This is a genomic window from Streptomyces sp. NPDC127117, from assembly GCF_042677325.1.
Classification (GTDB): Bacteria; Actinomycetota; Actinomycetes; order Streptomycetales; family Streptomycetaceae; genus Streptomyces.
In genome coordinates this window covers 55098-110340 of the sequence record NZ_JBHXTM010000026.1, presented here as the reverse complement: position 1 = coordinate 110340, position 55243 = coordinate 55098, and the positions used below count along the sequence as shown (strand labels likewise).

Annotated in this window: 58 protein-coding genes and 1 riboswitch (1 of these 59 running past the window's edge); of the genes, 26 read left to right on the top strand and 32 right to left on the bottom strand. The window is 72.0% G+C overall.

From position 1 onward, the window contains the following. A protein-coding gene (locus tag ACFVH0_RS23270) for an FHA domain-containing protein (RefSeq protein ID WP_385822894.1) crosses the window boundary here: on the bottom strand, positions 1 to 701 show its 5' end (the start). 1864 nt of this gene lie to the left of the window's left edge; the window shows 701 of its 2565 coding nt (coding positions 1-701); the start codon lies at positions 699 to 701; its stop codon lies off the left edge, out of view. Positions 702 to 1100: 399 nt separating this feature from the next. Between ACFVH0_RS23270 and serB the strand changes: the two genes are divergently transcribed. Then, positions 1101 to 2378: a phosphoserine phosphatase SerB gene (gene serB, locus ACFVH0_RS23265; RefSeq protein WP_385822892.1), complete on the top strand. Its 1278-nt coding sequence runs from the start codon at positions 1101 to 1103 to the stop codon at positions 2376 to 2378. A 163-nt stretch (positions 2379 to 2541) separates the two neighbouring features. Here the strand turns inward: serB and ACFVH0_RS23260 are convergent, their stop codons facing one another. The 4 genes from ACFVH0_RS23260 to ACFVH0_RS23245 all read right to left on the bottom strand — a co-directional run bounded on the left by ACFVH0_RS23260 (position 2542) and on the right by ACFVH0_RS23245 (position 5012). Further along, entirely contained in the window at positions 2542 to 3060 is a 519-nt protein-coding gene (locus ACFVH0_RS23260; RefSeq protein ID WP_365464445.1) for a histidine phosphatase family protein, read from the bottom strand. Between the two features lie 74 nt (positions 3061 to 3134). Continuing rightward, entirely contained in the window at positions 3135 to 3341 is a 207-nt protein-coding gene (locus ACFVH0_RS23255; protein ID WP_385822890.1) for a hypothetical protein, read from the bottom strand. Between the two features lie 221 nt (positions 3342 to 3562). Continuing rightward, positions 3563 to 3673, bottom strand: a complete 111-nt coding sequence (locus ACFVH0_RS23250) for an SGM_5486 family transporter-associated protein (RefSeq protein WP_256259565.1) — start codon at positions 3671 to 3673, stop codon at positions 3563 to 3565. A 13-nt stretch (positions 3674 to 3686) separates the two neighbouring features. After that, positions 3687 to 5012 (bottom strand): CynX/NimT family MFS transporter, encoded by a 1326-nt coding sequence (locus tag ACFVH0_RS23245; protein ID WP_385822888.1) that lies wholly within the window; start codon positions 5010 to 5012, stop codon positions 3687 to 3689. 158 nt (positions 5013 to 5170) lie between these two features. Between ACFVH0_RS23245 and ACFVH0_RS23240 the strand changes: the two genes are divergently transcribed. Continuing rightward, entirely contained in the window at positions 5171 to 5845 is a 675-nt protein-coding gene (locus tag ACFVH0_RS23240; RefSeq protein WP_124718418.1) for a FadR/GntR family transcriptional regulator, read from the top strand. A gap of 70 nt (positions 5846 to 5915) precedes the next feature. Here the strand turns inward: ACFVH0_RS23240 and ACFVH0_RS23235 are convergent, their stop codons facing one another. The 3 genes from ACFVH0_RS23235 to fabG all read right to left on the bottom strand — a co-directional run bounded on the left by ACFVH0_RS23235 (position 5916) and on the right by fabG (position 7959). Further along, positions 5916 to 6299 carry a hypothetical protein gene (locus ACFVH0_RS23235; RefSeq protein ID WP_385822887.1) on the bottom strand — a complete coding sequence of 128 codons (384 nt, stop codon included), beginning with the start codon at positions 6297 to 6299 and terminating at the stop codon, positions 5916 to 5918. 167 nt (positions 6300 to 6466) lie between these two features. Continuing rightward, on the bottom strand, positions 6467 to 7234 hold the full coding sequence (gene fabI / locus ACFVH0_RS23230; RefSeq protein ID WP_385822886.1) for an enoyl-ACP reductase FabI: 768 nt from the start codon (positions 7232 to 7234) through the stop codon (positions 6467 to 6469). A gap of 5 nt (positions 7235 to 7239) precedes the next feature. Beyond that, positions 7240 to 7959: a 3-oxoacyl-[acyl-carrier-protein] reductase gene (fabG, locus tag ACFVH0_RS23225; protein WP_385822884.1), complete on the bottom strand. Its 720-nt coding sequence runs from the start codon at positions 7957 to 7959 to the stop codon at positions 7240 to 7242. Positions 7960 to 8189: 230 nt separating this feature from the next. Between fabG and ACFVH0_RS23220 the strand changes: the two genes are divergently transcribed. The 4 genes from ACFVH0_RS23220 to tyrS all read left to right on the top strand — a co-directional run bounded on the left by ACFVH0_RS23220 (position 8190) and on the right by tyrS (position 13580). After that, on the top strand, positions 8190 to 9716 hold the full coding sequence (locus ACFVH0_RS23220) for a TldD/PmbA family protein (protein ID WP_385822882.1): 1527 nt from the start codon (positions 8190 to 8192) through the stop codon (positions 9714 to 9716). A gap of 210 nt (positions 9717 to 9926) precedes the next feature. Continuing rightward, positions 9927 to 10787 carry a hypothetical protein gene (locus ACFVH0_RS23215; protein WP_385822880.1) on the top strand — a complete coding sequence of 287 codons (861 nt, stop codon included), beginning with the start codon at positions 9927 to 9929 and terminating at the stop codon, positions 10785 to 10787. A 77-nt stretch (positions 10788 to 10864) separates the two neighbouring features. Next, complete coding sequence (locus ACFVH0_RS23210) at positions 10865 to 12259, top strand: metallopeptidase TldD-related protein (protein ID WP_385822879.1); 1395 nt, start codon at positions 10865 to 10867, stop codon at positions 12257 to 12259. 55 nt (positions 12260 to 12314) lie between these two features. Then, positions 12315 to 13580: a tyrosine--tRNA ligase gene (tyrS, locus tag ACFVH0_RS23205; protein WP_385822877.1), complete on the top strand. Its 1266-nt coding sequence runs from the start codon at positions 12315 to 12317 to the stop codon at positions 13578 to 13580. 78 nt (positions 13581 to 13658) lie between these two features. Here tyrS and ACFVH0_RS23200 read toward each other — a convergent pair whose 3' ends face one another. Continuing rightward, the gene (locus ACFVH0_RS23200) at positions 13659 to 13934 is read right to left on the bottom strand and encodes a GlsB/YeaQ/YmgE family stress response membrane protein (RefSeq protein WP_317861297.1); all 276 of its coding nucleotides are present in this window, start codon (positions 13932 to 13934) and stop codon (positions 13659 to 13661) included. A gap of 249 nt (positions 13935 to 14183) precedes the next feature. Between ACFVH0_RS23200 and ACFVH0_RS23195 the strand changes: the two genes are divergently transcribed. Together ACFVH0_RS23195 and ACFVH0_RS23190 are read left to right on the top strand one after the other, a co-directional pair. Next, positions 14184 to 14549, top strand: a complete 366-nt coding sequence (locus ACFVH0_RS23195; protein ID WP_385822875.1) for a DUF3099 domain-containing protein — start codon at positions 14184 to 14186, stop codon at positions 14547 to 14549. 258 nt (positions 14550 to 14807) lie between these two features. Continuing rightward, a complete protein-coding gene (locus ACFVH0_RS23190; RefSeq protein WP_385822873.1) occupies positions 14808 to 15062 on the top strand; it encodes a hypothetical protein in 255 nt (84 codons plus the stop codon). 35 nt (positions 15063 to 15097) lie between these two features. Here the strand turns inward: ACFVH0_RS23190 and moaA are convergent, their stop codons facing one another. From moaA to ACFVH0_RS23175, 3 genes are all read right to left on the bottom strand, one after another. After that, complete coding sequence (moaA, locus tag ACFVH0_RS23185) at positions 15098 to 16087, bottom strand: GTP 3',8-cyclase MoaA (RefSeq protein WP_385822871.1); 990 nt, start codon at positions 16085 to 16087, stop codon at positions 15098 to 15100. Between the two features lie 193 nt (positions 16088 to 16280). After that, positions 16281 to 17921, bottom strand: coding sequence for a cation acetate symporter (locus tag ACFVH0_RS23180; RefSeq protein ID WP_385822869.1), 1641 nt, complete (start codon positions 17919 to 17921; stop codon positions 16281 to 16283). After that, positions 17918 to 18283, bottom strand: a complete 366-nt coding sequence (locus ACFVH0_RS23175) for a DUF485 domain-containing protein (RefSeq protein WP_385822867.1) — start codon at positions 18281 to 18283, stop codon at positions 17918 to 17920. The genes ACFVH0_RS23180 and ACFVH0_RS23175 overlap by 4 nt, the downstream gene beginning before the upstream one ends. Before the next feature lie 293 nt (positions 18284 to 18576). On the opposite strand from ACFVH0_RS23175, the gene ACFVH0_RS23170 reads away from it, so the two are divergent. Further along, positions 18577 to 20112, top strand: coding sequence for a S8 family serine peptidase (locus ACFVH0_RS23170; protein WP_385822865.1), 1536 nt, complete (start codon positions 18577 to 18579; stop codon positions 20110 to 20112). 302 nt (positions 20113 to 20414) lie between these two features. Next, the gene (locus ACFVH0_RS23165; protein WP_385822863.1) at positions 20415 to 20540 is read left to right on the top strand and encodes a hypothetical protein; all 126 of its coding nucleotides are present in this window, start codon (positions 20415 to 20417) and stop codon (positions 20538 to 20540) included. Between the two features lie 151 nt (positions 20541 to 20691). Here the strand turns inward: ACFVH0_RS23165 and ACFVH0_RS23160 are convergent, their stop codons facing one another. The 8 genes from ACFVH0_RS23160 to ACFVH0_RS23125 all read right to left on the bottom strand — a co-directional run bounded on the left by ACFVH0_RS23160 (position 20692) and on the right by ACFVH0_RS23125 (position 28436). After that, on the bottom strand, positions 20692 to 21735 hold the full coding sequence (locus tag ACFVH0_RS23160; protein WP_385822861.1) for a zinc-dependent alcohol dehydrogenase family protein: 1044 nt from the start codon (positions 21733 to 21735) through the stop codon (positions 20692 to 20694). A gap of 21 nt (positions 21736 to 21756) precedes the next feature. Continuing rightward, positions 21757 to 22467 (bottom strand): lysoplasmalogenase, encoded by a 711-nt coding sequence (locus ACFVH0_RS23155; protein WP_385822859.1) that lies wholly within the window; start codon positions 22465 to 22467, stop codon positions 21757 to 21759. Next, entirely contained in the window at positions 22464 to 23342 is an 879-nt protein-coding gene (locus ACFVH0_RS23150) for a sterol desaturase family protein (RefSeq protein WP_385822857.1), read from the bottom strand. The genes ACFVH0_RS23155 and ACFVH0_RS23150 overlap by 4 nt, the downstream gene beginning before the upstream one ends. Positions 23343 to 23498: 156 nt before the next feature. Further along, complete coding sequence (locus ACFVH0_RS23145; protein WP_385822855.1) at positions 23499 to 24212, bottom strand: VIT family protein; 714 nt, start codon at positions 24210 to 24212, stop codon at positions 23499 to 23501. Positions 24213 to 24237: 25 nt separating this feature from the next. Then, positions 24238 to 25467 (bottom strand): amidohydrolase family protein, encoded by a 1230-nt coding sequence (locus ACFVH0_RS23140; RefSeq protein ID WP_385822853.1) that lies wholly within the window; start codon positions 25465 to 25467, stop codon positions 24238 to 24240. Beyond that, positions 25467 to 26744 carry an amidohydrolase family protein gene (locus ACFVH0_RS23135; protein WP_385822851.1) on the bottom strand — a complete coding sequence of 426 codons (1278 nt, stop codon included), beginning with the start codon at positions 26742 to 26744 and terminating at the stop codon, positions 25467 to 25469. Before ACFVH0_RS23135 ends, ACFVH0_RS23140 begins: the two co-directional genes overlap by 1 nt. Before the next feature lie 10 nt (positions 26745 to 26754). Further along, positions 26755 to 27639 carry an SDR family NAD(P)-dependent oxidoreductase gene (locus ACFVH0_RS23130; protein ID WP_385822850.1) on the bottom strand — a complete coding sequence of 295 codons (885 nt, stop codon included), beginning with the start codon at positions 27637 to 27639 and terminating at the stop codon, positions 26755 to 26757. Continuing rightward, the gene (locus ACFVH0_RS23125) at positions 27636 to 28436 is read right to left on the bottom strand and encodes an acetoacetate decarboxylase family protein (RefSeq protein WP_385822848.1); all 801 of its coding nucleotides are present in this window, start codon (positions 28434 to 28436) and stop codon (positions 27636 to 27638) included. The genes ACFVH0_RS23130 and ACFVH0_RS23125 overlap by 4 nt, the downstream gene beginning before the upstream one ends. Before the next feature lie 127 nt (positions 28437 to 28563). Here ACFVH0_RS23125 and ACFVH0_RS23120 point away from each other — a divergent pair, with 127 nt between their 5' ends. From ACFVH0_RS23120 to ACFVH0_RS23095, 6 genes are all read left to right on the top strand, one after another. Next, positions 28564 to 29238 carry a TetR/AcrR family transcriptional regulator gene (locus ACFVH0_RS23120; protein WP_385822846.1) on the top strand — a complete coding sequence of 225 codons (675 nt, stop codon included), beginning with the start codon at positions 28564 to 28566 and terminating at the stop codon, positions 29236 to 29238. A 29-nt stretch (positions 29239 to 29267) separates the two neighbouring features. Next, positions 29268 to 30272, top strand: coding sequence for a DEDDh family exonuclease (locus ACFVH0_RS23115; RefSeq protein ID WP_385822844.1), 1005 nt, complete (start codon positions 29268 to 29270; stop codon positions 30270 to 30272). Positions 30273 to 30406: 134 nt separating this feature from the next. Then, positions 30407 to 30640, top strand: a complete 234-nt coding sequence (locus ACFVH0_RS23110; protein WP_072482991.1) for a hypothetical protein — start codon at positions 30407 to 30409, stop codon at positions 30638 to 30640. Positions 30641 to 30711: 71 nt separating this feature from the next. After that, the gene (locus ACFVH0_RS23105; RefSeq protein WP_385822842.1) at positions 30712 to 31527 is read left to right on the top strand and encodes an SURF1 family protein; all 816 of its coding nucleotides are present in this window, start codon (positions 30712 to 30714) and stop codon (positions 31525 to 31527) included. A gap of 99 nt (positions 31528 to 31626) precedes the next feature. Then, complete coding sequence (locus tag ACFVH0_RS23100; RefSeq protein ID WP_385822840.1) at positions 31627 to 33426, top strand: glycoside hydrolase family 15 protein; 1800 nt, start codon at positions 31627 to 31629, stop codon at positions 33424 to 33426. Positions 33427 to 33430: 4 nt separating this feature from the next. Continuing rightward, entirely contained in the window at positions 33431 to 34186 is a 756-nt protein-coding gene (locus ACFVH0_RS23095) for an SDR family oxidoreductase (RefSeq protein WP_385822838.1), read from the top strand. A gap of 66 nt (positions 34187 to 34252) precedes the next feature. Here ACFVH0_RS23095 and amaP read toward each other — a convergent pair whose 3' ends face one another. From amaP to ACFVH0_RS23070, 5 genes are read right to left on the bottom strand one after another with little or no spacing between them, the layout of a single operon-like run. Further along, on the bottom strand, positions 34253 to 34831 hold the full coding sequence (gene amaP / locus ACFVH0_RS23090) for an alkaline shock response membrane anchor protein AmaP (RefSeq protein WP_385822917.1): 579 nt from the start codon (positions 34829 to 34831) through the stop codon (positions 34253 to 34255). Between the two features lie 5 nt (positions 34832 to 34836). Next, complete coding sequence (locus ACFVH0_RS23085) at positions 34837 to 35523, bottom strand: DUF6286 domain-containing protein (protein WP_385822836.1); 687 nt, start codon at positions 35521 to 35523, stop codon at positions 34837 to 34839. Beyond that, positions 35520 to 35882: a hypothetical protein gene (locus ACFVH0_RS23080; protein ID WP_385822834.1), complete on the bottom strand. Its 363-nt coding sequence runs from the start codon at positions 35880 to 35882 to the stop codon at positions 35520 to 35522. Before ACFVH0_RS23080 ends, ACFVH0_RS23085 begins: the two co-directional genes overlap by 4 nt. Beyond that, on the bottom strand, positions 35879 to 36070 hold the full coding sequence (locus tag ACFVH0_RS23075) for a hypothetical protein (protein WP_266916753.1): 192 nt from the start codon (positions 36068 to 36070) through the stop codon (positions 35879 to 35881). The genes ACFVH0_RS23080 and ACFVH0_RS23075 overlap by 4 nt, the downstream gene beginning before the upstream one ends. A gap of 32 nt (positions 36071 to 36102) precedes the next feature. After that, positions 36103 to 36576 carry an Asp23/Gls24 family envelope stress response protein gene (locus tag ACFVH0_RS23070; RefSeq protein ID WP_385822832.1) on the bottom strand — a complete coding sequence of 158 codons (474 nt, stop codon included), beginning with the start codon at positions 36574 to 36576 and terminating at the stop codon, positions 36103 to 36105. A gap of 92 nt (positions 36577 to 36668) precedes the next feature. Here ACFVH0_RS23070 and ACFVH0_RS23065 point away from each other — a divergent pair, with 92 nt between their 5' ends. After that, entirely contained in the window at positions 36669 to 37364 is a 696-nt protein-coding gene (locus ACFVH0_RS23065) for a hypothetical protein (RefSeq protein ID WP_385822830.1), read from the top strand. A 62-nt stretch (positions 37365 to 37426) separates the two neighbouring features. Here the strand turns inward: ACFVH0_RS23065 and ACFVH0_RS23060 are convergent, their stop codons facing one another. The 3 genes from ACFVH0_RS23060 to ACFVH0_RS23050 all read right to left on the bottom strand — a co-directional run bounded on the left by ACFVH0_RS23060 (position 37427) and on the right by ACFVH0_RS23050 (position 40530). Then, the gene (locus tag ACFVH0_RS23060) at positions 37427 to 38218 is read right to left on the bottom strand and encodes an enoyl-CoA hydratase/isomerase family protein (RefSeq protein WP_124718386.1); all 792 of its coding nucleotides are present in this window, start codon (positions 38216 to 38218) and stop codon (positions 37427 to 37429) included. A gap of 149 nt (positions 38219 to 38367) precedes the next feature. Next, positions 38368 to 38589: a helix-turn-helix domain-containing protein gene (locus ACFVH0_RS23055; RefSeq protein WP_018518904.1), complete on the bottom strand. Its 222-nt coding sequence runs from the start codon at positions 38587 to 38589 to the stop codon at positions 38368 to 38370. 342 nt (positions 38590 to 38931) lie between these two features. Beyond that, positions 38932 to 40530 carry an ABC-F family ATP-binding cassette domain-containing protein gene (locus ACFVH0_RS23050; RefSeq protein WP_385822829.1) on the bottom strand — a complete coding sequence of 533 codons (1599 nt, stop codon included), beginning with the start codon at positions 40528 to 40530 and terminating at the stop codon, positions 38932 to 38934. A 267-nt stretch (positions 40531 to 40797) separates the two neighbouring features. On the opposite strand from ACFVH0_RS23050, the gene ACFVH0_RS23045 reads away from it, so the two are divergent. Next, the gene (locus ACFVH0_RS23045; RefSeq protein ID WP_385822827.1) at positions 40798 to 41688 is read left to right on the top strand and encodes a neutral zinc metallopeptidase; all 891 of its coding nucleotides are present in this window, start codon (positions 40798 to 40800) and stop codon (positions 41686 to 41688) included. 97 nt (positions 41689 to 41785) lie between these two features. Next, positions 41786 to 42214 carry a VOC family protein gene (locus ACFVH0_RS23040; RefSeq protein ID WP_385822825.1) on the top strand — a complete coding sequence of 143 codons (429 nt, stop codon included), beginning with the start codon at positions 41786 to 41788 and terminating at the stop codon, positions 42212 to 42214. 60 nt (positions 42215 to 42274) lie between these two features. Here ACFVH0_RS23040 and ACFVH0_RS23035 read toward each other — a convergent pair whose 3' ends face one another. The 3 genes from ACFVH0_RS23035 to ACFVH0_RS23025 form a co-directional block, all read right to left on the bottom strand. After that, positions 42275 to 43585: a hypothetical protein gene (locus ACFVH0_RS23035; protein WP_385822914.1), complete on the bottom strand. Its 1311-nt coding sequence runs from the start codon at positions 43583 to 43585 to the stop codon at positions 42275 to 42277. 184 nt (positions 43586 to 43769) lie between these two features. Continuing rightward, positions 43770 to 44897, bottom strand: coding sequence for an alpha/beta hydrolase (locus ACFVH0_RS23030; RefSeq protein ID WP_385822824.1), 1128 nt, complete (start codon positions 44895 to 44897; stop codon positions 43770 to 43772). Between the two features lie 66 nt (positions 44898 to 44963). Then, positions 44964 to 45623: a class II aldolase/adducin family protein gene (locus ACFVH0_RS23025; protein ID WP_385822822.1), complete on the bottom strand. Its 660-nt coding sequence runs from the start codon at positions 45621 to 45623 to the stop codon at positions 44964 to 44966. Positions 45624 to 45832: 209 nt separating this feature from the next. Here ACFVH0_RS23025 and ACFVH0_RS23020 point away from each other — a divergent pair, with 209 nt between their 5' ends. The 7 genes from ACFVH0_RS23020 (at position 45833) to ACFVH0_RS22990 (ending at position 54440) form a co-directional block, all read left to right on the top strand. After that, positions 45833 to 47098: an anion permease gene (locus tag ACFVH0_RS23020; protein ID WP_385822820.1), complete on the top strand. Its 1266-nt coding sequence runs from the start codon at positions 45833 to 45835 to the stop codon at positions 47096 to 47098. 34 nt (positions 47099 to 47132) lie between these two features. Then, complete coding sequence (locus ACFVH0_RS23015; RefSeq protein ID WP_124718378.1) at positions 47133 to 47363, top strand: hypothetical protein; 231 nt, start codon at positions 47133 to 47135, stop codon at positions 47361 to 47363. A gap of 194 nt (positions 47364 to 47557) precedes the next feature. Next, a riboswitch (cobalamin riboswitch) is annotated at positions 47558 to 47690 on the top strand. A 144-nt stretch (positions 47691 to 47834) separates the two neighbouring features. Further along, positions 47835 to 48848 carry a cobalamin biosynthesis protein gene (locus tag ACFVH0_RS23010; RefSeq protein WP_385822818.1) on the top strand — a complete coding sequence of 338 codons (1014 nt, stop codon included), beginning with the start codon at positions 47835 to 47837 and terminating at the stop codon, positions 48846 to 48848. Further along, positions 48845 to 50386, top strand: a complete 1542-nt coding sequence (locus tag ACFVH0_RS23005) for a cobyric acid synthase (RefSeq protein ID WP_385822816.1) — start codon at positions 48845 to 48847, stop codon at positions 50384 to 50386. The genes ACFVH0_RS23010 and ACFVH0_RS23005 overlap by 4 nt, the downstream gene beginning before the upstream one ends. A gap of 58 nt (positions 50387 to 50444) precedes the next feature. After that, on the top strand, positions 50445 to 52457 hold the full coding sequence (locus ACFVH0_RS23000; RefSeq protein ID WP_385822814.1) for a putative cobaltochelatase: 2013 nt from the start codon (positions 50445 to 50447) through the stop codon (positions 52455 to 52457). Next, positions 52457 to 53056, top strand: coding sequence for a cob(I)yrinic acid a,c-diamide adenosyltransferase (cobO, locus tag ACFVH0_RS22995; protein ID WP_259931029.1), 600 nt, complete (start codon positions 52457 to 52459; stop codon positions 53054 to 53056). The genes ACFVH0_RS23000 and cobO overlap by 1 nt, the downstream gene beginning before the upstream one ends. A 10-nt stretch (positions 53057 to 53066) precedes the next feature. Next, on the top strand, positions 53067 to 54440 hold the full coding sequence (locus tag ACFVH0_RS22990) for a cobyrinate a,c-diamide synthase (RefSeq protein ID WP_385822812.1): 1374 nt from the start codon (positions 53067 to 53069) through the stop codon (positions 54438 to 54440). Between the two features lie 55 nt (positions 54441 to 54495). Here the strand turns inward: ACFVH0_RS22990 and ACFVH0_RS22985 are convergent, their stop codons facing one another. Further along, positions 54496 to 55218, bottom strand: a complete 723-nt coding sequence (locus ACFVH0_RS22985; RefSeq protein WP_385822810.1) for a ZIP family metal transporter — start codon at positions 55216 to 55218, stop codon at positions 54496 to 54498. Positions 55219 to 55243: the final 25 nt, after the last annotated feature.

Here is a 55243-nt window from a genome sequence, read left to right as displayed (position 1 = left end):
TCGAAGCGGCCGTCGGGAGTCGCGTGGAATTCGGCGTGGTGGCGCGAGACCTGGAGGTCGGAGACCACCAGTTCGTTCTCCAGCGCACGACCGATACGCATGACGCGACCGAGGTCCAGCCGGTGGAACGTGGTCGGGCTGCGGTCTCCGTACACCGGCGGAGCCCCCGCGGCTCCGCCCGCGCCGGGTGTGTTCGCCATGCCCTGCTGCTGCGGGACCTGCGGCTGTACGGGCTGCTGCGGCGGCACTCCCTGGGGGGCCTGCTGCGGCCAGCCCTGCTGCGGCTGGTGCGGAGCGGGTGCCTGCTGGCCGGGCCAGCCGGCACCGCCCTGCTGGGACTGCTGGACCGGTGCCTGCTGGGCACCCGCGCCGTGCCCGCTGTACACATCGGCACCCGCCGCGGCGGTGAGACTCAGCCGCGGGCCGTCAGTGGCGTTGCCCAGGTGCACGACGGAGCCGGGGCCGATCTCCAGCCGCTGGATCCGGTTGCCCTGGGCATAGGTTCCGTTGGTGCTGCCGTGGTCCTCGATGAACCAATTCCGGCCCCCCCAGCTGATCGTGGCGTGCCGCCACGACACTCTGGCGTCGTCGATCGTCAGGTCGCCCTGCGGATCGCGCCCCAGCGTGTACGACCTGGACGGATCGAGCGTCCAGGTCCTGCCATTCAATTCCAGTACGAGTTCCGGCACTCCGCGCCCCACTAGTTGTCCCCCGAGTCGCCCCCGTCACAGGGGGCCTAGGGATGCTGAACATCGTGAGGAACTATTCCAGGAGCAGTCCCCGATACGAAAGTCGGGCGGGGCGAAGACCCTGCCTACACCTGCATCGTTACGGTGCCGACACGAATCGCGGAAGCGGCACGCGACCAAAGGGAGCAGGGCGCGGCAAGCGACCCGAGTACGTACGAACCATCGGTGACCGGGACATCCCGGTCACTCTCCGTTCGCGGTCTCCCGGACCCGCCGGCCACCGGCCGGATCCGGGCGCGCGCGGTCCGTCACCACGCGCGGGCGACGGGCGGGGGCGGGCGTCCAATGCGCTGTCCGGTCCTCGGGACGGACCTCCGGAGCGCCTGGGCGGACCGATACGGTGGAAGCACCATGAGCGCATCTCAGCCACCTCGGTCCTCCTCGTCTCCTGAGTCCCCTGAGTCCCGTACCGAGCCCCCCGAGTCCCCTCGGGGCGCCGACACCCCCACCCTTCTCGTGAAGATCTTCGGGAAGGACCGCCCCGGTATCACCGCCGGGCTCTTCGACACCCTCGCCGCCTACTCGGTCGACGTCGTCGACATCGAGCAGGTCGTCACCCGTGGCCGCATCGTGCTGTGCGCGCTGGTCACCGCCCCGACCGCGGGCGGCACCACCGAGGGCGATCTGCGGGCGACCGTGCACAGCTGGGCCGATTCGCTGAAGCTCCAGGCCGAGATCATCTCCGGTATCGGCGACAACCGGCCGCGTGGCGACGGGCGTTCCCATGTGACGGTGCTCGGGCGCCCGCTGACCGCGGAGTCGACCGCCGCCATAGCGGCCACGATCACCTCCACCGGGGGCAACATCGACCGCATCTTCCGCCTCGCGAAGTACCCGGTCACGGCAGTCGAGTTCGCGGTGTCCGGCACCGCGACCGAGGACCTTCGCACCGCGCTGGCGACGGAGTCCGCCGGCATCGGCGTCGATGTCGCGGTGGTGTCGGCCGGTCTGAGCCGCCGGGCGCAGCGCCTGGTCGTCATGGACGTCGACTCGACGCTCATCCAGGACGAGGTCATCGAGCTCTTCGCCGCCCACGCGGGCTGCGAGGACAAGGTCGCCGAGGTGACCGAGCAGGCGATGCGCGGCGAGCTCGACTTCGAGCAGTCGCTGCACGCGCGGGTGGCGCTGCTGGCCGGGCTCGACGCGTCGGTGGTGGACAAGGTGCGCGCCGAGGTGCGGCTGACGCCGGGCGCGCGCACACTGATCCGTACGCTGAAGCGGCTCGGCTACCAAGTCGGAGTGGTCTCGGGCGGATTCACCCAGGTCACCGACGACCTGAAGGAACGGCTCGGGCTCGACTTCGCCTCTGCCAACACGTTGGAAGTGGTCGACGGAAAGCTCACCGGACGCGTCGTCGGCGACATCGTCGACCGGGCCGGCAAGGCCCGGCTGCTGCGCAGTTTCGCCGAGCAGGCCGGGGTGCCGCTGGCGCAGACCGTCGCGATCGGTGACGGTGCCAACGACCTGGACATGCTGAACACCGCCGGCCTCGGGGTGGCCTTCAACGCCAAGCCGGTGGTCCGCGAGGCCGCGCACACCGCGGTGAACGTGCCGTTCCTGGACACCGTCCTGTATCTGCTCGGCATCACCCGCGAAGAGGTCGAGGCCGCCGACGGCCTCGTCGACTGACACGTCCGCTCGTCGCCCGATGCGTTCGCCGGTACGCCCGGCAGGCTCGCGCGTACGGCACAGGGCCCCGGTGCTTTCCGCATCCGGGGCCCTGCTTCGTACAGCGGCTGTGGGACAGACCTCGGGACGGCCCCCCGGGTCAGTCGCCGGGTCCGCCCTCGGGTCAGTCGTTGGGCGTCCAGTACTCGACCAGCTTGCCCACTCCGTGCTCCACGCCCTTCCAGGAGCCGGTGAACTCGACGACGGCGAACGCGGCGGTGGGGAAGCCACCACGGGTCATCCGGGCCAGGGCGTCGCCCTCGGACGACTCCGAGAGCGCGTCGGCGACTGCGTGCATACCGGGGTTGTGGCCGATGACCAGGAGGTTGTGCACATCGTCGGGGGTCTCGTTGATCAGCGCGATCAGCTCACCGAGGGACGCCTCGTACAGCCGGTCCTCGTACACGGTCCTGGGGCGCTGCGGCATCTCGTGGACGGCCAGCTTCCACGTCTCGCGGGTCCGGGCCGCGGTGGAGCAGAGGGCCAGATCGAGGGCGATCCCGGAATCGACGAGTTTGCGGCCCGCGACGGGGGCATCCTTGCGGCCGCGCTCCGCGAGCGGTCGCTCGTGGTCGGAGTCCTGCGACCATTCCGCCTTTGCATGCCTGAGAAGGACGATCCTGCGAGGTGTATCGACGCTCATACACCTCAGCTTCGCATGAAATGTGCCGCCCGGCGCAGGGTGTTGACGGGCATCCGCGGGGTGCGCGGGCGACGTCAGCCGGTCACCAGAGCCGTGATTCGCGCGAGCAACCGGCTGATCGCCGGGTCGGTGGTCGCGGCGTGCGCCTCACCGGATCCCAGGATCAGCAGCAGGAGTGCGGCGAACGCGATCGCGGGCAGCGCGATCGCCCACCACGGCAGCCGGACCTCGACACTGCCGGTGGCCGGGTGGGTGGTCGGGGTGTGCGTTCGGGCCGGCATGTCCGCCTCCGCGGGTCTTCGGTGCTGATACCGAAAACCTACGGATCCGGGACGGCCGGTCCCATCCGGCAGCCCACCCACTTCACCCTGACCCTGGCCCCCTAGGGGATGCGGGGGCCAGCCCCACCATCGACGGACGCAGGACCCGGAGGGCGCATACGGATCAGGGGACGCCTACGGCTCGGGGAGACGCGATCGGCTCGGGGAGGTACGCGTACGGATCAGGGGGACGCGATCGAGGCGATCACTGCGACGATCACGGTGATCAGCAGCATCGCCCCGAGCACCAGGAGGAGCTTCTTCTGACCGTTCTGGGGATTCGGGTCGAGCACAGGAGACATGGGGTCAGTCTCGCACTTCGGCTTCGTCCTCGATCGTCCGGTCCCGCCCGGCGAGGATTCCGACCGCCATCTGCGGCACCATGAGGCCCGCCATCAGCGCGATCGGCAGTTCCCAGCCGCCGCTGTGCTGGTAGAGCACGCCGATCAGCAGCGGTCCCGGGATCGAGATCAGATAGCCGACGGACTGCGCGAACGCGGACAGCCGGACCACTCCGGCGCCGCTGCGGGACCGCATGCCGATCATGGTCAGGGCGAGCGGGAAGGAACAGTTCGAGATGCCGAGCAGCACCGCCCAGGCCCAGGCGCCGCCGGCCGGTGCGAGGTAGAGGCCCGCGTAGCCGATGAGGCCGCAGCTTCCGAGGAAGACGACGATCGCGCCCTGGTTCTTCATCCGGGTCGCGACCCCCGGGATGACGAAGGCGAGCGGCACGCCCATCGCCATGGTCACGGCGAGCAGCACACCCGCCGTACCGGCCGAGACCCCGGCGTCGCGGAAGATCTGCGGCATCCATCCCATGGTGATGTACGCGGCGGTGGCCTGCAGCCCGAAGAAGCAGGCGAGGGCCCAGGCGGTACGGCTGCGGGTGATCCGCAGGGCGGGGGCGCCCGGCTGCTGGGCGGTCCGCTTCCCCGGGGCGCCGCTCCGGTCCCGTACCAGCGGGATCCAGGGCAGGATCGCGGCGGCGGCGAGCACGGCCCAGACCCCGAGCCCGAGCCGCCAGCTGCCGCCCATCGCACTGGTCATGGGCACGGTCACCGCGGCGGCCAGCGAGGTGCCGAGGGCCAGTGCCATCGAGTAGAGCCCCGTCATGGAGCCGACCCGGTCCGGGAACCAGCGCTTGACGATCACCGGCATCAGGACGTTGCTGACGGCGATGCCCATGAGCGCGAGGGCGCTCGCGGCGAGGAAGCCGGCCGTCCCGCCGACGAGCGGCCGGATCACCAGACCGGCGGTGATGGCGGTCATGCCGGCGCAGACGACCGCGCCCGGGCCGAAGCGGCGGGCGAGGCGCGGCGCCATGATGCCGAAGACGGCGAAGCAGAGCGGCGGTACGGAGGTCAGGACACCGGCGATGCTGCCGCTCATGTGCAGCCCGTCGCGCACCTCTTCGAGGAGGGCGCCGAGGCTGGTGATGGCGGGGCGCAGGTTGAGCGCGGTGAGGACCAGCCCGACGACGACCAGCCGGAGCATCCAGGGCGAGGTCCCGTCGGCGGCCGCTGCCGTCCGGGGGGCCTGCGGGGTCCGTACGGCCGTCGTTTTCATGGGGGTGTCCACCGTGGTGGCGGGGGTCAGGGTCCGGGTCTGGGGCCGGGTCTCGTCGTCGGGCATGAGGCCCATCATAGAATCATGGGATGATTGATTGTCCAATCGTTCGGGAGCCGCCCCGGGAGCCGGCTCCTCTGAGACGATTCGCGGCAGGCGGAGCAACCTCCCCGCCATCCCCGTAGCCCCCGTCCGTCACCCCAGCAACCCGACCAAGGAGCACCATGACGCTGACGTCTCCGCGGCGTTCGGCCCTCGCCGACCAGGTGATCGCCCAGTTGAGGAACCAGATCACCTCGGGCGAGTGGCCCGTGGGTTCGCGCATTCCCACCGAGCCCGAGCTGGTGGAGCAGCTGGGGGTGGCCCGCAACACCGTGCGCGAGGCCGTGCGCGCCCTCGCGCACAACGGTCTGCTCGACATCCGGCAGGGTTCGGGCACCTATGTCGTGGCCACCAGCGAGCTGGCCGGGGTGATGCACCGCCGTTTCGCCTCCGCCGATCCGCGCCATGTCGCCGAGCTGCGCTCCACCCTGGAGTCGTCGGCGGCGCGGCTGGCGGCCGCCCGGCGCACCGAGCGGGATCTGAAGCAGCTGGACGCGCTGATGGCGCGCCGGGAGGAGACCTGGGCCGCGGGTGACGCCGAGGCGTTCGTCGCGGCGGACGCGACGCTGCATCTGGCGGTGGTCGCCGCCTCGCACAATGACGTGCTGACCGGTCTCTACGCCGACCTGGGCGATCTGCTGCGCGACTATCTCCGCGGCGACATCGGTCATGAGCTGCGGCCGGAGAACCACATGGACCACGGCAGGCTGGTCGAGGCGATCCGGGCGGGTGACGGGGAGACGGCGGCGGCCGAGGCCGCGAGTCATGCGTTGAGCTGTCTGGTGGACCGGGTCTAGAAGGTGTCCGGCCCCGCGGGGCCCGGTGGCCGGCCGCTGAGAGGCCCGGTGTCCGGCCGTTGCGGGGGTCTCAGGCCGTTGACGTGTCACTCACCCGGTGCGTGACCCAGACGGCGCCGACTTCCTTCCAGCAGCGGTCGTCGATCCGTATGGTCCGGCCGGGGCCCACCTCGACCGGGGCGGTGTCGGCGTCTATGTCCCACCAGCGGCGGCATTCGGTGTGCAGCTGCACCCGGTCGGTGGAGGGGTACGGGTTGTGGCAGTACACGACGACCCGGGAGCCCCGGACCGACGTACGGCATTCGGCTCCGGCGGGGTCGGGAGTGGGAGCGGCGGGGGTGTACGCCCCGGCTCCCATCCGCCCCGCCATGGATATCCCCACCGGGGCGGCGAGTCCGGCGACGGCTATGGAGGCCGCCAGCAGGGCGCAGGTCCGGCGACGTGTGGCGCGCACGGCGACCTCCTCCCCGTAGCCTGACCCGAAGTCCGGTTCACCACATTCTGCGGTGGATCGACCATCTTTTCGACTTGAGCGGGCCGGAGCCGGGCCCGGACACACGTGAGCCGCGCACCACCTGCCCGGAGGTGGTACGCGGCCCTGTCCGTGCCTGTCCTGCGGGGTCAGGCACCCATCATGTGCACGCCACCGTCGACGTGGATGATCTCGCCCGTGGTCTTCGGGAAGAAGTCCGAGAGCAGCGCGACGATGCCGCGGCCGGCCGGCTCCGGGTCCTCCATGTCCCAGGCGAGCGGGGAGCGGGTGTTCCACACGTCCGCGAGCTCGGTGAAGCCCGGGATGGACTTCGCGGCCATGGACTTGAGCGGTCCGGCGGAGACCAGGTTGCAGCGGATGTCGTCCTTGCCCAGGTCACGGGCGAGGTAGCGGGAGGTGGCCTCCAGCGCGGCCTTGGCCGGGCCCATCCAGTCGTACTGCGGCCAGGCGAACTGCGCGTCGAAGGTGAGGCCGACGATCGAGCCGCCGTCGTTCATCAGCGGCTTGCAGGCCATGGCGAGCGACTTCAGCGAGAACGCCGAGACGTGCATCGCGGTGGCGACCGACTCGAACGGGGTGTTGAGGAAGTTGCCGCCGAGCGCGTCCTGCGGCGCGAAGCCGATGGAGTGGACGACGCCGTCGAGCGAACCGAGCTCGTCCCGGACCAGGCTCTCCAGCCGGTCCAGGTGCTCGGTGTTGGTCACGTCCAGCTCGATGACCTTCGCCGGCTTCGGCAGCTTCCTGGCGATGCGCTCCGTCAGCGTGGGCCGGGGGAAGGCGGTCAGGATGACTTCGGCACCCTGCTCCTGGGCCACCTTGGCAGCGTGGAAAGCGATGGACGACTCCATCAGCACCCCGGTGATGAGGATGCGCTTGCCGTCGAGAATTCCGCTCATGGTGATCAGTGACCCATGCCCAATCCGCCGTCAACGGGGATGACGGCTCCAGTGATGTACGACGCGTCGTCGGAAGCGAGGAAGCGCACCGCGGCGGCGATCTCCTCGGGCTGCGCGTAGCGGCCGAGCGGCACCTGGGACACGATGCCCTTGCGCTGCTCCTCGGTGAGCGCCTGCGTCATGTCGGTGTCGACAAAACCGGGCGCGACGACGTTGAAAGTGATGTTCCGCGAACCGAGTTCACGGGCCAGCGACCGGGCGAAGCCGACCAGACCCGCCTTGGACGCGGCGTAGTTCGCCTGCCCGGCCGAGCCGAGCAGTCCGACGACGGAGGAGATGAGGACGACGCGCCCCTTCTTGGCGCGCAGCATGCCGCGGTTGGCGCGCTTGACGACCCGGAAGGTGCCGGTGAGGTTGGTGTCGACGACGGACGTGAAGTCGTCCTCGGACATCCGCATCAGCAACTGGTCCTTGGTGATACCGGCGTTGGCGACCAGCACCTCGACGGAACCGTGCTTCTCCTCGATCTCCTTGTAGGCCTGCTCCACCTGTTCGGCGTCCGTGATGTCGCAACGGACCGCCAGGCAGCCCGCTTCGGTGAGTTCCTGGGGCGGCTCGCCGGAGCGGTAGGTGATCGCGACCTTGTCGCCGTTGTCGGCGAAAGCGCGGGCGATGGCGAGGCCGATGCCCCGGTTTCCTCCGGTGACGAGAACCGAGCGGCTCAACGGATCACCCTTTCCCTAGCGGTCTGGTACGTCGAAAACCTATCGGTACCAGGTGCTCCACGAGGAATCGGCCCCTGACAGCGCCTTCCCCCGGGCACTGTGGGGTTCCTACAGAGGACGCACGCCGGGCCGCGCCGCGTCCCGACCGCGGCGAGCGGCCTCCGATATCCCCGGCCGGGTCACCGTCCGGCGTGATTCACTTCCGTGGTGTATCGAGAAGGGAATTCCCTGTGCCCCACGAGGTAGATCAGTCATTCCTGGCCCTGCCCATGCGGGCCCTCGCCGACGCGGCGCTCGCCCGCGCGCGGGCGCTGGGTGCCGTGCACGCCGATTTCCGTCTGGAGCGGGTGCGCAGCGCGTCCTGGCGGCTGCGCGACGCCCGGCCCTCCGGGTCCTCGGACACCACCGATCTGGGTTACGCGGTGCGGGTGGTGCACGGCGGGGCGTGGGGGTTCGCCTCCGGCGTGGACCTGACGATGGACGCCGCGGCGAAGGTGGCCTCGCAGGCCGTCGCCATGGCGAAGCTGTCGGCGAAGGTGATCGCGGCGGCCGGCTCGGACGAGCGGGTGGAGCTGGCGGACGAGCCGGTGCACGGCGAGCGGACCTGGGTCTCGGCGTACGAGATCGATCCGTTCGGCGTACCGGACGAGGAGAAGGCGGGACTGCTCGCCGAGTGGAGCGGCCGGCTCCTGGGCGCCGAGGGCGTCGCGCATGTGGACGCCTCGCTGATGACCGTCCACGAGAACAAGTTCTACGCGGACACGGCGGGCACCGTCACCACCCAGCAGCGGGTGCGGCTGCATCCGCAGCTCACCGCGGTGGCCGTGGACGGGACGACCGGTGAGTTCGACTCGATGCGGACGATCGCCCCGCCGGCGGGCCGGGGCTGGGAGTACCTGACCGGGACCGGCTGGGACTGGGACGACGAACTGGCGCGGATCCCCGGGCTGCTGGCCGAGAAGATGCGGGCGCCGAGCGTCGAGGCGGGCACGTACGACCTGGTCGTCGACCCGTCCAACCTCTGGCTGACCATCCACGAGTCGATCGGGCACGCCACCGAGCTGGACCGGGCGCTGGGTTACGAGGCGGCGTACGCCGGGACCTCGTTCGCCACCTTCGACCAGCTGGGAAAGCTGACGTACGGCTCCCCCGTGATGAACGTGACCGGTGACCGCACCGCCGAGCACGGGCTCGCGACCATCGGGTACGACGACGAGGGCGTCGAGGCGCAGTCCTGGGATCTGGTCAAGGACGGGACGCTGGTCGGGTACCAACTGGACCGGCGGATCGCGAAGCTGACCGGGCTGGGCCGTTCCAACGGCTGCGCGTACGCGGACTCGCCCGGCCACGTCCCCGTCCAGCGGATGGCCAATGTGTCGCTGCGGCCGGATCCGGGCGGGCTGTCCACGGAGGACCTGATCGGCGGCGTGGAGCACGGGATCTATGTGGTCGGCGACCGGTCCTGGTCGATCGATATGCAGCGCTACAACTTCCAGTTCACCGGTCAGCGGGCGTACCGGATCCGCAAGGGCCGCCTCGCCGAGCAGGTTCGCGACTTCGCGTACCAGGGGGTCACGCCCGAGTTCTGGGGATCCATGGAGGCCGTGGGCGGACCCTCCACCTATGTGCTGGGCGGTGCCTTCAACTGCGGCAAGGCCCAGCCGGGGCAGATCGCCGCTGTCTCCCACGGGTGCCCCACGGCGCTGTTCCGGGGCGTGAACATCCTGAACACGACGAACGAGTCGGGGCGCGACTGACGACACGGCTCCGCGTTCACGGGAACCGTCGGCGTACGGCGGCGTATCTTCCCGTACGGAATTCGTTGCTGCACTGACGGCTCGGGGGCGTCGATGAGTGGTGGGCAAGGTCCTTGGGGACCGTACGGCGGTGGCCCGCAGGCGGGCGGTGGTCCGCAACCCGGCTGGGGACCGCAGCCCGGGTGGCCGCCCCAGCCGCAGGGGCCGGGGGTGCCGCCGCAGGGCCGGCCGTACGGCGGCGGTCCGCAGCCCGGACCGCCGCCGCCCGGCTGGGGGCCGCAGCCCCTGCCGCCGCGGCCGCCGTCGCGGATGCGGCGGGCGTTGCGGCTGCTCAACCCGATCGCTGCCGGACGCCAGGTGTGCAAACCGTCGCGGCCGGACCGGGTGGACGATCCGGCGGTGCGGAAGATCCAGGTCCTGCGGATGCTGGTCGGTCTCGCCGCGATGGTCTGGATCCTGGTGTCGTACCGGATCACTTCGGACGCCAAGTCCCTGGCCTATCAGCGGTTCGACCAGATCGTGACGTCCGCGACCCTGCTGGCGGCCACGTTCCCGGTCGCCGTCGGCGCCTTCATCGTCGCGAGCCGTCCGCACCACCGGCGCCTGTATCTGCGACGGGCGCTGAAGCCGCTCGGGGCGCTGCTGGCACTGGGCGGCACGATTGTGTACTTCGTCCTGATCACCTCCGGCGCACTGACCGGCGGCCCGTTCGGGCAGATGCCCGAGAAGCCGTCCACGGCCGACTACATGCACCTCATGTACGAACTCTTCCTCGTCCTCGTGATGCTGTGGGCGCTCGTGTTCGTCCTCTACGGTGCCGCCCTGGCGCTGGTGCACGTGTTCCGCACCTCGGACATCCACGAGGTACTGCCCCCGGTCATCGCGACCGTGCTGGTCTGGGAACTCGCGATCTCGGACCTGGTCTCGAACACCTTCGACGGCGTTCCCGCACTGGTGCGGGGCGCGGCGGTCTTCGGCGGCCCGATGTCGGTCACCGCGGTGAGCCTCTGGGAGCTGCGGCGCCTCAGGACCCGCCACGGCCTCACCCTGCGACGGGCGCTCGGCCGCTGACCCGGCCGGCAACCGGGTGCCGGGGCCGGACCGCTGGATAGTGTGTGTGATCTCAATACGACCCAGGAGGCCGGACGATGAGCCGCTTCAGCAAGCCGCACGAGATCGTCGAGCGGGCGCTCGAACTGTCCACCGCCGACGGCTGTGTGGTCATCGCCGACGAGGAGTCGTCCGCGAATCTGCGCTGGGCCGGCAACGCCCTCACGACGAACGGGGTGACGCGGGGGCGGACCCTGACCGTCATCGCGACGGTCGACGGCGCGCAGGGCACCGCCTCCGGTGTGGTGTCGCGGTCCGCGGTCACCGCCGATGACCTGGAGCCGCTGGTGCGGGCCGCCGAGGCCGCCGCACGCGGCGCCGGTCCGGCGGAGGACGCCCAGCCGCTGGTCACCGGGGTGCCCGCGTCACCGGACTTCACGGACGCACCGGCCGAGACCGGCTCGGACGTCTTCGCGGAGTTCGCCCCGGCGCTCGGCGACGCCTTCGCCCGCGCCCGCTCCGGCGGCCGTGAGCTGTACGGCTTCGCCAACCACGAGCTGACCTCGACGTACCTCGGTACGTCGACGGGGCTGCGGCTGCGCCACGACCAGCCGACCGGGACGCTGGAGCTCAACGCCAAGTCCCCCGACCGCACCCGTTCGTCCTGGACGGGCCGCTCGACACGCGACTTCAAGGACGTCGACCCGGCCGAGCTGGACGCGGAACTGGCGCAGCGGCTGCGCTGGGCCGAGCGCCGTATCGCGCTGCCCGCCGGGCGGTACGAGACGCTGCTGCCGCCTTCCGCCGTCGCGGATCTGCTGATCTACCAGCTGTGGTCGTCGGCCGCGCGGGACGCCGCGGAGGGCCGGACGGTGTTCTCCGAGCCGGGCGGCGGGACCAGGCTCGGCGAGACGCTCTCCGGGCTGCCGCTGACGCTGAGCAGCGATCCGTACGCGTCCGGCCTGGAGGCCGCGCCGTTCGTGATCGCCCACGCGTCCGGGGACAGCTCCTCGGTCTTCGACAACGGACTGCCGCTGACCCGGACCGACTGGATCCGGGACGGAAAGCTGGAGCATCTGACGACCACCCGGCACACGGCGGCGCTGACCGGGCAGCCGGTCGCGCCGGCCATCGACAACCTGGTGCTGGAGGCCGGCGGTGAGCGGTCACTGGAGGAAATGGTGTCCGCGACGACCGGGCGCGGGCTGCTGCTGACCTGCATGTGGTACATCCGGGAGGTCGACCCGGCGACACTGCTGCTGACCGGGCTGACCCGCGACGGGGTGTATCTCGTCGAGGACGGCGAGGTCGTCGGCGAGGTGAACAACTTCCGGTTCAACGAGTCGCCGGTGGACCTGCTGTCGCGGGCCACGGAGGCGGGCCGTACGGAGAAGACGCTGCCGCGCGAGTGGAGCGACTGGTTCACCCGGGCCGCGATGCCCGCGCTGCGGATCCCGGACTTCAACATGAGCTCGGTGAGTCCGGGCGTCTGACCCGCCTAGACTGACTGTTGCCTTTCGATACACGTAGCTGAGGAGACACGGAACCGTGACGGACATCGTCGACGAGCTGAAGTGGCGCGGGCTGTTCGCCCAGTCCACTGACGAGGACGCACTGCGCAAGGCTCTCGCGGACGGTCCCGTCACCTTCTATTGCGGCTACGACCCCACCGCGGCGAGTCTGCACGTCGGCCATCTGGTGCAGGTGCTCACCATGCGCCGGCTCCAGCAGGCCGGTCTGCGGCCGCTCGCCCTGGTGGGCGGGGCCACCGGTCAGATCGGTGACCCGCGGCCGACCGCGGAGCGCACGCTGAACGATCCGGAGACGATCGCCAACTGGGTGACGCGGCTGCGGTCCCAGATCGAGCCGTTCCTGTCCTTCGAGGGCGAGAACGCGGCGGTCATGGTGAACAACCTGGACTGGACCTCGGGCATGTCCGCGATCGAGTTCCTCCGGGACATCGGCAAGCACTTCCGTGTCAACAAGATGCTGACCAAGGAGTCCATCGCCCGGCGGCTGGAGTCCGACGAGGGCATCAGCTACACCGAGTTCAGCTACCAGCTGCTCCAGAGCATGGACTTCCTGGAGCTGTACCGGCGCTACGGCTGCACCCTCCAGCAGGGCGGCAGCGACCAGTGGGGCAACCTCACCGCGGGTCTCGACCTGATCCACCGCCTGGAGCCGGGCGCCGAGGTGCACGCGCTGGCGACGCCGCTGATGACGAAGGCGGACGGGACCAAGTTCGGCAAGTCCGAGAGCGGGGCCGTCTGGCTGGATCCTGCGATGACGACGCCGTACGCGTTCTACCAGTTCTGGCTGAACGTGGACGACCGGGACATTTCGCGGTACATGCGCGTCCTCAGCTTCCTCAGCCCCGCGGAGCTGGAGGAGCTGGAGAAGGTCACCGAGGAGCGTCCGCAGGCCCGGGCGGCGCAGCGCGCGCTGGCCGAGGAGCTGACGACGCTGGTGCACGGTGCGGATCAGTGCGCCGCGGTCATCGCGGCGTCGAAGGCGCTCTTCGGCCAGGGTGAGCTCGGCGAGCTGGACGAGGCGACGCTGAGCGCCGCGCTGTCCGAGGTGCCGCACGCGCAGGTCACCGAGCTGGGCCCACTGGTGGACCTCCTGGTGGAGGTCGGCCTGGCGCCGAGCAAGTCGGGTGCCCGCCGCACGGTGAAGGAGGGCGGTGCGTACGTGAACAACGCCAAGGTCACGGACGGTGAGAGCGCGCCGGCCCGCGAGGAGCTGCTGCACGGGCGCTGGCTGGTGCTGCGCCGGGGCAAGAAGAACCTCGCCGCCGTCGAGGTCACCGGCTGATCGCGGACCACGTCGACACTGCGGCCGGACACGCGTCACGCGTGTCCGGCCGCAGTTCTCCGTGTGCCCGGCGGCGGTTCAGGTCTTCTGTTTGGTGCCGCGGATCGAGGCCCACAGCATGTCGCCGACGCCGACGACCACCACCGCACCGATCAGCTGGAGCAGATGGCGGATCCAGTCGATGCCCTTGGTGTCGTTGACACCGATCCAGGTGGCGACGGCATTGCCGAGGACGCTGCCGATGATGCCGAAAATGATCGTCAGCCAGAGTGGGATGTTCTGTTTGCCGGGCAGGATCGCCTTCGCGATCAGACCGAGCACCAGACCCACGATGATTGCCCACAACCAGCCCATGTCGCCTCCTCGTGCGACGCGATGTCGCGCATGTGCGCCCAGTCTCGGCCCGCGTGCCGTGCCCCGCATGCCGGAAGGGGCCGTACGTGGGGAGCGGATACCGACATGTACGAACAGAGCGCGCCCCGGTCTCGAAGCCTCGGGGCGCCGGGCGTACCGTGGTTCGCGGTCCGGTCCGGGGAGCGTCCGGTACGGGAATGAGGTGTCCCCCGGCCCGCGAGGCGCTGGGGGAAGGGTGATGGAGACGTGATGCGAAAGCAGAGCGGCGGCGAGGTCTTCCGGATCACGGGGGCCCGGCAGGGGCTCGCGGACGATGTGCGCGGCAGACAGCGGCGCTATGTGATCTCGATGTCCGTACGGACGGTTTCGGTGGTCCTGGCCGCGGTGCTGTGGAACGTGGAGCGGTACGTCGCGATCGTGGCGCTCGCGCTCGGGGTGCTGCTGCCGTACGTGGCGGTGGTCATCGCCAACGCGGGCCGGGAGAACACCCCTTCGCTGCCCTCCACCTTCGTACCGGCGCCGATGCGTCCGGTGCTCGACGCGGCGCCGGTGGCCGGTGCCACGGAGCCCGGTCCGGAGGGCGACGGGGTGCGCCGCGGCGGGGGATCGGCCTGAGCCCGGTTGGGTGCGCACTGCACCCGAAGCTCAAGAAAACCTCAGATCAATCATGAAGTTACGGTGCACCGCACCCCGGTCTGCGTGACATACTTCGTAGGCGCTCCGCATCCCCCGTCGGAGCGACGGACCGACGCCGGGCAGCTCCCCCCGTGGCTGCTCGGCGTCGTTTTTTCTCCGGCTGGGGATGCGTCGGGGCCGCCCGGCGAACCGGGCCGGGCCGAGGGCCCGCATCCGCGCTGACCTAGGGTTGAGTCCGTGAACTCCCCTGAATCCGCGGCCGGTAACACCGCCGCCCCCATCTGTTCCGCCAAGGGCTGCCGGGCCGACGCCGTATGGGTGCTCGCCTGGAACAACCCGAAGCTGCACACCCCGGAGCGCCGCAAGACCTGGCTGGCCTGCGAGGAGCACCGGGAGCACCTCTCCTCGTTCCTGGACGTCAGGAGTTTCCTCAAGGAAGTCGTGACCCTGGCGGAGTGGGAGTCCCACGGACCGGGACCGGACGCGCCCTGATCCGCCCTGATCCGGCCTGATCCGAACGAAAGACCCTAGCCGCCGATCGCCGACATCGGCCGGTCCGGTTGCAGGAAGGACGGGTCGTCCAGGCCGGATCCGGCTTTCTTTCCCCACATCGCGAGCGTCCAGATCCGGGCGATCTCCTCGTCGGGCGCGTCCGAGCGCAGGGCGCCGCGCAGGTCGGTCTCCTCGCGGGCGAAGAGGCAGGTGCGCACCTGGCCGTCGGCGGTGAGCCTGGTGCGGTCGCAGGCGCGGCAGAAGGGGCGGGTGACGGAGGCGATGACGCCGACCCGGTGGGGGCCGCCGTCGACGAGCCAGCGCTCGGCGGGGGCGGAGCCGCGCTCCCCGGCGCCCTCCTCGGTGAGGGTGAAGCGGGTGCGCAGCGAGCGCAGTATGTCGCCTGCCGTGATCATGCCGTCGCGCTTCCAGCCGTGCTGGGCGTCGAGCGGCATCTGCTCGATGAAGCGGAGCTCGTACCCGTGCTCGACGGCCCAGGCGAGCAGCTCGGGGGCCTCGTCGTCGTTGAGCCCCGGCATCAGGACGGTGTTGACCTTGACGGGGGTGAGCCCGGCTTCGCGGGCGGCTTCGAGGCCGGCCAGCACGTCGTGGTGGCGGTCGCGGCGGGTGAGGGTCTTGAAGACGTCGGGGCGCAGGGTGTCCAGCGAGACGTTGACCCGGTCGAGCCCCGCGGCCTTGAGTGCGGCGGCGGTGCGCCCCAGGCCGATGCCATTGGTGGTGAGCGACATCCTGGGGCGCGGGGCGAGGGCGGCGCACCGCTCGACGACGGAGACGAGCCCGGGGCGCAGCAGCGGTTCGCCGCCGGTGAAGCGGACCTCCGTGATGCCGAGCCGGGTGACGGCGATGTCGATCAGCCGGACGATCTCGTCATCGGTGAGCAGATCGGGCTTGGCCAGCCACTGCAAACCCTCTTCCGGCATGCAGTAGGTGCACCGCAGATTGCACCGGTCGGTCAGCGAGACGCGCAGGTCGGTGGCTACCCGGTCGTAGGTGTCGATGAGCATGTGGGCCCCCTCCCCCGATTGCTTCCCGGGTGCCGATTCCGCTCTCCGTCCGGCCCTTCCGGCTGACTCTTCCGAGACTACGCGAGAGCTGTGACATCGGCGGGGCCCGTTTGGCACGAGGTGCGGCGTGGCCGTGTCGTAGGACCCTACGACACGGCCGCGGAGCGGGAGGGGCACCCGGGGCGCCGCTCGCTCAGTGTGCTTCGACGCCGGTGAGGGACTTGACCTCCAGCTCGGCGTACTTGCCCCTGTCGGGCTCTTCCTTGGAGAGGAGGGAGCCGACCCAGCCGAGCAGGAAGCCCAGCGGGATGGAGATCAGACCGGGGTTCTCCAGCGGGAACCAGGCGAAGTCGACGCCCTTGAACATCGACGTCTTCGGGTTGCCGGAGACGACCGGCGAGAACAGCACCAGGATCACCGAGCTGGCCAGACCGCCGTAGATCGACCACAGCGCGCCCCGGGTGGTGAACCGCTTCCAGAAGAGGCTGTAGAGGATGGTCGGCAGGTTGGCGGAGGCGGCGACGGCGAATGCCAGCGCCACCAGTCCGGCGACGTTCATGTCACGGGCGAAGGCGCCCAGGACGATCGCGACCGCGCCGATGAGGACGGTGGCCCAGCGGGCCGCCCGCATCTCCTCCTTCTCGGTGGCCTTCCCCTTGCGGATGACGTTGGCGTAGATGTCGTGCGCGAAGGAGGACGAGGAGGCGAGGGTGAGTCCCGCGACGACGGCGAGGATGGTGGCGAAGGCGACGGCCGAGATCACGGCGAGCAGTACGGCGCCGCCGGTGGTGCCGACCCCGCCGAGGTATTCGGCGAGCTGCGGGGCGGCCGCGTTGCCGGCCGGGTTCTTCGCCTTGATCTCGTCGGGGCCGATGAGGGCCGCGGCACCGAAGCCGAGGGCGATCGTCATCAGGTAGAAGGCACCGATGATGCCGATGGCCCAGTTGACCGACTTACGGGCGGCCTTGGCGGTCGGCACCGTGTAGAAGCGGATCAGGATGTGCGGCAGGCCGGCGGTGCCGAGGACCAGGGCGATGCCGAGCGAGAGGAAGTCCAGCTTCGAGGTGCTGGTGGCACCGTACTTGAGGCCGGGCTCCAGGAACGCCGCCCCGTGGCCGCTCTTCTCGGCGGCCGTGCCCAGCAGGTCGGAGATGTTGAAGTCGAACTTCAGCAGCACCAGGAAGGTCATCAGCAGGGCACCGGCGATGAGCAGCACGGCCTTGACCATCTGGACCCAGGTGGTGCCCTTCATGCCGCCGATGGTGACGTAGACGATCATCAGTACGCCGACGAGGGCGACGATGAGGATCTTGCCCGCGTCGCTGGTGATGCCGAGCAGCAGGGAGACCAGGACGCCCGCGCCCGCCATCTGGGCCAGCAGGTAGAAGATCGAGACGACGATGGTGGAGACGCCGGAGGCGGTACGGACGGGGCGCTGGCGCATCCGGTAGGCGAGGACGTCTCCCATGGTGTAGCGGCCCGAGTTGCGCAGCGGTTCGGCGACCAGCAGCAGGGCGACGAGCCAGGCGACGAGGAAGCCGATGGAATACAGGAAGCCGTCGTAGCCGAAGAGGGCGATGGCCCCGGCGATGCCGAGGAAGGACGCGGCGGACATGTAGTCGCCGGAGACCGCGAGTCCGTTCTGGAAGGCGGTGAACTGGCGGCCGCCCGCGTAGAAGTCGGCAGCGCTCTTGGTCTGCCGGCCGGCCCAGACGGTGATGCCCAGGGTCGCGGCGACGAACACGGCGAAGAGCGTGATGATCAGCGGCCGGTGCTCGGTGGTCGAGGAGGCGGCCAGCTGGACGGCGGTGTGCGAGTGGTACGCGGCGCTCATGCGTCGGCCTCCATACGGGACTTGATGGCCTCGGCCTTCGGGTCGAGCTTGGCGGCCGCGTGCCTGGAGTAGAACCAGGCGATGAGGAAGGTGGTGACGAACTGGGCGAGGCCGAACACGAAGGCCACGTTGATGTTGCTGTACACCTTGGTGCCCATGAAGCCGCCCGCGTAGTTGGACAGCAGCACGTAGAGCAGGTACCAGAGAACGAACGCGATGGTCAGCGGAAAGGCGAACGAGCGGTAGGAGCGGCGCAGTTCGCCGAACTCACCGCTCTCCTGCATCGCGACGAAAGCCTCGGTGGTGAGCGGAGCAGGGGGCGTGTCCGTACTGACCTCGGGCGGCGGTGCATCGGTAGCCACGGAATCTCCTCGCGACGCGGGTGCGGTGGTGTCGGTGACGGTGGATCTCGCTGGGAACGCTGGATATCGGGGGGTGTCGGTGCACCTCCCCCGACAACGGCACGGAGGGCGCGGCGAAGCGGTTCACCGCGGGTCCGTACTTCTTCCCGAGCGCCGTTTCCCGCCCGTCCGGCCGAACCCGGCCCCGCGAACTCATTGAAGAGCGGGGATGATCAGCGATAACTTCACTCGTCATGTACCCGACTGGATACGCCCGGTGTCCGGTCGACCGGCACGGATGATGTGGAGACCCCATGGCTCATCTGGGATCCAGACGGACGCGCGCACTGTCGTTGCCCGTCGGATTGGCACTCACGGCCTCGCTCGGCTTCCTGCCGACGGCGGCCGCCTCTGCCGCACCCATGGACACGCAGCCCACGGCTGCGGTGTCGACGGACGGCCCGAAGCTCTCGTACGTGGTCAACACGCGGGGCGGTCACGGGACCGTCAAGCAGGTGAAGAAGGCGATAGCCGCGGCCGGCGGCACGGTGGTGGTCGCCTACGACCAGATCGGCGTCATCGTCGTCCACTCGCAGAACCCGGACTTCGCGCAATCGATCCGCCGGGTCCGGGGGGTCGATTCGGCGGGTGCCACCCGCACCAGCCCCATCGTTCCGCAGGCCACCACGGACACCGGGGTCGAGCAGCCGCTCACCGCCGCGCAGGCGAAGGCCGCGTCGGCCCGGGCGACGGGTGACCAGGACCCGATGGAGCCCCTGCAGTGGGACCTGCCCGCCATCAAGGCGGACCAGGCGCACAAGCGGACGCTGGGCAGCAGCAAGGTCACGGTCGCGGTCATCGACACGGGTGTCGACGACACCCATCCGGACCTGGCGCCGAACTTCGACCGCCGGGCATCGGCGAACTGCGTCTCCGGGGCGCCGGACACCACGGACGGCGCCTGGCGTTCGAAGCCCGGTGAGAGCAACCACGGCACCCATGTCGCGGGGACCATCGCCGCCGCGAAGAACGGCGTCGGGGTCACGGGTGTCGCGCCGGGCGTCAAGGTCGCCGGGATCAAGGTGGCGAACCCGGACGGCTTCTTCTACACCGAGTCGATCGTCTGCGGCTTCGTCTGGGCCGCCGAGCACGGTGTCGATGTCACCAACAACAGCTACTTCACCGACCCGTGGATGTTCAACTGCAAGAACGACCCGGACCAGGGCGCCCTGGTCGACGCGGTCGCCCGTGCCACCCGGTACGCGGAGCGCAGGGGCACGGTCAACATCGCCTCGTCCGGCAACAGCAGCTTCGACCTGGCCTCCGACGCGATCGAGGACACGGGAAGCCCGAACGACAGCACGACCGTCACCCGGACGATCAACCCACGCGAGTGCCTCGACATCCCGGTGCAGCTGCCGGGCGTCGTGACGGTCTCCGCGACCGGCGCGAAGGGCCTGAAGGCCTCCTACTCGAACTACGGGAACGGCGTCATCGACGTGGCGGCCCCCGGCGGTGACTCCACGGCGTACCAGACGCCCGCCCCGCCGGCCACGAGCGGTCTGATCCTGTCCACGCTGCCGAACGGCGAGTACGGCTACAAGGCCGGTACGTCGATGGCCTCCCCGCATGTCGCGGGTGTCGCGGCCCTGATCAAGTCGACGCACCCGCACGCCTCGGCGGCCACGGTGAAGGCGCTGCTGAGCGCCGAGGCCGACGCCACCGCGTGCGGCGCCCCGTACGACATCGACGGTGACGGCAAGATCGACGCCGTCTGCGAGGGCGGCAAGAACCGCAACGGCTTCTACGGCGCCGGTGTGGTGAACGCGCTGAACGCGGTCCGCTGGTAGCCGGAACGCGGCGCGGCGGGAGGGCCGGTCCGGATTCTTCGGCCGGCCGCTCCCGCCGCTTCTCCCGGGCCGCTGCCCGCACCGTTCCCGGGGCTTCTTTCCGCCCGGTGGCACTCATTGCCATAGCGCGGGGATGAACCAGGCACGGCTCCGGCACCGAACAGGCGTGGGCGGCGCTCGGCGACGACCCCGCGCTTCTCGCGCACATCGAGCCTCCCGCGCGAGGCGGGCTGCTCCCGGCCCGGCCGCCCGTCACGGAGCCGGCCCGTACCGCCGTCGCGGTCTGCTCGCCGGCCGCCGCCGTGCTGCGGGCGCCGACCGAGCGGCACGACGGGGGCGGCTCCCGGCTGGTCACGCTCTCGCCGGCCCGCACCGCCGCCCGGCTGCTCGACGAGCTGCCGGACCGCCTGGAGCCGGATGCCCCCTGACCCGTCGTACGAGCCGGAGCGGTGGCTCGCGCAGAAGGGCGGTCCGCTGGGCCGGCTGCGGCACGTGCTGCCGGCGGTCGCCTTCGGTGACTCCCCCCGCCGGCTGGTCGCGCCCGCCCGGCCCCGCTGGGGGCGGACCCGGCCGCCCGGCTCACGGCTTGATGAGCACCTTCAGCGCGGTGCGCCCGTCCATCGCCTTGTAGCCGATGGGGACGTCGTCGAGGCCGACGGTCAGGTCGAAGACGGGCGACGGGTCGATCGTGCCGGCCAGGACGTCGGGGAGCAGCTCCGGGATGTACGTGCGCACGGGGGCGACGCCGCCGCGCAGGGCGATGTTCCGGTCGAACATGACGCCGAGGTCCAGGCCGGTGCCGCTGCCGTGCGGCACGCCGACGTAGCCGATGGAGCCGCCGTCGCGGGTGATCCCGACGGCGGTGCGCATCGACTGTTCGGTGCCGACGGCCTCGATCACGGCGTGCGCGCCCTCGCCGCCGAGCAGTTCCCGTACGGCTTCGACGGCCGCCTCGCCGCGCTCGGCGACGACGTCCGTGGCGCCGAAGGTGCGGGCGATGTCCGTGCGCGCCTGGTGGCGGCCGAGCGCGATGATCCGCTCGGCGCCGAGCCGCTTGGCGGCCATGACGCCGCAGAGTCCGACCGCTCCGTCACCGACGACCGCGACCGTGGAGCCGGGCTTCACGCCCGCGCCGACGGCGGCGTGGTGTCCGGTGCCGAGCACGTCGGACAGGGCGAGGAGCGCGGTGAGCAGGTGGTCGTCGGCGGCCGCGGCGGCGGGGAGCTTGATCAGCGTGCCGTCGGCGAACGGGACGCGAACGGCCTCGCCCTGCCCGCCGTCGGAGCCGACCGAGCCCCAGAACCCGCCCTGCGGGCAGGAGGTCGTCAGCCCCTCGGCGCAGTAGGCGCAGGTGCCGTCGGACCAGACGAACGGGGCGACGACGAGGTCACCGACGGCGAAGCCGGCCACCTCGGAACCCGCCTCCTCGACGATCCCGAGGAACTCGTGCCCGATGCGCTGGCCGGGCTGCCGGGCGGACTCGCCGCGGTACGCCCACAGGTCGCTGCCGCAGATGCAGGCCCGCAGGACCCGCAGCACCACATCGGTGGGCTGCTGGATCGCGGGGTCGGGCACCTCCTGCACGCGTATGTCGTGGGGGGCGTGGATGACGGTGGCGCGCATGCGTGGGGATCCTTGCCGGTCTCAGCTGCTGGTACGCCGTTCACGGTACGCCCCGGCAGTCACACCGCCCCGTCGAGGCCCGGGCGCGAGCACTCCGGCGGTCAGCAGGAACTGCGCCGCGATGTAGGTGAGCATGACCCAGAAGTCCGGGGCGGGCAGCTGCGGCCAGTCGGCGATGCCGGTGGCGATCAGCGCGTCGGAGAGCAGGAAGAGCGCCCCGCCGGCGGCCGCGTACCGGCCGCGGGTGCCGGCCCGGAACGCCATCGCCGTGAGCAGCAGGCTGTAGCCGGTCATCGGGATCCGCAGGTCCGCGGGCAGTCCGGGCCAGAGCAGCACGACGAAGGTGGTCAGGACGACGGCGTACGCGATCCCGGCGGGCAGCGAGCCGCGGGCCCGTCCGAAGAGCCACAGGTAGCAGACGTGCCCCGCGGCGAAGGAGACCATCCCGACGAGGAAGGCGGCATCGGCGTCGGCCAGCAGGAACGTGTCGCCGCCCCAGCCGAACAGCAGCGCCGCGATGAGCAGCCGGGGGCCGCGCCGGGCGGCGGCGTACCCGGCCAGCAGCGGCATCAGCAGGGGCTTGGCGACGAGGTGGGCGACGGGTACGTCGGCGAGCAGGCCGACGAGGTCGACGGCCGAGGCCACCAGGAAGGCGATGAACAGCGGTCGTACGAGACGCTCCCGCCGGTCCGGTACGGCGTCCGCCCGGTCCGGTACGGCGTCGGCGCTCATCCGGTGCGCTCCTGGGCGGGGGCGGCCGTACGCGCGGCCGTTCTGCCCGGCTGCCAGCCGGGCCCGCGGAAGATCCGCCCGGCCCGCTCGCTCCAGCTGTCCGCCTTCCGCACGTCACGGGCGATGGCGGCGTACTCGTGGGTGGCTACGCGGAGCGGATTGAAGGTGTCGATGTTCTTGGTGAGCCCGAACACGGGCCGCTCGGTCTCGGCGGTGAACGACCCGAAGAGCCGGTCCCACACGATCAGGATGCCGCCGAAGTTCCGGTCCAGGTAGCCGCCCTGCGAGGCGTGGTGCACCCGGTGGTGGGAGGGCGTGTTCAGTACGTACTCGAACGGCCTGGGGAGCTTGTCGATGCGCTCCGTGTGCACCCAGAACTGGTACACGAGGTTGGCCGACGAGCAGAAGGCGAGCGCCGCCGGGTGGACCCCGCACGCGATCATCGGCAGGTAGAACGGCCAGACGGTCAGCGAGGTCCAGGGCTGGCGCAGCGCGGTGGAGAGGTTGAACTTCCGGCTGGAGTGGTGGACCACGTGGCAGGCCCAGAGGATCCGGATGACGTGGTGGCCGCGGTGGGACCAGTAGTAGAAGAAGTCCTGCGCCAGCAGCATCAGCAGGACGGTCCACCACAGCACGGGGACGCGGAGCGGGGTCAGTTCGTAGACCGCGGTGTAGATCGCGACGATGGGCACTTTCCACAGCAGGTCGAAGACCAGGCTGCCCAGCCCCATGGTGATGCTGGTGACGGCGTCCTTCGCCTCGTATCCGGCGGCGTCCTCGTCGGGGTGGAAGTGGTGGAGGGCCACTTCCAGAACAGTGAGCAGGACGAAGGCCGGTATGGACCAGAGCACTACATCGGGCAGGTTCGGCGGCATACCTGCACCGTAGAGCCGCAGGTCGGCCGGGCACCAGACGTTGTTACCAACAAGTATGCGAGACACGGTGTCAGCAGTCTTTGGTGAGTTCTGCCAAACACGGGGGCGTGACAGGGTGCGCAGGTGGCGGGGCAGGCGCCGCGCCCCTCCCCGGCGTTACACCCCCACCGCCCCCAGCAGATGCCCCGCCCCGTAGGTGACCGCCATCGCCAGCGCTCCCCCGCCCATGTTCCGCAGCACCGCCGGCCCCACCCTCGCCTCGCCCAGCCGGGCGCTCCACCACCCCGTGAGGGCCAGCGCCGCCAGTACCGACAGCACGGTCACCAGGAGCCGCAACGACGAGGGCGGCAGCACGATCGCCAGCAGCGGCAGCAGCGCGCCGACCGTGAACGCCAGGAAGCTCGCGCCCGCCGCGTGCCACGGGTTGGTCAGCCGGTCCGGGTCGATGCCCAGCTCGACCACCGCGTGGGCGCGCAGCGCATCGCGTTCGGTGAGCTGGACGGCGGCCTCGCGGGCGACCTCGCGGCTCAGGCCCTTGCCCTCCAACAGGCCGGTCAGCTCGGTCAGTTCCGCCTCGGGGTCCTCCTTCAGCTCCTGTTTCTCCGTCGCGATGGCGGCCCGCTCCGAATCTCGCTGGGTGGAGACCGACACGTACTCGCCCGCCGCCATCGACATGGAACCGGCCAGCAGTCCCGCCAGGCCGGCGGTGAGCAGGGTGCCCCGGTCGGCCGTGGCGCCGGCCACACCGACGACCAGGCCGGCGGTGGAGACCACCCCGTCGTTGGCACCGAGGACCGCGGCACGCAGCCAGTTCAGCCGCGTGCCGAGCCCGTTGCCGTGCGGTTCGTCGTGCGCCTGGGTATCCGTCACCCGGGGATGGTCTCACTCCGCCCGGTCACCAGACGCGTACCGACCCGCCCGGGGCGAATGCGGGGCTGGTCGCGCCTGCCGGTACCTCCTTCAGCGGTTCGGCGATCTCCTCGACCGCCGGGCCGACCTCCGCCGCGACGCGGTCGAGCGCCGCCAGGTCGAAGCCGTAGACGCGGGCCGCGTTGCCGCCGGTCATCGCCGCGACCTCCTCGGGGTCCACGCCCGCGTACGCGATCCGCAGGGCTTCCCTCGTGTACGGGGCGGTGCCCTCGTCGTGCGGGTAGTCACTGCCCCACATGATCTTGTCGAGGCCGATCCGGTCGCGCAGCGGCACCTCGTGGGGGCGCATGAAGCTGGCTCCCACGTAGCAGTTGTCGCGCCAGACCTCACTCGGGCTCGCCCCCATCGAGGCGGCCAGGCCCGCACCGAACCTGGATTCGGCGGTGGTCGCCCGGGTCGCCGCCGCGACCAGGCGGCCGTGGTAGTAGTCCAGCATCTCCACGACGCGCGGAATCCAGCCGGAGCCCTGTTCGGTGAGGACCAGTTTCAGTCCGGGGTGACGGCGGAAGGCTCCGCCGAAGATCAGGTGCCACAGCGCCCGGTGGGAGAACCAGGTCGTCTCCACCATGAACACGGCGCGCGCCGCCGGTTCGTCGCCGAGCGGCGGGGAGGCCGAGCCGCCGTGGTGGTTCACGGGTACGTCCAGCTCCTCGCAGACGGCCCACAGCGGGTCGTACGTCTGCGAGTACAGCTCCGGGACGCCCGAGCCGGGCGGGGCGCCGGGCAGCAGGATGCCGCCGGTGAGCCCCGCCTCCTTGGTGCGGCGGATCTCGCGGACCGCCTCCGCCGGGTCGTTGAGGAGGATCTGCGCGACACCGGCCCGCCGGCCCGGCGCCTGCGCGCAGAAGTCGGCGAGCCAGCGGTTGTGGGCGCGCAGCCCGGCCCAGCGCTGTTCGTACTCCGCCCGCGAGGGCGCGGGCGCCATCAGCGAGGCGGAGGGGAAGAAGGGCGGGATGGTGTTGGGGAAGACCACCTCCGCGACGATGCCGTCGGCCTCCAGTTCGGCGAGGCGGCGCTCCGAGTTCCAGTTGCGGTCGGCGGTGTCGGCGAGGAGGTCCTCGTACGGATTGACGTACGTCGCCGCCCACGCGTCGAAGTCGTCGTGGTACTTCGTCTCCAGGTAGGGCCGGTAGTCGAGGAGGTCCGCGCCCGCGTGGCAGTCGGCGGAGATGACGGTGTAGCGCCGGCGGGACATCAGCCGGCCCCCAGGACCGGGAAGTCGTGGCCGGTCAGCCAGTGCCGGCCGGTCTCGCGCGAGCGTGCCCAGGACGCCTCGACCGCCGTCTGGTCGGCGCTCTGGCCGAGGTCCTGCGGGGTGGGGCCGATGCGTTCGGCGATCGGGGCGAGCCTGGCCGTGTCGAAGCCGAAGACCTCGGCCGCGGCGAGGCCCAGCATGCGGCGGGTCTCGGCGACCGGTATGTCGTGGAAGGTGTCGCGCAGCCACTGGGCGGTGTTGGGCCAGGTGCCTTCGGGGTGCGGGAAGTCGCTGCCCCACAGGATGTTGTCGACGCCGATCTCGTACCGCTGGGCGAGTTCGCGGCGCTTGGTGTTGGTGGCGCAGATGAAGACCTGGCGGTCGAGGTACTCGTGCGGGGGCCGCTTCAGTTCGGCGAACGGCGAGAGTTTCTTGCCGCCGTGGGCGCCGAGGTAGAGCCGGTCCATGAACCAGAGGAGGTTCGGCAGCCACCAGCAGCCGGACTCGGCGACGCCGAACCGCAGCCCGGGGTGGCGTTCGAAGGCGCCCGACCACAGCAGGAACCAGAGCGGACGGGACGGCCACCAGGTGACCTCGGACACGTAGATCCCGAGGTGGTCGCCGTACTCGTGGCGCGGAGCCGCGCCGGAGTGGGTGACGACGGGCATGCCCGTCTCGGCGGCGGCCGCCCACACGGGGTCGTAACGCCGGTCGTGGTAGGGGGCCTTGTCCACCCACATGGAGGGGATCATGAGCGCGCCGAGGCCGGACTCCTTCGCCCGGTGGATCTCCGCGACGACCCGGTCGACCTCGCCGGTGACGGGCAGCAGGGCGACTCCGCAGTGGCGTTCGGGGTTCTGCGAGACGAAGTCGGCGAGCCAGCGGTTGTGGGCCTGCGCACCCGCCATACCCAGCTCCGGGTCCTGGTCGCCGGAGAGGCCGAGGCCCACGCCGAACGGGGCGGCGGTCCGGCTGTCGACGGCGTCCGCGTCGGGGAAGACCACCTCGGCCGCCACTCCGTCGCCGTCCAGTTCCTTCAGGCGCCGGGCGGCGTCCCAACCACCCTTCAGGCCCTCCTCGTTGTCGTGGAACCACTTGTCGGCGAAGGCCTCGTTGCGTACGCCGAGGCGGGTCATCTCCTCGCGGCGCCGGTCGCGCCCGGCGAGGAAGTCGTCGAATTCCCGGTGGAAGCGGGGGTCGAGATAGGGCCGGTACTCCTCGGTGGGCAGCCCGGCGTGGCAGTCGGAGGAGATGATCAGGTAGGGGTCGTCGGACATCGCTCGCTCCTCAGTCGAGTATGAAACTCTCCAGGTACGACGGGTTGGCCCGGTCCAGCATCGACTGCGACCTGGCGCGGATCTGCCGGTCGCTGTGCTCGCTGTCCGGCAGCATCCAGAAGCGGTCGGCACGGATCCCGTCCACGACGGTCGCCGCGACGTCCTCCACCGGGGTGAACTCCACCTCGTGGCCCGACTCCCGCATGGCGGACTCCCACTGGCCGAGGCTGCGGTACGGGGTCCTGCGCGGGCGCTCCTTGGCGTACCGCTCCGGCCGGTTGCGGTGCGACTCCCACAGTCCGGTACGGAGCATGTGCGGGCCGGGGAAGAGCACCGAGGCGCCGACCGCCGCGCCCTCCGCCCGCAGGTGCGCGTACAGCGACTCGGTCATCGTGACGACGGCGGACTTGGTGACCGCGTACACGGAGGCGGTCGGCAGCGGGGCGATCCCGCCGTCCCCGGACGAGGTGTTGACGACGTGTCCGGGGCCGCCGTCCGCGATCATGCGCGGCACGAACGCCTGGATGCCGTGGAAGACGCCCCACACATTGACCGCGAACGCCCACTTCCAGTCGTTCGGCTCGTGCTCCCACATCCGGCCCTCGGCCCCGGAGCCGACCCCGGCGTTGTTGCACAGCACATGCACGGCGCCGAAGGTGTCGTACGCGGCTTCGGCCAGCGCCCGCACGGACTCGCGTTCGCCGACGTCGACGGCGTGGGCCAGCACCCGCGCACCGTCCTGGCGCAGTTCGCCCGCCGCCTTGCCGAGCGCGTCCTCCTCCACGTCGGCGAGGACGACCTTCAGCCCCTCGGCGGCGAACCTGCGTGCCATCGCGAGGCCGATGCCGCTCGCGGCGCCGGTGACCACGGCGACCTGTCCCTCCTCCAGCCTCATCGGACGCTCCCTTCCGGCGGGCCGTCGTGGATCTGCTGCGGGTCGTCGTAGCGCTGGTGGATGTACGGCAGCAGGGCCTCGGCGCTCACCCGCGCCACGGCCCTGCCCCGCTGGTCGCTGGTCTTCTCGCCGATGGTGAGCTCGACCAGCCGTCGTACGGGGAGGTCGGCGACCGGGTCGTACGCCGACTCGCGCAGCACCACGTCGCCCGAGATCCGTTCCAGCCGGCGGACCTTCTCGTGGCGGGTGCAGTGGACCAGCACGGGGTCGGAGTCGAAGCCCTCGCCGTCCACCGCGGGCAGGTACTTGAAGTAGAAGTCGAGCTTGGCCGTCGGTTCGGGCAGCGGGAGCGGTCCGCCGACCGCGCCGCGCACCTCGACGAAGGCGATGCCGTGCCGGGCGAGCGCGGCCCGGACGACGAGGCCGTCGCGTTCGACGGTCACCTCGCCGAGCTTCTTCGGTTCGCCGAACACCTCACGGCCGCCGATCAGCGCCCGTTCATGGGTCATCGGCATGACGAGCGGATACCAGCCCTCGTCGCCGTCGTGGACCGCCGCGACGGCGACCGAGCCCGCGCCGAGCGGGTAGCCGGGAAGTTCGACCGTACTGATACTGGCCCGGACGAGCGGGCGCTCGGCGGGCTTGAGAGGTGGCGGGAGGACGGCCGCCACCGCGTCGGGGTCACTCTCCCAGAGGGCCACCACACCGGTGGACCAGATGTCGGGGAGTGTGGAGCGGGCCGCGCGGGCCGCCGCTATCTCGGCCTCGGTGCGCGCGCCGTACCGTACACGTGCCATGTCGTACCACCCTTCTCGGTCGTCCGTGGTTCGGTACTCCGTGCCGGGTTCTGTAACACAGTTACACCGGCGCGGATGAAGGGTAAATAGGCGTGCACGTGACGGAGTCCGAGAATCGAGGAACGCTGTGGCGCGATCGTCGCTGACCCGCGAAGAGGTCCTGGACACGGCCGCCACCCTGCTGAAGCGGCACGGCCCGCAGGCCCTCACCATGCGCGCCCTCGCCGCGGAACTGGGCACCGCGGTCACGTCGATCTACTGGCACGTCGGCAACCGTGAATCGCTGCTGGACGCCCTCGTCGAGCGCACCGTGCGGGAGATGGGCACCCTGCGCCCGGCCGGCCGGACCCCGGCGGCCCGCATCGTCTCCGTCGCCCGCGGCCTGCGCCGCGAACTGCGGGCCAGGCCGCATCTGATCGCGATGGTCCACGAACGGGGGCTCACCGAGCGGATGTTCCTCCCCGCGCAACAGGCCCTCGTCCACGAGGTGCACGCCGCGGGGCTGCGCGGGGCGCGGGCCGCCGCGGCGGTGCGGGCGGTGCAGTTCCAGACCGTCGGCTTCCTGCTCGTCGAACGCAACCGGGAGCGGTCCCCCGTCCAGTCTCCCGGCGAGGGCGATCTGTGGACCGCGTCCACCGCGGACGACGACCCGGCGCTGGCCCGCGCCCTGGCCCGGCCCGCCGACCCGGACCGGCTGTTCGCCGATTCCGTACGGGCCCTGGTGGAAGGGCTGCTGGCGGGCGCCGGACAACAGGGCCCGGACCGCGGAACCGGGACGCGGGGGCGGGGGACGGCCGAATAGGAGACTGTCAGTCGCGGCCCGTATTCTCTGTGACCATGCTCGACGACCGCCAGACCGCAGCACCATGGCCGACCGCCTACCCGCAGGGGTACGCGGTCGTCGACGTGGAGACCACCGGACTCGCACGGGACGACCGGATAGTGTCCGCCGCCGTCTACCGCCTGGACGCGCAGGGCAATGTCGAGGACCACTGGTACACCCTCGTCAACCCCGAGCGCGATCCCGGCCCGGTCTGGATCCACGGCCTGACCAGTGATGTGCTCGAAGGCGCCCCGCTCTTCCCGGAGGTCGCCGCGCAGCTCTCCGAGCGGCTCGCGGACCGCGTCCTGGTCGCGCACAACGCGGCCTTCGACTGGTCGATGCTGGCCCGGGAGTACGCCCGGGCCTCGGTCGTCGCTCCCGTCGAGCAGCGGCTGTGCACCATCGCGCTCGCCAAGGAGCTGCGGCTGCCGCTGCCCAACCACAAGCTGGCGTCGCTGGCCGCGCACTTCGGCGTCGTGCAGCAGCACGCCCACCACGCGCTGGACGACGCCCGGGTGCTGGCCGAGGCGTTCCGGCCGAGTCTGCACGCGGCGGCGCGCGGCGGGGTGCGGCTGCCGCTGCTGGAGTGCCGGCCGCTGACCGAGTGGTCGGACTCCCCGGTCACGCCGCGGATCGGCTATCAGCCCTCGTACGGTCAGAACAGCTGGCGCGCCTCGCGCAAGCGCCCGGCGTGCCCGTATCCGAACCCCGGGCGGTACGAGAAGGACAAGCCCCTGATGCAGGGCATGCGGGTGGCCTTCTCCGGGGACACCTCCGTCGACCGCGAGCTGCTGGAGGACCGGGCCGTGGAGGCGGGTCTGCACGTGGCGACCAGCGTCTCCCGGCTGACCAGCCTGCTGGTCACCAACGACCCGGACGCGGCGACGTCGAAGACGGTCAAGGCGAAGTCGTTCGGCACACCGATCCTGGACGAGAGCGCCTTCACCCATCTGCTGCGCGATGTTGCACCCGCCGGTGCCCAGGGTCTTTCGTCCGGCCCGATCCGAACATGAGACCCCGGTGCCGCGACGGGACGGGCCCTGCCTGTCGCGGCACCGGGTGCCCGCGCCGTCATCGGAGTGAACCGGCGGCGACTCGCCCGGCCGCCGCTCGCCCGCCGCAGTCCCGGCATCCCACCCTGTGGCGCATGGCACGTTGTGAGGTTTGCGGAAACGACTACGGCATGTCCTTCGAGGTGCACGCGCAGGGCGCGGTGCACGTCTTCGACTGCTTCTCCTGCGCCATCCACCGCATGGCGCCCATCTGTGAGCACTGCCGGGTCCAGATCATCGGCCAGGGCGTCGAGGTCGACGGGCACTGGTTCTGCGGCGGCCACTGCGCCCGGGCCGAGGGGAAGGTGGGCATCATCGACAAGGTCTGAGCAGCGGCCGCCGCGACCGCTTCCCCGACCCCTGCGCGAGGCGCCCCACGGCACAGTTGTACCGTCGTGGGGTGTACCGCTTCCTGTTGACCCGGCAGTGGCTGTTCCTCGCCCTCCTCGCCCTCGTCCTGATTCCCACCATGGTCGAGCTGGGTTTCTGGCAGCTGCACCGGCATGAGCACAAGGTCGCGCAGAACTCCCTGATCTCCCGCAATCTCAAGGCGGCGCCGGTTCCCGTCGCCTCGCTCACCGCTCCGGGCCACACGGTCCCGCGCTCCGACTACTGGCGGACGGTGACGGCCACCGGCACGTACGACACCGCGCATCAGGTGGTCGTGCGCCGCAGGACCTCCGCCGACGGCCGGATCGGCGTCCACGTACTGATCCCGTTCGACCTCAAGGGCGGCGGCACGGTCCTGGTCAACCGCGGCTGGGTGCCCTCCGCCGCGAGTCAGCAGGCGTTCCCCGACGTGCCGGCCGTGCCCGGGGGCGAGGTGACCGTCACCGGGCGGCTCAAGGCCGACGAGACGACGAGCGCCAGCGGCATCAAGGACATCTCGGACCTGCCGGACCGCCAGGTGATGCTGATCAGCAGCGCCCAGGAGGCCGAGCGGCTCGCCCGGCCGGTGCTCGGCGGCTACATCGAGCAGACGGCGCCCGATCCCGTCGGCGACTCCCCGGAACTGATCGAGGCCCCCGACGACAGCTCGATCGGCCCGCACATGGCGTACGCCGTGCAGTGGTGGCTCTTCGCCGCCGGCGTCCCGGTCGGGTACGTGGTCCTGGCCCGCAGGGAGAAGCGCGACCGGGCGGAGGCGGCGGCGAAGGCCGCCGACGAGGAGCAGCGGCCCGCCGAGCCGGAGAAGCCGGAACCCGCCACGGCCTGACGCCGTATCCGCCGGATGCGGGCGGGGACGTTCCCGGCCGGGTGACCCTCGCGGCCCGGGATTGCTTAACGTGGCCCGGGTTCGGGAACACGCCAGAACGTGACCCCATGCATCGAGGACTACGCCCTCATCGGCGATCTCCAGACAGCCGCCCTGGTCGGCAGAAACGGTTCTGTCGACTGGCTCTGTCTGCCCCGCTTCGACTCGGGCGCCTGCTTCGCCGCCCTGCTCGGCGACGAGGACAACGGCCACTGGCGGATCGCCCCGAAGGGTGCGGAGACCTGCACCCGGCGCGGCTACGCGGGTGACTCCCTCGTCCTGGAGACGTTCTGGGAGACCCGCACCGGCACGGTCAAGGTGATCGACTTCATGCCGCAGCGCGACCGGGAACCCGACGTCATGCGGATCGTCGAGGGCATCAGCGGCACCGTCGAGATGAGCTCCGTGATCCGGCTGCGCTTCGACTTCGGCTCGGTCGTGCCATGGGTGCGCCGCTCGCAGGGGCACCGGGTGGCGGTCGCGGGACCGGACTCGGCCTGGCTGCGCAGCGAGCCGCCGGTCAAGACCTGGGGCCAGCAGTTCTCCACCTGCTCGTCGTTCAGTGTCTCCGCGGGCGAGAAGGTGGCGTTCGTACTGACCTGGCACCCCTCGCACTCGCCCCGTCCCGAGCTGGTCGACCCGTACGAGGCGCTGGAAAGCACCCTGTCCGACTGGGCTGAGTGGTCCGCCCGGTGCAAGTACCGGGGGCCCTACCGGGAAGCGGTGATCCGCTCGCTGATCACGCTGAAGGCGCTGACCTTCGGCCCGACCGGCGGCATCGTGGCGGCACCCACCACCTCGCTGCCGGAGGAGATCGGGGGCGTACGGAACTGGGACTACCGCTTCTGCTGGCTGCGGGACTCCACGCTGACCCTCGGCGCCCTCGTCTCGGCCGGCTATCTGGAGGAGGCGGCCGCCTGGCGGGACTGGCTGCTGCGGGCGGTCGCCGGGGATCCGGCCGACCTCCAGATCATGTACGGCCTCGCGGGCGAGCGCAGACTGCCCGAGTCGGAGCTGTCGTGGCTGCGCGGCTACGAGAACTCCGCCCCGGTCCGGATCGGCAACGCCGCGGTCCGCCAGCGTCAGCTCGACGTGTACGGGGAGGTCATCGACTCCCTGCGGCTCGCCCGCGAGGCGGGGCTGGACGACAAGCCGCACGCCTGGAATCTGCAGCTCAGCCTGCTCGGCTTCCTGGAGTCCACCTGGCGCGAGCCGGACGAGGGACTGTGGGAGATCCGCGGCCAGCGCCGCCACTTCGTGCACTCCAAGGTGATGGCCTGGGTCGCCGCCGACCGTGCCGTACGCACCCTGGAGAACAACCCCGCGCTGGCGGGCGACGCCGAGCGGTGGCGGGCGATGCGGGACGCCGTGCACCGGGAGGTGTGCGAGAAGGGGTACGACCCGGAGCGGAACACCTTCACTCAGTCCTACGGCTCACGGAACCTGGACGCCGCGACGCTGCTGATCCCCCGGACCGGTTTCCTGCCGCCGGACGACCCCCGGGTGATCGGGACGGTCGACGCGGTCCGGGCCGAGCTGGGCAGCGACTGCCTGGTCCGCCGCTACAGCACGGACGGCGGCTCGATCGACGGGCTGCCCGGCAGCGAAGGTGCCTTCCTGGCGTGCTCGTTCTGGCTGGCCGACGCGCTGCGTCTGACCGGGCGCGGCGAGGAGGCCCGGGACCTCTTCGAACGGCTGCTGGCGCTCCGCAACGACGTGGGGCTGCTCGCCGAGGAGTACGACACCGTCGGCCGCCGCCAGGTGGGCAACTTCCCGCAGGCGTTCAGCCACATCGGCCTCGTCGGCACCGCCATGGCACTGGCCGGGGAGGACACGCTGGAACCCGACGCGGCAGGATAGGGCCATGGATCTTGGACTGAAGGACCGTGTGTACATCGTCACCGGAGCGACCCGGGGGCTGGGCAACGCCACGGCGCGGGCGCTCACCGACGACGGGGCGAGGGTGATCATCACCGGCCGGGACGCGGAGCGTGCCGGGGCGGCCGCCGCCGAACTGGGGCCGGACGCGGTCGGCCTCGCCGCCGACAACTCCGACCACGCGTCCGCGCAACGCCTGGTGGACGCGGCGCACGAGCGGTTCGGGCGGCTCGACGGCGTTCTCATCAGCGTCGGCGGACCGGCCCCCGGTTTCCTGGCCGACAACACCGACGAGCAGTGGCAGTCGGCCTTCGAGTCGGTGTTCCTGGGCGCGGTCCGGCTCGCCAGGGCCGCGGCGAACGTGCTCGGCGAGGGCGGCGTCATCGGCTTCGTGCTCTCCGGCTCCGTGTACGAGCCGATCCCCGGGCTGACCATCTCCAACGGGCTCCGTCCCGGCCTGGCCGGTTTCGCCAAGTCCCTGGCCGACGAGCTCGGTCCGCGCGGGATCCGGGTGGTGGGCGTGCTGCTGGCCCGGATCGACACGGACCGGGTGCGTGAGCTGGACGCCCTCTCGGGCGACGCGGAGGCCGCCCGGGCGGCGAGCGAGGCGCAGATCCCGCTGCGGCGCTACGGCACTCCGGAGGAGTTCGGCCGGACCGCGGCGTTCCTGCTCTCGCCCGCGGCTTCGTATCTGACGGGCATCATGCTGCCGGTCGACGGCGGCTCCCGGCGCGGCTTCTGAGCCGGAGCCCGGCCCCGGTCGCCGGCCGGAGCCGTCCGGCGACCGGGAAGGCCACGGCAGCGGCGGTCAGCTCACCCGCTCCGCGCGGTGCCTGACCGCCTTCAGCCGCACCTCGGCCGGCAGCTCGGCCAGCCCCGCCGAATCCCGCGCATGGGCCAGCGCCTCGTCGCCGAGGCGGCCGAGTGCCTCGTCCGGCGCCGCGTGCGGCTCCATCAGCAGACGGATCCTGGCGTGCGGCGAGCTGCGCCGGCCGGTCAGCGCGACCTGGGCGCGGGCCACCCCGTCCAGCGTCCCCGCCTCACCGGCGAGCACCTCTTCCAGGGCCCGGCCCCGCAGCAGCGCCCCCTCGCCGTCCCCGCTGTCCACCAACACCTCGGCGAGGCGGGCCCGGCGCAGCTGAGCCAGCAGCCACCACAGGGCGAGCACGACCACGACGGCGAGGACGGCGATGACCGTCGGCCACCACCAGCCCTGGTCGCGCCAGCGGTCCCGGTCGGCCGCGCTGATGAGCACATCGTCCTTGCCGTACCAGGGCCACCAGGACGGCACGGCGAGGCCGAGACCGGCGGCGAGCACCGCGCCGCCGCCGCAGATCAGTACCAGCCCGGCGAGGCCGAGCAGTACCCGGTTGACGGTCCTGAGCAACGGGCTCACCCCTTCTTCGTGGGCCGGCGGACGTGCACGGACAGGCTCGGCGGCCGGGCCAGGCCCAGTTCCCTGATGCCGGTCCCGAGCACGGTGTCCAGATCGGCCCGTACGTCGTCGAGCTCACGGAAGTGCGACACGGCGCGCACCACCGCCCTGCCCCGGCCCATCCGGACCCGCACCGACTGCACCCCGGACACCTCGACGGCCCGGTCGCGCAGCACCAGTGCGGCTGCGGACCGGTCGAGTGCGGCGCGTACGCCGGGGCGGTCGCGGCGCATGGGCAGCAGGGCGCGGAGGCCGGGGGTGACGGCCAGCACCAGCAGCCACAGGCCGATCGCCACGGCCGCCGCGGCGGCGCCGAGCAGCCAGGCGCTCTCCAGCGGGCGCTCGGCGAGCCGGTCGGCCAGCGACCGGCGCCAGTGCATCGCCGGGTGGCCGGCCCGCACCGCCGCCACGTCGTACAGCAGCAGTCCGGCGCCGCCGAGGACCACCAGGGCGAGAACCGCCGCGGGGATCCGGCGCGCCGACCAGAAGCGGCCCGCCCCGGCGGCGCCCTCCTGCCGCGCGGGCACCGGGTCGTACGCGGCGGACGAGGCGGACTGGTCGAGTTCGAGCACGTCCCCCTCTTCGACGGGGCCGGTGGCGGGCGGCCCGGGGGTCGGCCGCTCCGGTCCGTGGGGCTCGGTCACTGGATCCTCCCCTGTGCCGCGGCGCTCGCTCCCGTCGGGTGCAAGCGCTCGACCTGTACGGCCACCTCGGGCACTTCCATCCCTGCCAACGCCCTTACCCGCTCGGCGACATGCCGACGCACGCCACCGCACTGGCGGCCGATGTCGCAGGGGTACCCGAGCTCAAGGCTCACCCGTACCCGGGCGGTATCCCGGTGCACCGTGACGGTGGCGCGCGGTGCGGCGCCCTGCTCCGGCGGCTCGCCGATCGCCTCCTTCGCCGCCTGTGCGGCGATCTTCGCGACCACCCGGTCGGCGATCCGGGTCTCCCCGCGCTCACCTGCGGCGATCCGGTCCTTCACCACCGACAACGCCGTCACCGCCGTCGGTCGCCGCGCTCGCGACTCCGGAAGAAGTCGCCGAGCTCCAGGTCGCCCTCCAGGAGGCGGCCGACGACGAAGCCGACCGCCCCGAGTGCGGCCACCAGCAGGAAGGCCCCGAAGCCGCCGAAGTACCCGGCGAATGCGAGCGCCATGCCGGCCACCATGCCGGCCACAGCCATGCTCATCGTGCGCTCCTCAACTGCCTCTCGCCGGAGGCCTACTGGAGACGTGGCTCCGGCTGGTCCTCGTCGTCTGCCTCGTCGGGCAGCTTCACGTCGCTCACCGCGATATTGACCTCGACGACCTCCAGGCCGGTCATCCGCTCGACCGCCGCGACCACGTTCTCCCGTACATCACGGGCCACGTCGGAGATCGATACGCCGTAGTCGACGACGATCTCCAGGTCGAGCGCGGTCTGCGACTCACCGACCTCCGCCTTCACCCCGCGGGTGACGGACTTGCCGCCACCGGGTACCCGGTCGCGCACCGCTCCGAAGGTGCGCGAGAAGCCGCTGCCCATCGCATGGACGCCGACCACGTCGCGGGTCGCCATTCCCGCGATCTTCTCGACCACGCCGTCGGCGATGGTGGTACGGCCGCGGGTGGCGGGTGCTCCCCCGCCACGCTTGACGAGCGGGCTCGATTCCTTGTCGGGGCTCTCGGGGCGGTTCCGCTGCGTGGTGTCGGTCATCGCCATCTTTCCCTTCTGGGCTGATTGGACCTCTTTGCCCACATTAGGTGCGCTTGCTCCGTAGCGCGCCGTGGATGCGGCAGGCTGGGGCAATGACGACGGCTGACGGCCCGCGCAGGGCGGACGGATGGACAGCGGCGGTCCGGCAACGGCTCGGCCTCGGCCGGCTGCTTCCGCTGGGCGGTCCGGCGGACGGGGCCTGGATCTCCGAGCGGGCGGCGGTCGCGGTGCTGCGCCGCGCGGTGGCAGGGCACGGCCCCGTGCTCGGGGAGCTGAGGATCTCGGTGGCCGATCCGGACGGGGCGCCGGAGGCGGAGGTGGAACCGCCGCCGAGCGCGCTGCGGCCCGGCCCGCTGCTGATCGAGGCGGCCATGTCGGCGGTGTCCGGTCAGCCGCTGCCCGCCGCGGCCGAGGCACTGCGCTCGGCGCTGCTGACGGCGGCCGTCCGGCGGCTGGGCCTGGTGGTCACGGCGGTGGACGTCCGGGTGACGGAGCTGCTGGACGCGGCGCCCGAACCGCCGGCCGCCGTCCCGGCCGAGGTCCGCGAGGCGGCGGCGGAGGGGGCCGCGGGGTCCGCGGCGGCGGGCGTCGCCGGTGTGGTGACGCTGACCCGGGTGCTGGGGCATGCGGTGCACTCACGTCCGGACCATGTACGGGTCGAGCTGGCGACGGCCCCGGACCACCAGGCGCTCGCTGTGGCCCGAGCGGTGCGGGGCGCCGTGGCGGCCGCGGTGGAGGGGAATCCCTCGGTCGCGGTGCTGGTCACGGCGGTGGTGGAGCAGGAATGAGCATGGACCCGCCCCGGAGATCGCCGTTCCGGGGCGGGCCCACCGCGATCGGGGACCGCCGCTCAGTCGGTGATGCCCGCCAGATCGCGCAGCCGACGGCCCTGCGCGGCACGTTCGGCGACGCGCTGCTCCTCGTAACCACGCGAGACGGCACCGCTCAGCAGTGCCTTGGTCTCCACGACGGCGTCGCGCGGGGCGGCCAGCAGCGCGCCGGCCAGATCGCGGGCCGCCGCGTCCAGCTCACCGGCGGGGACGACGAGATTGGCCAGGCCGGTGCGCTCGGCCTCCTCGGCGTGCACGAAGCGGCCCGTGGCGCAGATTTCCAGCGCACGGGCGTACCCCACCAGGTTGACCAAGGGGTGCGTACCGGTGAGGTCGGGCACCAGACCGAGGCTGGTCTCACGCATGGCGAACTGCACGTCCTCGGCGACGATCCGCAGATCGCAGGCGAGGGCGAGCTGGAAGCCGGCACCGATCGCATGCCCCTGGACGGCCGCGATCGACACGATGTCGTTGCGGCGCCACCAGGTGAACGCCTCCTGGTACTCGGCGATGGTCGCGTCGAGCTCGGCCTCCGGGCCGCGCGCCATGTCGAGGAAGGACGGCTCACCGTCGAACCCCTCGGGGGTGAACGCCTGCCGGTCGAGTCCCGCGGAGAAGGACTTGCCCTCGCCGCGGAGTACGACGACCCGCACACTGCCGGGCAGTGCCCGGCCGGCCTCCGTCAACGCCCGCCACAGAGCGGGAGACTGAGCGTTGCGCTTGGCCGGATTGGTGAGGGTCACCGTGGCGACCGCGTCGTCGACGGTGAGTCGTACGCCGTCCTTGTCGAGCACAGAGTCGAGCGAGGTCATGGGGCGCCTCCGGTTCGGTCAGTCAGCATGCAGAGCTAAGTGACTGAACAGTAACCACCCGGTCGGCATCGCTGCCGACCGGGTGGCCACCGCCGAAAGCCGGTGAACCCCGGGGCGGACCTGACGGCCTGCCCCGACCGCGCGGGCCGTCAGGCCGTGGCGGCCTTCTTGCCCCGCGTCGCTCCGCCGCGTCCCCGCAGCGTGACTCCGGACTCACTGAGCATCCGGTGGACGAATCCGTAGGAGCGGCCGGTCTCTTCGGCCAACGCCCGGATGCTCGCACCGGAGTCGTACTTCTTCTTCAGGTCTGCCGCGAGCTTGTCGCGCGCGGCGCCGGTTACCCGGCTGCCCTTCTTCAGAGTCTCGGCCACCCGTGCCTCCTCATGGGAAGTGCGCTCTGGACTCTCATGATCACCCCTCGGGGGCTTCCTGGCCACCCATTCGGCAAGGTCCGTGCAACCCGGTTCCCGGCCGGAGAACGGGCCGACACGACCGGAATCCCACATTCCGTGGGGCTGCGGCGCCGGACGGAACAGGGCCCGGGACGAATCGGCAGGTCAGGGCCACACGGGGAACAGGACCCCCGTACGGGTGCGCCCGGCAGGTATCTGCCGGGCGCCGCGCCGAGGTACGAGACGTACTCACGCAGATGATGGATCACGCGTAGGCCGAATGATCCAGACGGAGTGGATCAGACGGACGGCGGGGCGGGATCAGGCCAGTGCGACCAGGTCCTGATAGTCCGCGCCCCACAGGTCCTCGACACCGTCCGGCAGCAGGATGATGCGCTCCGGCTGGAGTGCCTCGACCGCTCCCTCGTCGTGGGTGACGAGGACGACGGCGCCCTTGTACGTGCGCAGCGCGCCGAGGATCTCCGCGCGGCTGGCCAGGTCGAGGTTGTTGGTCGGCTCGTCCAGCAGCAGCACATTGGCGGAGGAGACCACCAGGGTCGCCAGGGCGAGACGGGTCTTCTCGCCGCCGGAGAGGACACCGGCGGGCTTGTCGACGTCGTCGCCGGAGAAGAGGAAGGAGCCCAGCGTCTTGCGGACCTCGACCAGGTCGAGGTCGGGCGCCGCGGAGCGCATGTTCTCCAGGACGGAGCGGTCCGGGTCGAGGGTCTCGTGCTCCTGGGCGTAGTAGCCGAGCTTGAGACCGTGACCCTCGATCACCTTGCCGGTGTCGGGCTTCTCGGCGCCGCCGAGGAGCCGGAGCAGGGTCGTCTTGCCCGCGCCGTTGAGGCCGAGGATGACGACCCGGGAGCCCTTGTCGATGGCGAGGTCCACATCGGTGAAGATCTCCAGCGAGCCGTACGACTTGGACAGGCCCTCCGCCATCAGCGGGGTCTTGCCGCACGGTGCGGGCTCGGGGAAGCGGAGCTTGGCCACCTTGTCGGAAACCCGGACGGCCTCCAGGCCGGAGAGCAGCCGCTCGGCACGCTTGGCCATGTTCTGCGCGGCGACGGTCTTGGTGGCCTTCGCGCGCATCTTGTCGGCCTGCGAGTTGAGGGCCGCGGCCTTCTTCTCGGCGTTCTGCCGCTCGCGCTTGCGGCGCTTCTCGTCGGCCTCGCGCTGCTGCTGGTAGAGCTTCCAGCCCATGTTGTAGATGTCGATCTGCGAGCGGTTGGCGTCGAGGTAGAAGACCTTGTTGACGACCGTCTCGACCAGCTCGGCATCGTGGGAGATCACGATGAAGCCGCCGCGGTAGGTCTTGAGGTAGTCGCGCAGCCAGACGATCGAGTCGGCGTCGAGGTGGTTGGTCGGCTCGTCGAGCAGCAGGATGTCGGCGTCCGAGAAGAGGATGCGGGCCAGCTCGACGCGGCGGCGCTGACCGCCGGAGAGTGTGTGGAGCGGCTGTCCGAGCACCCGGTCGGGCAGGCTGAGCGCGGCGGCGATGGTGGCCGCCTCGGCCTCGGCGGCGTACCCGCCCTTGGTGAGGAACTCCGTCTCCAGGCGCTCGTACTTCTTCATCGCCTTCTCGCGGGTGGCGCCCTTGCCGGTCGCCATCCGCTCCTCGTTCTCCCGCATCTTGCGCAGGATCTCGTCGAGGCCGCGGGCGGAGAGGATCCGGTCGCGGGCCAGCACGTCGAGGTCGCCGGTGCGGGGGTCCTGCGGGAGGTAGCCCACCTCGCCGGAGCGGGTGATGGTGCCGCCGACGGGGTTGCCCTCGCCCGCGAGGCACTTGGTGAGGGTGGTCTTGCCCGCTCCGTTGCGGCCGACGAGGCCGATGCGGTCGCCCTTGGCGATGCGGAAGGAGGCGGACTCGATGAGAATGCGGGCGCCGGCACGCAGCTCGATGCCGGAAGCGGTGATCACGGTAAAACTCCAGGGCGGTTGGACGGCGGACGGGGCGAGGGCGGAGGTGTCTCGACGCCGCTAATGCACAAGGAGAATTGCCATGCGGGCCATTCTACTGGCGGTGTGCAACTGCTTTTCCGCATGCCTCCACGGCGTTTGCCGGACGGTCGCCCGGCGTCGCCGCCCCACTCCACCGCGCGACCAAAAAGGGCATCCCGGTTTGAACTGGCAGATACTCGGCGGAGGTGGTGAGACCACCGCGGCCGGAGCGGAGGGTGGTGCCCCATGCAGTTCGACGACGACGCCGACCTGGACACGTCCGAGGTCCAGGATGTGCGCGGCAGCCGGATCCCGGGCGGCAGGGCCACCGTGGGCGGCGGCATCGCCGGTCTCATCGCACTGATCCTGGGGCTGCTCTTCGGCGTCGGCCCGGAGCAGCTCGGCCTGTCGGACGGCGGCCCGGCCACGACGCCGACCGCGTCGACGGCGGCGCAGGTGGAGCAGTCCTGCCGCACCGGGAAGGACGCGAACGCCAGGGACGACTGCCGGACCGTGGCCGTGGTCAACAGCGTGCAGGACTTCTGGCGGCAGGAGTTCCAGCGGCGCCAGGGCACGTACACACCGTCGCGCACGGTCCTGTTCAGCGACCGGATCGGCACCGCGTGCGGCTCCGCGACCTCGACGGTCGGGCCCTTCTACTGCCCGGGCGACCGGCAGGTCTACCTGGACCTGGGGTTCTTCGACGAGCTGCGGACCAAGTTCGGCTCCAGCGGCGGCCCGTTCGCCCAGGCCTATGTCGTCGCCCATGAATACGGCCACCACGTGCAGGACCTGATGGGGACGCTGAACCGGTCGCAGGACGGCCGGACCGGCTCGAACAGCAACGCGGTCCGGGTGGAGCTCCAGGCGGACTGCTACGCCGGGGTCTGGGCGCACCACGCGACGACCACGCCGGACGAGTCGACCGGACGGCCGCTGATCACCTCGCTGACGCAGGCGGACATCCGGGACGGGCTCGACGCGGCGGCAGCGGTCGGCGACGACCGGATCCAGGAGAAGTTCCAGGGCCGGGTCACACCGGAGTCGTGGACGCACGGCTCGGCCGCGCAGCGCCAGCAGTGGTTCACCACCGGCTTCCGCAGCGGCGACATGGCCGACTGCAACACCTTCCGCTGAGCCCCGGAGCCGTGCCGGGCCGTTGCCGGTGGCGGATGGAAGACTGAGACGTGGATCACAGAACCGGGTCACGGGAGTACGAAAAGGGGTGAGCGCCATGGCAGGCGCACCGGCCGGCGTTCCGACGATCTATCCGGCGATTCTCTACGACGACGCGAAGGCCGCGATCAGGACGTTGACGGAGGGCCTCGGCTTCACCGAGGAAGCGGTGTACGAGGGCGAGGGCGGCCAGGTGCTCCATGCCGAGCTGTCCTGCGGCAACGGCAGGGTGATGCTGGGTTCCAAGGGCCGCGAGGGCGTCTTCGCCGAGGCGATGCAGGGCGCGGGCCCCGCCGGTGTCTACGTCGTGGTCGACGAGGTCGACGCGCACCACGCCAGGGCGGTGGCGTACGGGGTGGAGATCCTGATGCCGCCCACCGATCAGGACTACGGCTCGCGCGACTACATGGCGCGGGACGCCGAGGGCAACGTGTGGAGCTTCGGTACGTACGCGCCGGGGTCGGCGGACCGGGCCGACGAGGCCTGAGCGCGAGCAGGCCACGGTTCGCCGGACGGGTCCTGGGGCGGGCCCGTCCGGCGCGGGGTGTCAGGCGCCGCCGGTGTGGACCTGGAACGCGGCCCGGCGCACCGCCTTGGCCAGTGCCGGGTCCGGGTGCGCGGCGGCCAGGGCCACCAGCACCTGCACGGTGCGCGGGTGGCCGACGGCGCGTACCTCGTCCAGCAGGGCCGGCACCGTGCCCTGGACGGCCGAGTCGAGGTGGCGGACCAGCAGCCCGGTCTCGCCGTGGTCGGCGACGGCCGCCGCCGTGTCGACCCAGAGCCAGGTGGCCTCCTCCCGGCTGAGTACGTCCTGGGCGTCCTCGGGGTCGGCTCCGTCGTACTCGGCCAGCCAGAGCAGCGCGTAGGGGCGCAGCGAGGGGTCGGCGACGACGGAGCGCACCTCGGGCTCGGCCGGGGCACCGACGACCCGGAGCGCCTCGAAGGCGAGTCCGCGCAGGAGCGCGTCCTCGCCGCGGGCGACGGCGAGAAGTTCCGCGACGGCGCTGCCGACGGGGCGGGCGGCCAGCCAGGCCCGGTATTCGTCGCGGGCCGGGCCGGGGGTGAGCCGGGCGCAGCCGAGCAGCATGTCGGCGGCGGACTGTTCGATGTTCCCGGCCGGGCTCTGGGCCGCGACGCAGATCTGTTCCAGCTTGACCCAGACCGCCCAGTTGCCGAGCGGGGTGAGGGTGGCGTGGCCGGCGCCGAGGGTCAGCGCCCCGACGGCGGCCAGGCCCTCCAGGGCCCAGTCCAGCAGGAGCGCCACCAGGGCGGCGGGGTGTGCGGCGGGTGCGGTCTCGGCCGGTGCGGGCAGCGGCTGGGGTCCGTAGGGCACCTCGCAGCGCTCCTCGCGCAGTTCCGCGACGCGCTGGCCGAGCAGGTCCAGCAGAGCGGGCACGGTGACCGGGCCGGCCGAGAGCTGGAGCAGGGAGAGGACCTGCGGCACGGCCTCGACGGCCTCGGCGACCGCGGTGGACTCGATGTCCGCGGGCGCCGGGTGGACGAGCGACCAGGCGTCGAAGAGCGCCACCCAGCCGCGGAGCACGGCGGAGTCGTCGCGGTCCCAGGCGCGCAGCCGCCAGCCGGGGCGTGCGGTGTCGCCGTGCAGTTCGACGAGGCCGGCGAGCCGGGCCCGGTCCCAGCCGGAGCGCACCTGGGCCGGGGACAATTCCAGGGCTGTCGCGGCCCGTTGGAGCGCCTGGGCGGCGAGCGGTGGTGCGCCGGGGATCGCGCCGTCGGCCGCCCAGCGGGCGATCCGTACGGCGTCGGCGAGGGCCGTCCTGGCCTGCCGGGCCAGTTCCGACCGGGGCGGGGTGCCCTCCGGTGGGCGGGGTGCCGGCCTTGTGCGCCGGGTGGTCACGGCCTTGCGAGCGGTGGCAAGGGGTCGCGGGCGGACAAGTCGCAGCCTGGAGTCGCGCGGGTTACGGGACGTCACGGGGAGCAGTCTTGCTCCTGACGGCCCGAAAGCCCAAACGGAACCCGAATTCCCGGTGGGGGCCCGGTGGGACGGGGCCGGGACCAACCGGCCGATCCCTCGCATCAGGTCACATCAGGGGCGTGAGGAAGCGGCGCAGGGTCTCTTCGTAGTGGGCCGGGTCGGCATTCCACATCGCCGCATGCGGAGCCTGCTCCACGGTGTGCAGGGCGATCAGGTCCGGGCGGCGGGCGGCGAGGTCGCGGGAGGGCTGCCAGGGGGCGAGCCGGTCGTCGGGCCCGTGGAAGATCAGGGTCGGCACGTGCAGCGCCGGGGCGAGGGAGCCGTCCAGCAGCCGGGCGCCGTGCAGTCCGGTCTGTCCCTCGGCGGCGCGGACGGCGAGCGGCAGCAGGACGGACGGGACGCCGCGGGCGACGGCCAGGGCGCGCAGCGTGGCGGCCCAGTCCAGCACCGGGGAGTCGAGGACGAGGCCGCAGATCCGGTCGCGCAGCGCGGAGTTGACGGTCGCGAGCAGGGCCATGGAGGCGCCGGTGGACCAGCCGTGCAGGACGACCTTTCCGGCTCCGTACCGCACGGCGAAGCGGATCGCGGCGTCCAGGTCGCGCCATTCGGATTCGCCGAGATGAGCGAGGCCGTCGGGGGAACGCGGGGCTCCGGCGTCTCCGCGGTAGGCCACGTCGAGCACGGGCAGCCGCAGGCCGTGCAGGAACCTCATGACGTTCATGGGGTGTTCCCTGGTGGTGCCGAGGCCGTGCACGGTGATGACCCAGGTGTCGCGGGGGCCGGGCAGGAACCAGGCGGGCAGGGTGCCGAGTTCGCCGGGGATCTCGACGTCCCGGTGGGGCAGGCCGAGGGCCGAGGACGGGTCGCCGCTGTGCAGCTGCGGGGTGACGCGGACCTTGGCGCCGGTCTCCAGGCTGCCGTGGTCGACGCGTTCCAGCCGGCGGACGACGGTGTCGGGGGCGTGGTGGGCGTGCTCGATCACGGGGCCGACCACGGCGTGGACGTCCTTGCCCGTCAGTCCGTACGTGCCGGGCCGCAGGGCGGTGAAGGAGCGGGTCAGGGTGACCTGCCCGGCCGCCGTGGCGTGCACGGTGAGTCTGCGGTCGGCGGGGAGGGGCCGTCCGGACGGCGTCCTGAGGGCGGCGTCACTGGCGTACCGGCCGGCCGCGACCGCTGCCGCACCGACGCCGAGGATCGTGGTGACGGCTGCTGCCGTAACTGTTGCCGGGCGCACCGCTTCAGTGTCGTGGCGGGTGCGGCACCCTGCCAGCGGGCGGGGCCGTCCGGTGGACCGGCCGGGTCAGCCCGGCTGTCCGTATCCCTTGAGCGCCTCCCGCACATCGTCGAGCTGCTCCGGGGAGAGGAGGCTCGGGCTGCGTCCGGGGACGGAGCTCGCGGCGAGCCAGAGCCGGCAGAGCCATTCCAGCTGGGCGGTCCGGTCGTACGCCTGGTCAAGGGTGGCTCCGTAGGTGACGGTTCCGTGATTCTGGAGCAGGCAGCCCGTGCGGTCGCGCAGGGCGGCGAGCATGTTCACCGCCAGTTCCTCGGTGCCGTAGCGCGCGTAGGCGGCGACGCGGACGGGGCCGCCCAGCATGGCGGCGGCGTAGTGGACCGACGGGACCTCGGGGACCAGTGTGGAGACGGCGGTGGCGTGCACCGCGTGGGTGTGCACGACGGCGGCCGCGTCGGTGTTCCGGTAGACGGCGAGGTGGAGCGGGAGTTCGCTGGTCGGGGTGAGTTCGCCGAGTACGCGGTTGCCTTCCGGATCGACGCCGACGACGTCCTTGGGGCCCAGCCGGTCGTACGGCACTCCGCTCGGCGTGACCAGGATGGTCGTGCCGACCCGGGCCGACACGTTTCCCGAGGTCCCGACGACGAGGCCCTCGGCCGCCGTCCGCCGGGCCGTGGCGACGACGCCGTCCCAGGCGCGTCCGATCGCGTCCCGCTGCTGATCGCTCATGCGCCGATCCTGTCAGCCCCGAGCGCGAACGGGTATGCGATCGAACACACCCGCGTCCCGCCGGGAGGCCGGGTCACGCCCCGGCCGACAACAAGCGGAATGCCTTGACTCCGCTTTGGAACACCACAGCGCCCTGCCCAGTTCACCTTCCGTTCATCCAGGTTGCCTACGGTCCACATGCCAATGACGTCGAGCGATTGCCTGGGTAAATGGAACACATCACGCTGCTGCTCGCGATTGTGATCGTGACAGCTCTAGTGTTCGATTTCACGAACGGTTTCCATGACACCGCGAACGCGATGGCGACCACCATCTCGACCGGTGCACTCAGACCGAAGACAGCGGTGGCCATGTCCGCCGTTCTCAATCTCGTCGGCGCGTTCCTGTCGGTGGAGGTCGCCAAGACGATCTCCGGCGGGATCATCAACGAGGACGGGCTGCGGACAGAAGTCATCTTCGCGGCACTCGTCGGCGCCATTCTGTGGAATCTGCTGACCTGGCTGGTCGGGCTGCCGTCCAGCTCATCGCACGCCCTGTTCGGCGGTCTGATCGGCGCGGCCGTGATGTCGGCCGGCTGGTCCTCCGTCAACGGCGGCACCGTCGTCACCAAGGTGCTGCTCCCCGCGGTCGCCGCCCCGATCGTCGCCGGTCTGGCCGCGCTGCTGGCCACCAGGCTCACGTACCGGATCGGCGGCAAGGTCCGCAACGAAGCCCAGGAGAAGGCCACCGCCAAGGGCTACCGGGCCGGGCAGATCGCCTCGGCCGGACTGGTCTCGCTCGCCCACGGCACCAACGACGCACAGAAGACCATGGGCATCATCACCCTGGCCCTGGTCACCGGCGGCGTCCTGCACCCGGGCGCCAACCCGCCGGTCTGGGTCATCGTCGCCGCCGGTACGGCCATCGCGCTCGGCACCTACCTGGGCGGCTGGCGCATCATCCGCACCATGGGCAGCGGCCTCACCGACCTCAAGCCGCCGCAGGGCTTCGCCGCCCAGACCAGCGCCGCGACGGTCATCCTGGCCTCCTCGCACCTCGGCTTCTCCCTCTCCACCACCCAGTCCTGCTCCGGCGCCGTGATGGGCGCGGGCCTCGGCCGGCAGGGCGGTGTGGTCCGCTGGTCCACCGCCACCCGGATGTTCGTCGCCTGGGGTCTGACCCTGCCGGCCGCCGGACTGGTCGGCGCGGGCGCGGAGCTCCTCACCAAGCAGGGCACCTGGGGTGTCGTCGTCGTCGCGGCGCTGCTGGTCGCGGGCTCCGGTGCGATCTGGCTGGTGTCGCGCCGCAAGCCGGTCGGCCACGACGATGTCGCGCCCCAGGACGGCGGGGTCGAGCCCGCGGGCGTCGTCACCGCGGCCATCGCCGCCGTCAGCCCGCCGCCCACCATGGCCGCGGCGCCGGCCCAGAACCTCACGACCACCATTCCGGCCCCGGCCGGAACCACCCAGGACCCGGCGCGACCCGCCACCGTCTGAGCCGGCCGACAGGCCGGCCGTCTAAGGAATCAGCATGAACATCGACTGGGCAGCCCTCGGCTCCGTATTCGGCGTCTCCCTCGTTGTCACCGTCGCGCTGGTGGGCCTCTTCACCCTGGGCATCGTCGGCCTCTCCAAGCAGCCGGAACCGGCGGCGCAGGGCGGCTCCGGCGGCTCGCTGCTGCTGGCCCGCGCCGGCGCGTACGTCTGCTTCGGGCTGTGCGCGGCGGCCGTCGCGTACGGGATCTATCTGATCGTCGCCTGAGAGCGACCCACAATCAGCGACCCACAATCAGGGGGCGGTCCGAGCCGCTCCCGCGCACGCTCCTCCGTCGGGCCGGACACCACAGGTGTCCGGCCCGATGTGGGTATCAGCACACTGCGCCGTCGCAGGTCAACGGCAGGTTGACGGGCGTTCGCGGGGCGTGGTGGACTGCCGGAGCCAATTACGGCGACAGCAGAGGAAGCCGGTGCGAATCCGGCGCGGTCCCGCCACTGTCACCGGGGAGCGGTCCCCCAACACCGGAAGTCACGGCTCGCGCGAGCGGGCTGGAAGGCCGGGGGAACCGCGGATCCGGAAGCCAGGAGACTCTCGTCGCCGGTCACGTCGAACCAGGGCGCGGACCCTGAGTGAGGACATATCGCCATGCCTGGCTGCCGTGCGTCCGCTGTTTCGGCGCTCTCGACGAGAGCCGCCTGTACGAAGGTCCGCCGAGGCGCGACGGCCGGCTGAACCGTGCGAGCCGACCGCATCTTCGCGTACGGCGCCACGGCCGGTCTGATCGGCGATCTGCTGCTCGGTGACCCCCGCAGGGGGCACCCGGTCGCCGCCTTCGGGCGGGCCGCGGCGGGCGTCGAGCGCCGGCTGTGGCGCGATCACCGCGGCTGGGGCGCGCTGCACACCCTGGTCTGCGCCGGAGGCGCCGCGGGCGGTGCCGCGCTGATCGGCCGTGCCGTGCGTCGCAGCCCCGCCGCCTCCGTGGCACTGACCGCCGCCGCCACCTGGTCCGTCGTCGGCGGCACGTCCCTGGGGCGTGAGGCGCGGGCCATCGGCGGCGCCCTGGCCGCCGGTGACATCGACCTGGCCCGCGAGCGGCTGCCGCATCTGTGCGGCCGCGACCCGCACTCCCTGGACGGGCCGCAGATCGCCCGCGCCGTGGTGGAGTCCGTGGCGGAGAACACCTCGGACGCCGTGGTCGGCGCGCTGGTGTGGGGTGCGCTGGCCGGGGTTCCCGGGCTGGCCGGATTCCGGGCCGCCAACACCCTGGACGCCATGGTCGGGCACCGCTCGCCCCGGCATCTGCGCTACGGCTGGGCCTCGGCCCGCCTCGACGACCTCGCCGGCTGGCCCGGCGCCCGGCTCACGGCCCTGCTGGCCGTCGCCGCCGGGGGGCGGCCGCGGGGAGCGGTCCACGCCTGGCGGGCCGATGCCGCCAAGCACCCGAGCCCCAACGCGGGCCCGGTGGAGGCGTCGTTCGCGGGCGCACTCGGCGTACGGCTCGGCGGAACCCTCGCGTACGGCGGCCGGATCGAGCACCGCCCGGTGCTCAACGGGGAGACGGGCCGGGCCGTGGAGACCGCGGACATCGAGCGCGCGGTGCGGCTGTCGCGCCGGGTGAGCGCGCTGGCGCTGGGCGTCTGCGTGGCGGGGCGGCTCGGCGCGGCCCTCGCCGCGCGGCGGATCGCCGGGCGCCGGACCACCGGGAAGAACGTGGCGGGATCTCGCGCCGCAGGACGGAGAAGCGCATGAGCGGCGGGCTGCTGGTCGCCGGAACCACTTCCGACGCGGGCAAGAGCGTCGTCACGGCAGGCATCTGCCGCTGGCTCGTGCGCCGGGGCGCGAAGGTGGCGCCCTTCAAGGCGCAGAACATGTCGCTCAACTCGTTCGTCACCCGCGAGGGCGCCGAGATCGGGCGGGCCCAGGCCATGCAGGCCCAGGCCGCCCGCGTGGAGCCGACGGCGCTGATGAACCCGGTTCTGCTCAAGCCCGGCGGCGACCGCTCCAGCCAGGTCGTCCTGATGGGCAGGCCGGTCGGCGAGATGAGCGCGCGCGGCTACCACGGGGGCAGGCAGGAGGCGCTGCTCTCCACGGTCGTGGACTGCCTGGAGCAGCTCCGGAGCACGTACGACGCGGTGATCTGCGAGGGGGCGGGCAGCCCGGCCGAGATCAATCTGCGGCGCACGGACATCGTGAACATGGGCATCGCGCGGGCGGCACGCTTCCCGGTGGTGGTCGTCGGTGACATCGACCGCGGTGGCGTCTTCGCCTCGTTCTTCGGTACGACGGCGCTGCTCGCCGAGGAGGACCAGTCGCTGATCGCCGGGTATCTCGTCAACAAGTTCCGGGGCGATGTGTCGCTGCTGGAGCCGGGGCTCGAAATGCTGCGGGACCTCACCGGCCGGCCGACGTACGGAGTGCTGCCCTTCGCCCACGGCCTCGGCATCGACGAGGAGGACGGGCTGCGGGTCTCGCTGCGCGGGGCGGTGCGCGAGTCGGTCGTCGCGCCGCCGCACGGCGAGGACGTGCTGCGCGTCGCGGTGTGCGCGGTGCCGCTGATGTCGAACTTCACCGATGTGGACGCGCTGGCCGCCGAGCCGGGCGTCGTCGTCAGGTTCGTGGACCGCGCCGAGGAACTGTCCGACGCCGATCTGGTCGTGGTGCCGGGCACCCGGGGCACCGTGAAGGCGCTGGCCTGGCTGCGCGAGCGCGGCCTCGCCGACGCGCTGGTGCGGCGGGCGGCCGAGGGCCGGCCGGTCCTCGGCATCTGCGGCGGCTACCAGCTCCTCGGCGAGCACATCGAGGACGAGGTCGAGTCCCGGGCCGGTCACGTCGACGGCCTGGGGCTGCTGCCCGTACGCATCCGCTTCGACCGGGAGAAGACCCTCGCCCGGCCCGTCGGCCGGGCGCTCGGCGCGCCGGTCGAGGGGTACGAGATCCACCACGGCGTGGCGGACGTGCGCGGCGGCGAGGGGTTCTTCTCCGACGACCGGGGCCGGAGCCTGGACGGCTGCCGGGTCGGCGCCGTGTGGGGAACCCACTGGCACGGCTCGCTGGAGAGCGACGAATTCCGCCGCCGCTTCCTGACCGAGGTCGCGCGGGGCGCCGGCCGGCGTTTCGTCCCCGCTCCGGACACCTGTTTCGCGGCGCTGCGCGAGGAGCAGCTCGACCGCCTCGGCGATCTCGTCGAGGAACACGCGGACACCGACGCGTTGCTGCGGCTCATCGAGTCGGGCGCGCCGTCGGGGCTTCCCTTCATCGCCCCCGGAGCACCGGGAGGGCGCCGGTGAACGGCGCGGGCCGAGGCCGCCTTTTTCATGACCATTCATTCGCAGGAGGGATCGCCCCGTGAGCACGCATTTCCCGTTCACCGCCGTCGTCGGGCAGCAGGACCTGCAACTCGCCCTGCTTCTCAACTCCGTGGCACCGAACATCGGTGGTGTCCTCGTACGAGGTGAGAAGGGCACCGCGAAGAGCACCGCCGTGCGCGCGCTCTCGGCGCTGCTGCCGGGGGTGGACGTCGTCCCCGGGTGCCGTTTCTCCTGCGCCCCCGGATCGCCCGACCCGGCGTGTCCGGACGGCCCCCACGAGCCGGGTACCGGCGTGTCGCGGGACGCCCGCATGGTGGAGCTGCCGGTCGGCGCGTCCGAGGACCGGCTGGTCGGGGCGCTCGACATCGAGCGGGCGCTCGCGGAGGGCGTGAAGGCCTTCGAGCCGGGCCTGCTGGCCGACGCGCACCGCGGGATTCTCTACGTCGACGAGGTCAACCTCCTCCACGACCACCTCGTGGACCTGCTGCTGGACGCGGCCGCCATGGGTGCCTCGTACGTGGAGCGCGAGGGCGTCTCCGTACGGCACGCCGCCCGCTTCCTGCTCGTCGGGACGATGAACCCCGAGGAGGGTGAGCTGCGCCCGCAGTTGCTCGACCGGTTCGGGCTGACCGTCGAGGTCGCCGCGTCCCGGGAGACCGATCAGCGGGTCGAGGTGGTGCGGCGGCGGCTCGCGTACGACGACGATCCGGCGGGCTTCGCCGCCGAGTGGGCCGACGAGGAGGACGCGTTGCGGGCGAGGATCGTCGCCGCGCGTGCCCTGCTGCCCGAAGTGCGGCTCGGGGACTCGGCGTTGCGGCAGATCGCGGCCACCTGTGCGGCTTTCGAGGTCGACGGAATGCGCGCGGACATCGTGATGGCGCGGACGGCCACCGCACTGGCCGCCTGGGCGGGCCGTACGGATGTGCTCGCCGAGGACGTGCGCCGGGCGGCCCTGCTCGCGCTCCCCCACCGGCGCCGGCGCAATCCGTTCGACGCGCCGGGGCTCGACGAGGACAAGCTCGACGACACGCTGGAGCAGAACAGCGGCGGGGACGACGACCCGGACCCGGACGGCCCCGGTGGCGGCGGCCGTCCCCCGCGGGGCGACGGCCCCGACACGCCGCCGGCGCCCGGGGGCGAGGCCGGCGACGCGCCCGCGCCGTCCGTGCCCGAGCAGGGGCAGGGGCAGGGACAGCCGTCCGGGGGCGGTGAGCGGCAGCCGGTGGGCGCCACCGAGCCGTTCCGTACGAAGATGCTGAGCGTCCCCGGGCTGGGCGAGGGCGCGGCGGGGCGGCGGTCCCGGGCCCGTACCGAGCACGGGCGTACGACCGGCGCACGGCGTCCGCAGGGCGCCCTGACCAAACTGCATCTGGCGGCCACCGTGCAGGCCGCCGCCCCGCACCAGCGGTCGCGGGGCCGCTCCGGGCGCGGGCTCGTGGTCCGGCGGGACGATCTGCGGCAGGCGACGCGGGAGGGGCGCGAGGGGAATCTGGTGCTCTTCGTGGTGGACGCCTCCGGGTCGATGGCCGCCCGGCAGCGGATGGCCGCGGTCAAGGGCGCGGTCCTCTCGCTGCTGCTGGACGCGTACCAGCGGCGGGACAAGGTCGGGCTGATCACCTTCCGGGGCAGGGACGCCGAGGTGGCGCTGCCGCCGACGTCGTCGGTGGATGCCGCCGCGGCGCGCCTCGAACTGCTGCCGACCGGTGGGCGTACCCCGCTCGCGGCCGGGCTGCTCAAGGCCCATGAGGTGCTGCGGGTGGAGCGGTTGCGTGATCCGTCGCGGCGGCCGCTGCTGGTCGTGGTGACCGACGGGCGGGCGACCGGGGGCCCCGATCCGGTGGCGCTGGCCTCCCGGGCGGCGCGGCTGCACGAGGCGCAGGGCATCGCGTCGGTCGTCGTGGACTGCGAGTCGGGGCCGGTACGGCTCGGCCTCGCGGGAAGCCTCGCCCGCGATCTCGGGGGCGGCGCCGTCACGCTGGAGGAGCTGCGGGCCGACTCGATCGCCGGGCTCGTCAAGGACGTTCAGGAAACCAACAGGAGGGCCGCGTAATGCCGCAGGGACAGCCGACCACCGTGCCCGACGACGGGCTCACGACCCGTCAGCGCCGCAACCGTCCGCTGCTGATGGTGCACACCGGCATCGGCAAGGGGAAGTCGACGGCGGCCTTCGGGCTCGCGCTGCGCGCCTGGAATCAGGGGTGGCCGATCGGCGTCTTCCAGTTCGTCAAGTCGGCGAAGTGGAAGGTCGGCGAGGAGAACGCGCTGAAGGTCCTCGGAGCGAGCGGCGAGGGCGGGTCCGTCGTCTGGAACAAGATGGGCGAGGGCTGGTCGTGGGTGCAGCGCGACGGCCAGATGGACAACGAGGAGGCGGCGCGCGAGGGCTGGGAGCAGGTCAAGCGCGACCTGGCCGCCGAGACGTACCGGCTGTACGTCCTCGACGAGTTCGCGTACCCGATGCACTGGGGGTGGATCGACACCGACGAGGTGATCGAGGTGCTGCGCGACCGTCCCGGTGCGCAGCACGTGGTCATCACCGGGCGCAACGCGCCGCAGAAGCTGCTGGACGCCGCCGATCTGGTGACCGAGATGTCGAAGGTCAAGCACCCGATGGACGCCGGTCAGAAGGGCCAGCGGGGCATCGAATGGTGAGGGACTGGCAGTGAATACTCCTCGTCTGGTGATCGCCGCGCCCTCGTCGGGGAGCGGCAAGACCACCGTCGCCACGGGGCTGATGGCGGCCTTCGCGGGGCGGGGCCTCGCCGTGTCCCCGCACAAGGTCGGGCCCGACTACATCGACCCCGGCTACCACACGCTGGCCACCGGCCGGCCGGGGCGCAACCTCGACGCGTACATGTGCGGCCCCGACCGGGTCGCCCCGCTGTTCGCGCACGGGGCGGCCAGCTGCGACCTGGCCGTGGTCGAGGGCGTGATGGGGCTGTACGACGGTGCGTCGGGCCAGGGCGAGCTGGCGTCGACCGCGCAGGTGGCGAAGTTGCTGCGGGCGCCCGTGGTGCTGGTCGTCGACGCTTCGTCGCAGTCGCGTTCCGTGGCCGCGCTGGTACACGGGTTCGCCTCGTGGGATCCACAGGTGCGGCTCGGCGGGGTGATCCTGAACAAGGTCGGCTCCCAGCGGCACGAGGCGCTGCTGCGGGACGCGCTGGAGGAGTCCGGTCTGCCGGTGCTGGGGGTGCTGCACCGGGCCGAGCAGGTGGCCGTGCCGTCGCGCCATCTGGGTCTGGTGCCGGTCGCCGAGCGGCGCGATGACGCGGTGGGCGCGGTCGACGCGATGCGGGAGCAGGTGGTGGCGGGGTGCGATCTGGAGGCGCTGCTGGCGCTGGCCCGTTCCGCGCCGCCGCTGCCGGGCGAGGTGTGGGACGCGGCGGAGGCGATCGGCGGCTGCGGCGGGCCCGTGCCGCTGTCCGCCCCCGCCGGGGCCCCGGTCGTCGCGGTGGCCTCCGGTGCCGCGTTCACCTTCTCGTACGCCGAGCACACCGAGATGCTCACCGCGGCCGGGGCCGAGGTCGTGCCGTTCGATCCGTTGCGGGACGAGGCGCTGCCGGAGGGTACCCGGGGGCTGGTCGTCGGCGGGGGGTTCCCGGAGGTGTACGCGGGTGAGCTGTCCGCCAACGCGGCGCTGCGCAGGGCGGTCGCCGAACTGGCGGGGTCGGGGGCACCGGTGTCCGCCGAGTGTGCCGGGCTGCTGTATCTGGCGCGTTCGCTCGACGGGCTGCCGATGTGCGGGGTCCTCGACGCGGAGGCGCGGATGTCGAAGCGGCTGACGCTCGGCTACCGGGAGGCGGTGGCGGTCTCCGACAGTGTGCTGGCGGCCCCCGGCACCCGGGTGCGCGGCCATGAGTTCCACCGCACCGTGCTGGAGCCGGGCGCCGGTGCCGATCCGGCGTGGGGCATGCACCAGCCGGAGCGGCGGGTCGAGGGGTACGTACAACGGGGCGTGCACGCGAGCTATCTGCACACGCACTGGGCCTCGGCGCCCGGCATGGCCCGCCGGTTCGTCGAGCGGTGCGGGGGATGAGCCGGGGCGGGAACCGGTGTCGGAAGCGGTGAGGCGCCCGGGCGTGGTGCGTCGCTCAGTCCGCGATGCCCACCACGAGCCAGATGAAGCCCACCCCGGCCACGGTGCACAGCAGCGTGGAGCGGGCCGGGTGTTCGTGGTGTGCCTCGGGAAGGATCTCGGCGGCGGCCAGGTAGAGCAGCGCGCCGCCGAAGAAGCCGAGATAGCAGCCGAGGAGTTCCGCCGGAAGGGTGAACAGGAGCGTCGTCGCGGCGCCCACGATCGGCGCGAGCGCGTCCGCGAACAGCATGATCAGGGCCTTGCGGCGGGCGTTCCCGTACAGGCTGGTGATCGTGTACGTGTTGAAGCCGTCGGCGAAGTCGTGCGTGATGACGGCGAGCGCGACGGCGGCTCCCATGCCTGCGCCCACCTGGAAGGCCGCGCCGAGGGCGACGCCGTCCATCAGGCTGTGGCCGACCATCGCCGCCGCCGCCGTGAGCCCGACCTGCGGCACCCGCTCCTCGCCCGCGCCGTGTGCCGCCTGGCGCACCGCGAGCAGCCGCTCCACCAGGTGGGCGACGAGGAAGCCGCCGACGAACAGCAGCAGCGCGGCCGGGACGCCGAAGACGGGTTCGCCCGCGGCGTCGATCGCCTCCGGCAGCAGGTCCAGGCCGACCACGCCGAGCATCAGCCCGCCGGCGAGGCCGAGCACCAGGTGGCGGCGGTCGGTGACGCGCTGGGCGACCCAGCCGCCTGCCAGGGTCATCAGGAACGCGCCGAGCGCGATGAACACCGCCATGCGCTCTTGCTAGCCGATCGCCCCC

Excerpts from the sequence above, each read along its gene's own strand:
- ACFVH0_RS23140 (WP_385822853.1), bottom strand. The coding sequence starts at position 25,467 with ATGTCCCGCCGGCGCTACACCGTCATCTCCGCCGACTGCCACGCGGGC.
- ACFVH0_RS23045 (WP_385822827.1), top strand. The coding sequence starts at position 40,798 with ATGCAGTTCGACGACGACGCCGACCTGGACACGTCCGAGGTCCAGGAT.
- cobO (WP_259931029.1), top strand. The coding sequence starts at position 52,457 with ATGCCGCAGGGACAGCCGACCACCGTGCCCGACGACGGGCTCACGACC.
- ACFVH0_RS23245 (WP_385822888.1), bottom strand. The coding sequence starts at position 5,012 with ATGCCCGACGACGAGACCCGGCCCCAGACCCGGACCCTGACCCCCGCC.
- serB (WP_385822892.1), top strand. The coding sequence starts at position 1,101 with ATGAGCGCATCTCAGCCACCTCGGTCCTCCTCGTCTCCTGAGTCCCCT.
- ACFVH0_RS23015 (WP_124718378.1), top strand. The coding sequence starts at position 47,133 with ATGAACATCGACTGGGCAGCCCTCGGCTCCGTATTCGGCGTCTCCCTC.
- ACFVH0_RS23260 (WP_365464445.1), bottom strand. The coding sequence starts at position 3,060 with ATGAGCGTCGATACACCTCGCAGGATCGTCCTTCTCAGGCATGCAAAG.
- moaA (WP_385822871.1), bottom strand. The coding sequence starts at position 16,087 with ATGCTCATCGACACCTACGACCGGGTAGCCACCGACCTGCGCGTCTCG.
- ACFVH0_RS23150 (WP_385822857.1), bottom strand. The coding sequence starts at position 23,342 with ATGCCGCCGAACCTGCCCGATGTAGTGCTCTGGTCCATACCGGCCTTC.
- ACFVH0_RS23200 (WP_317861297.1), bottom strand. The coding sequence starts at position 13,934 with ATGGGCTGGTTGTGGGCAATCATCGTGGGTCTGGTGCTCGGTCTGATC.
- ACFVH0_RS23075 (WP_266916753.1), bottom strand. The coding sequence starts at position 36,070 with ATGAGCATGGCTGTGGCCGGCATGGTGGCCGGCATGGCGCTCGCATTC.
- ACFVH0_RS23130 (WP_385822850.1), bottom strand. The coding sequence starts at position 27,639 with ATGAGGCTGGAGGAGGGACAGGTCGCCGTGGTCACCGGCGCCGCGAGC.
- ACFVH0_RS23025 (WP_385822822.1), bottom strand. The coding sequence starts at position 45,623 with ATGAGCGATCAGCAGCGGGACGCGATCGGACGCGCCTGGGACGGCGTC.
- ACFVH0_RS23095 (WP_385822838.1), top strand. The coding sequence starts at position 33,431 with ATGGATCTTGGACTGAAGGACCGTGTGTACATCGTCACCGGAGCGACC.
- ACFVH0_RS23240 (WP_124718418.1), top strand. The coding sequence starts at position 5,171 with ATGACGCTGACGTCTCCGCGGCGTTCGGCCCTCGCCGACCAGGTGATC.
- ACFVH0_RS23180 (WP_385822869.1), bottom strand. The coding sequence starts at position 17,921 with ATGAGCGCCGCGTACCACTCGCACACCGCCGTCCAGCTGGCCGCCTCC.
- ACFVH0_RS23005 (WP_385822816.1), top strand. The coding sequence starts at position 48,845 with ATGAGCGGCGGGCTGCTGGTCGCCGGAACCACTTCCGACGCGGGCAAG.
- ACFVH0_RS23125 (WP_385822848.1), bottom strand. The coding sequence starts at position 28,436 with ATGGCACGTGTACGGTACGGCGCGCGCACCGAGGCCGAGATAGCGGCG.
- ACFVH0_RS22985 (WP_385822810.1), bottom strand. The coding sequence starts at position 55,218 with ATGGCGGTGTTCATCGCGCTCGGCGCGTTCCTGATGACCCTGGCAGGC.
- ACFVH0_RS23065 (WP_385822830.1), top strand. The coding sequence starts at position 36,669 with ATGACGACGGCTGACGGCCCGCGCAGGGCGGACGGATGGACAGCGGCG.
- ACFVH0_RS23195 (WP_385822875.1), top strand. The coding sequence starts at position 14,184 with ATGCGAAAGCAGAGCGGCGGCGAGGTCTTCCGGATCACGGGGGCCCGG.
- ACFVH0_RS23060 (WP_124718386.1), bottom strand. The coding sequence starts at position 38,218 with ATGACCTCGCTCGACTCTGTGCTCGACAAGGACGGCGTACGACTCACC.
- ACFVH0_RS23020 (WP_385822820.1), top strand. The coding sequence starts at position 45,833 with ATGGAACACATCACGCTGCTGCTCGCGATTGTGATCGTGACAGCTCTA.
- ACFVH0_RS23160 (WP_385822861.1), bottom strand. The coding sequence starts at position 21,735 with ATGCGCGCCACCGTCATCCACGCCCCCCACGACATACGCGTGCAGGAG.
- ACFVH0_RS23110 (WP_072482991.1), top strand. The coding sequence starts at position 30,407 with ATGGCACGTTGTGAGGTTTGCGGAAACGACTACGGCATGTCCTTCGAG.
- ACFVH0_RS23210 (WP_385822879.1), top strand. The coding sequence starts at position 10,865 with ATGAGCCGCTTCAGCAAGCCGCACGAGATCGTCGAGCGGGCGCTCGAA.
- ACFVH0_RS23255 (WP_385822890.1), bottom strand. The coding sequence starts at position 3,341 with ATGCCGGCCCGAACGCACACCCCGACCACCCACCCGGCCACCGGCAGT.
- ACFVH0_RS23155 (WP_385822859.1), bottom strand. The coding sequence starts at position 22,467 with ATGAGCGCCGACGCCGTACCGGACCGGGCGGACGCCGTACCGGACCGG.
- fabI (WP_385822886.1), bottom strand. The coding sequence starts at position 7,234 with ATGAGCGGAATTCTCGACGGCAAGCGCATCCTCATCACCGGGGTGCTG.
- ACFVH0_RS23170 (WP_385822865.1), top strand. The coding sequence starts at position 18,577 with ATGGCTCATCTGGGATCCAGACGGACGCGCGCACTGTCGTTGCCCGTC.
- ACFVH0_RS23040 (WP_385822825.1), top strand. The coding sequence starts at position 41,786 with ATGGCAGGCGCACCGGCCGGCGTTCCGACGATCTATCCGGCGATTCTC.
- ACFVH0_RS23070 (WP_385822832.1), bottom strand. The coding sequence starts at position 36,576 with ATGACCGACACCACGCAGCGGAACCGCCCCGAGAGCCCCGACAAGGAA.
- ACFVH0_RS23135 (WP_385822851.1), bottom strand. The coding sequence starts at position 26,744 with ATGTCCGACGACCCCTACCTGATCATCTCCTCCGACTGCCACGCCGGG.